This is a genomic window from Planctomycetota bacterium (genome assembly GCA_021414025.1).
GTDB lineage: Bacteria > Planctomycetota > Phycisphaerae > Phycisphaerales > SM1A02 > SYAC01.
The window spans coordinates 401,680-455,267 of the sequence record JAIOPG010000007.1 but is presented as its reverse complement, the minus strand read 5'-3'; the positions used below and the strand labels follow the sequence as shown (position 1 = coordinate 455,267).

Annotated in this window: 45 protein-coding genes (1 of these 45 running past the window's edge); 22 read left to right on the top strand and 23 right to left on the bottom strand. The window is 66.2% G+C overall.

Annotated elements, in window-relative coordinates:
- The coding region (locus K8R92_11075) for a methyltransferase domain-containing protein (GenBank protein ID MCE9620430.1) at positions 1–743 on the bottom strand (743 nt) is incomplete at its 3' end.
- A gap of 465 nt (positions 744–1,208) precedes the next feature.
- On the opposite strand from K8R92_11075, the gene icd reads away from it, so the two are divergent.
- From icd to K8R92_11055, 4 genes are all read left to right on the top strand, one after another.
- On the top strand, positions 1,209–2,636 hold the full coding sequence (icd, locus tag K8R92_11070) for an NADP-dependent isocitrate dehydrogenase (GenBank protein ID MCE9620429.1): 1,428 nt from the start codon (positions 1,209–1,211) through the stop codon (positions 2,634–2,636).
- Positions 2,637–2,654: 18 nt separating this feature from the next.
- Entirely contained in the window at positions 2,655–3,446 is a 792-nt protein-coding gene (locus K8R92_11065; protein ID MCE9620428.1) for a VTT domain-containing protein, read from the top strand.
- A gap of 153 nt (positions 3,447–3,599) precedes the next feature.
- Positions 3,600–4,352: a class I SAM-dependent methyltransferase gene (locus K8R92_11060; protein MCE9620427.1), complete on the top strand. Its 753-nt coding sequence runs from the start codon at positions 3,600–3,602 to the stop codon at positions 4,350–4,352.
- 26 nt (positions 4,353–4,378) lie between these two features.
- A complete protein-coding gene (locus K8R92_11055; protein ID MCE9620426.1) occupies positions 4,379–5,386 on the top strand; it encodes a polyprenyl synthetase family protein in 1,008 nt (335 codons plus the stop codon).
- On the opposite strand, the gene panC is transcribed toward K8R92_11055, so the two are convergent.
- Complete coding sequence (gene panC, locus K8R92_11050) at positions 5,367–6,221, bottom strand: pantoate--beta-alanine ligase (GenBank protein MCE9620425.1); 855 nt, start codon at positions 6,219–6,221, stop codon at positions 5,367–5,369. The two genes, K8R92_11055 and panC, sit on opposite strands and share 20 nt — an antisense overlap.
- 194 nt (positions 6,222–6,415) lie before the next feature.
- On the opposite strand from panC, the gene K8R92_11045 reads away from it, so the two are divergent.
- From K8R92_11045 to K8R92_11035, 3 genes are read left to right on the top strand one after another with little or no spacing between them, the layout of a single operon-like run.
- On the top strand, positions 6,416–7,654 hold the full coding sequence (locus K8R92_11045; GenBank protein ID MCE9620424.1) for an IscS subfamily cysteine desulfurase: 1,239 nt from the start codon (positions 6,416–6,418) through the stop codon (positions 7,652–7,654).
- 18 nt (positions 7,655–7,672) lie between these two features.
- Positions 7,673–8,110: a Fe-S cluster assembly scaffold IscU gene (iscU, locus tag K8R92_11040; protein MCE9620423.1), complete on the top strand. Its 438-nt coding sequence runs from the start codon at positions 7,673–7,675 to the stop codon at positions 8,108–8,110.
- A gap of 21 nt (positions 8,111–8,131) precedes the next feature.
- Positions 8,132–8,545, top strand: a complete 414-nt coding sequence (locus tag K8R92_11035; protein MCE9620422.1) for an iron-sulfur cluster assembly accessory protein — start codon at positions 8,132–8,134, stop codon at positions 8,543–8,545.
- On the opposite strand, the gene K8R92_11030 is transcribed toward K8R92_11035, so the two are convergent.
- On the bottom strand, positions 8,535–10,235 hold the full coding sequence (locus tag K8R92_11030) for an EAL domain-containing protein (protein ID MCE9620421.1): 1,701 nt from the start codon (positions 10,233–10,235) through the stop codon (positions 8,535–8,537). The genes K8R92_11035 and K8R92_11030 overlap by 11 nt on opposite strands.
- Before the next feature lie 322 nt (positions 10,236–10,557).
- Here K8R92_11030 and K8R92_11025 point away from each other — a divergent pair, with 322 nt between their 5' ends.
- From K8R92_11025 to K8R92_10995, 7 genes are all read left to right on the top strand, one after another.
- Positions 10,558–11,334 carry a hypothetical protein gene (locus tag K8R92_11025; GenBank protein ID MCE9620420.1) on the top strand — a complete coding sequence of 259 codons (777 nt, stop codon included), beginning with the start codon at positions 10,558–10,560 and terminating at the stop codon, positions 11,332–11,334.
- A gap of 102 nt (positions 11,335–11,436) precedes the next feature.
- Entirely contained in the window at positions 11,437–12,240 is an 804-nt protein-coding gene (locus K8R92_11020) for a hypothetical protein (GenBank protein MCE9620419.1), read from the top strand.
- A gap of 135 nt (positions 12,241–12,375) precedes the next feature.
- Positions 12,376–13,185: a hypothetical protein gene (locus K8R92_11015; GenBank protein ID MCE9620418.1), complete on the top strand. Its 810-nt coding sequence runs from the start codon at positions 12,376–12,378 to the stop codon at positions 13,183–13,185.
- Between the two features lie 57 nt (positions 13,186–13,242).
- A complete protein-coding gene (locus K8R92_11010) occupies positions 13,243–14,130 on the top strand; it encodes an FkbM family methyltransferase (protein ID MCE9620417.1) in 888 nt (295 codons plus the stop codon).
- 109 nt (positions 14,131–14,239) lie between these two features.
- Complete coding sequence (locus K8R92_11005; GenBank protein MCE9620416.1) at positions 14,240–14,812, top strand: hypothetical protein; 573 nt, start codon at positions 14,240–14,242, stop codon at positions 14,810–14,812.
- A gap of 51 nt (positions 14,813–14,863) precedes the next feature.
- Positions 14,864–16,600 carry a hypothetical protein gene (locus K8R92_11000; GenBank protein MCE9620415.1) on the top strand — a complete coding sequence of 579 codons (1,737 nt, stop codon included), beginning with the start codon at positions 14,864–14,866 and terminating at the stop codon, positions 16,598–16,600.
- A gap of 33 nt (positions 16,601–16,633) precedes the next feature.
- A complete protein-coding gene (locus K8R92_10995; protein MCE9620414.1) occupies positions 16,634–17,890 on the top strand; it encodes a hypothetical protein in 1,257 nt (418 codons plus the stop codon).
- Between the two features lie 47 nt (positions 17,891–17,937).
- Here the strand turns inward: K8R92_10995 and K8R92_10990 are convergent, their stop codons facing one another.
- The gene (locus K8R92_10990; protein ID MCE9620413.1) at positions 17,938–18,585 is read right to left on the bottom strand and encodes a hypothetical protein; all 648 of its coding nucleotides are present in this window, start codon (positions 18,583–18,585) and stop codon (positions 17,938–17,940) included.
- Positions 18,586–18,829: 244 nt separating this feature from the next.
- Between K8R92_10990 and K8R92_10985 the strand changes: the two genes are divergently transcribed.
- A complete protein-coding gene (locus K8R92_10985; protein ID MCE9620412.1) occupies positions 18,830–20,377 on the top strand; it encodes a YifB family Mg chelatase-like AAA ATPase in 1,548 nt (515 codons plus the stop codon).
- A 5-nt stretch (positions 20,378–20,382) separates the two neighbouring features.
- Here the strand turns inward: K8R92_10985 and K8R92_10980 are convergent, their stop codons facing one another.
- From K8R92_10980 to K8R92_10970, 3 genes are read right to left on the bottom strand one after another with little or no spacing between them, the layout of a single operon-like run.
- Positions 20,383–23,370 (bottom strand): proline dehydrogenase family protein, encoded by a 2,988-nt coding sequence (locus K8R92_10980; GenBank protein MCE9620411.1) that lies wholly within the window; start codon positions 23,368–23,370, stop codon positions 20,383–20,385.
- Positions 23,371–23,398: 28 nt separating this feature from the next.
- A complete protein-coding gene (locus K8R92_10975) occupies positions 23,399–24,892 on the bottom strand; it encodes a glycosyltransferase (GenBank protein MCE9620410.1) in 1,494 nt (497 codons plus the stop codon).
- A gap of 2 nt (positions 24,893–24,894) precedes the next feature.
- Complete coding sequence (locus K8R92_10970) at positions 24,895–25,353, bottom strand: hypothetical protein (GenBank protein ID MCE9620409.1); 459 nt, start codon at positions 25,351–25,353, stop codon at positions 24,895–24,897.
- 89 nt (positions 25,354–25,442) lie between these two features.
- Here K8R92_10970 and prmC point away from each other — a divergent pair, with 89 nt between their 5' ends.
- Positions 25,443–26,402, top strand: coding sequence for a peptide chain release factor N(5)-glutamine methyltransferase (prmC, locus tag K8R92_10965; protein MCE9620408.1), 960 nt, complete (start codon positions 25,443–25,445; stop codon positions 26,400–26,402).
- Positions 26,403–26,410: 8 nt separating this feature from the next.
- On the opposite strand, the gene K8R92_10960 is transcribed toward prmC, so the two are convergent.
- Positions 26,411–27,910: a response regulator gene (locus K8R92_10960; protein ID MCE9620407.1), complete on the bottom strand. Its 1,500-nt coding sequence runs from the start codon at positions 27,908–27,910 to the stop codon at positions 26,411–26,413.
- 66 nt (positions 27,911–27,976) lie between these two features.
- Between K8R92_10960 and K8R92_10955 the strand changes: the two genes are divergently transcribed.
- Genes K8R92_10955 through K8R92_10945 form a run of 3 tightly spaced genes read left to right on the top strand, consistent with a single transcriptional unit; the run spans position 27,977 to position 32,927 of the window.
- Positions 27,977–28,906, top strand: a complete 930-nt coding sequence (locus K8R92_10955; protein ID MCE9620406.1) for an ABC transporter ATP-binding protein — start codon at positions 27,977–27,979, stop codon at positions 28,904–28,906.
- Positions 28,903–31,590 (top strand): hypothetical protein, encoded by a 2,688-nt coding sequence (locus tag K8R92_10950; GenBank protein MCE9620405.1) that lies wholly within the window; start codon positions 28,903–28,905, stop codon positions 31,588–31,590. The genes K8R92_10955 and K8R92_10950 overlap by 4 nt, the downstream gene beginning before the upstream one ends.
- A complete protein-coding gene (locus tag K8R92_10945; protein MCE9620404.1) occupies positions 31,587–32,927 on the top strand; it encodes a DUF4340 domain-containing protein in 1,341 nt (446 codons plus the stop codon). Before K8R92_10950 ends, K8R92_10945 begins: the two co-directional genes overlap by 4 nt.
- Here the strand turns inward: K8R92_10945 and ribD are convergent.
- The 3 genes from ribD to K8R92_10930 form a co-directional block, all read right to left on the bottom strand.
- Positions 32,867–34,048, bottom strand: a complete 1,182-nt coding sequence (ribD, locus tag K8R92_10940; protein MCE9620403.1) for a bifunctional diaminohydroxyphosphoribosylaminopyrimidine deaminase/5-amino-6-(5-phosphoribosylamino)uracil reductase RibD — start codon at positions 34,046–34,048, stop codon at positions 32,867–32,869. The genes K8R92_10945 and ribD overlap by 61 nt on opposite strands.
- Before the next feature lie 18 nt (positions 34,049–34,066).
- Positions 34,067–36,181 carry an elongation factor G gene (fusA, locus tag K8R92_10935; protein ID MCE9620402.1) on the bottom strand — a complete coding sequence of 705 codons (2,115 nt, stop codon included), beginning with the start codon at positions 36,179–36,181 and terminating at the stop codon, positions 34,067–34,069.
- A 183-nt stretch (positions 36,182–36,364) separates the two neighbouring features.
- Positions 36,365–37,363, bottom strand: a complete 999-nt coding sequence (locus K8R92_10930) for a hypothetical protein (GenBank protein ID MCE9620401.1) — start codon at positions 37,361–37,363, stop codon at positions 36,365–36,367.
- A gap of 97 nt (positions 37,364–37,460) precedes the next feature.
- Here K8R92_10930 and K8R92_10925 point away from each other — a divergent pair, with 97 nt between their 5' ends.
- Together K8R92_10925 and K8R92_10920 are read left to right on the top strand one after the other, a co-directional pair.
- Complete coding sequence (locus K8R92_10925) at positions 37,461–38,540, top strand: class I fructose-bisphosphate aldolase (GenBank protein ID MCE9620400.1); 1,080 nt, start codon at positions 37,461–37,463, stop codon at positions 38,538–38,540.
- Positions 38,537–39,028: a hypothetical protein gene (locus K8R92_10920; protein MCE9620399.1), complete on the top strand. Its 492-nt coding sequence runs from the start codon at positions 38,537–38,539 to the stop codon at positions 39,026–39,028. Before K8R92_10925 ends, K8R92_10920 begins: the two co-directional genes overlap by 4 nt.
- A 79-nt stretch (positions 39,029–39,107) precedes the next feature.
- On the opposite strand, the gene K8R92_10915 is transcribed toward K8R92_10920, so the two are convergent.
- The 8 genes from K8R92_10915 to uvrA all read right to left on the bottom strand — a co-directional run bounded on the left by K8R92_10915 (position 39,108) and on the right by uvrA (position 47,524).
- The gene (locus K8R92_10915) at positions 39,108–41,138 is read right to left on the bottom strand and encodes a cation-translocating P-type ATPase (GenBank protein MCE9620398.1); all 2,031 of its coding nucleotides are present in this window, start codon (positions 41,136–41,138) and stop codon (positions 39,108–39,110) included.
- 121 nt (positions 41,139–41,259) lie between these two features.
- Positions 41,260–42,255 carry an NAD(P)-dependent glycerol-3-phosphate dehydrogenase gene (locus K8R92_10910; GenBank protein MCE9620397.1) on the bottom strand — a complete coding sequence of 332 codons (996 nt, stop codon included), beginning with the start codon at positions 42,253–42,255 and terminating at the stop codon, positions 41,260–41,262.
- 2 nt (positions 42,256–42,257) lie between these two features.
- The gene (locus K8R92_10905; GenBank protein ID MCE9620396.1) at positions 42,258–42,530 is read right to left on the bottom strand and encodes an HPr family phosphocarrier protein; all 273 of its coding nucleotides are present in this window, start codon (positions 42,528–42,530) and stop codon (positions 42,258–42,260) included.
- Between the two features lie 4 nt (positions 42,531–42,534).
- Positions 42,535–43,011: a PTS sugar transporter subunit IIA gene (locus K8R92_10900; GenBank protein MCE9620395.1), complete on the bottom strand. Its 477-nt coding sequence runs from the start codon at positions 43,009–43,011 to the stop codon at positions 42,535–42,537.
- Positions 43,012–43,098: 87 nt separating this feature from the next.
- Complete coding sequence (raiA, locus tag K8R92_10895; protein MCE9620394.1) at positions 43,099–43,419, bottom strand: ribosome-associated translation inhibitor RaiA; 321 nt, start codon at positions 43,417–43,419, stop codon at positions 43,099–43,101.
- A gap of 77 nt (positions 43,420–43,496) precedes the next feature.
- Positions 43,497–44,141 carry a phosphoribosylglycinamide formyltransferase gene (locus K8R92_10890; GenBank protein MCE9620393.1) on the bottom strand — a complete coding sequence of 215 codons (645 nt, stop codon included), beginning with the start codon at positions 44,139–44,141 and terminating at the stop codon, positions 43,497–43,499.
- A complete protein-coding gene (locus K8R92_10885) occupies positions 44,138–44,557 on the bottom strand; it encodes an acyl-CoA thioesterase (GenBank protein ID MCE9620392.1) in 420 nt (139 codons plus the stop codon). The genes K8R92_10890 and K8R92_10885 overlap by 4 nt, the downstream gene beginning before the upstream one ends.
- Positions 44,558–44,578: 21 nt before the next feature.
- Positions 44,579–47,524, bottom strand: coding sequence for an excinuclease ABC subunit UvrA (uvrA, locus tag K8R92_10880; protein MCE9620391.1), 2,946 nt, complete (start codon positions 47,522–47,524; stop codon positions 44,579–44,581).
- 255 nt (positions 47,525–47,779) lie between these two features.
- Here uvrA and K8R92_10875 point away from each other — a divergent pair, with 255 nt between their 5' ends.
- Entirely contained in the window at positions 47,780–47,968 is a 189-nt protein-coding gene (locus K8R92_10875; GenBank protein ID MCE9620390.1) for a hypothetical protein, read from the top strand.
- Positions 47,969–48,051: 83 nt separating this feature from the next.
- On the opposite strand, the gene uvrB is transcribed toward K8R92_10875, so the two are convergent.
- The 4 genes in view from uvrB to gcvH are tightly spaced (at most 42 nt apart) and all read right to left on the bottom strand, a layout consistent with a single transcriptional unit that may run on beyond the window.
- On the bottom strand, positions 48,052–50,151 hold the full coding sequence (gene uvrB, locus K8R92_10870) for an excinuclease ABC subunit UvrB (protein MCE9620389.1): 2,100 nt from the start codon (positions 50,149–50,151) through the stop codon (positions 48,052–48,054).
- 42 nt (positions 50,152–50,193) lie between these two features.
- Positions 50,194–52,785 (bottom strand): ABC transporter permease, encoded by a 2,592-nt coding sequence (locus K8R92_10865; protein ID MCE9620388.1) that lies wholly within the window; start codon positions 52,783–52,785, stop codon positions 50,194–50,196.
- The gene (locus K8R92_10860) at positions 52,733–53,503 is read right to left on the bottom strand and encodes an ABC transporter ATP-binding protein (protein MCE9620387.1); all 771 of its coding nucleotides are present in this window, start codon (positions 53,501–53,503) and stop codon (positions 52,733–52,735) included. Before K8R92_10860 ends, K8R92_10865 begins: the two co-directional genes overlap by 53 nt.
- Positions 53,490–53,588, bottom strand: partial view of a glycine cleavage system protein GcvH gene (gene gcvH / locus K8R92_10855; protein ID MCE9620386.1) — the 3' portion only. The gene runs 285 nt beyond the window's last position; only the last 99 of its 384 coding nucleotides appear in the window; its start codon lies beyond the right edge, outside the window — the gene reads right to left on this strand; the stop codon is at positions 53,490–53,492. Before gcvH ends, K8R92_10860 begins: the two co-directional genes overlap by 14 nt.

Here is a 53,588-nt window from a genome sequence, read left to right as displayed (position 1 = left end):
CGGCGATCCGGGGTTGGACGGTGGTCCTCGAGTCTGGGCGTGAATGGGGTGACCGGGCGGCCCCGCGCGAGGGGGTGCGACACGTCCGGCACCGACACGAACGCAACGCCGCCCGGGCGCAGCGTGCGAAGGAACTGGCAGAGTCCGCCGATCGGATCGCGCGCGTGCTCGAGCAGGTGGTTGCCGATGCAGAAATCGACGCGACCGTCGCCGATCGGCAGGCGTTGCAGGTCGGCCACCAGGTTCGGCGGTGTCAACGTCTGGCCGTCGAGTTCGGGGTAGTGGGCGCGTGCGTCGGCGAGCGTGAGTCGGTCGACGTAGATCACGCGTGCGGTGGCGGGCACCGTCATGGGGTTCTGCAGCGCGCCACATTCGACCCCGCCGCCACGCAGATAGCGTTCGGCCATGATGGTCCGGAGGTTGCTGCCGGGTTCGACCTGCGCGAGATCGGCGATCAAGGTGAGGCGCGCCAGGCGGAGGCGTCCGGGGCGGTCGAGAGGATCGAGCCGAAGCCGCTGCGGGACGCGATTGGCCGGCAATGTGTGCGCCGTCAGGTCGATCACGTAGGTACGCTCGACGCCGTCGGCGACGATCTGCCACGACACGCTGGACGACTCTTGGAAGCCGTCGCCGTCGTCGCGGAAGAGCTGCGTGCGCGCGACGCCGTCAGGGGCCGTCGCTGCGAAACGGACGTGCAGGTAGCGCCAGTGCGTGCCGGCCGGCAGCGCCAGCGGGGGACTCACCCAGCCCGGGTCGTCGGTCGGCGCGGTCCACCAAGTGCCGTCCGGGATCAGTCCGCCGAGCGGGGCCCAGTCGGTTGGGAGGAGTGGATGGAGTACTGGCGCGGTCTCGCGGACCCACGCGGCGCCGTAGCGATCGATGCGAGTGATCAGATCGTCGAACGGGGCGGGGTCCGGCGTGGCGGACGGCGCTGACTCCGCCGGCCGGCGGCGCGGACCGCGGACGAGATCGCGGAGGCCTCTGACCAACGCGGTGGCAGCTCGAAATCCTCCCATCGGAGGGTCTGGGCGGTATCAGGAAGCGGTGGCGGTTGCACGTGGGTTGTTCGAGAGACGCTGTTGGCGGCATGCACCTCGGGAATTCGCAGGGCCTGTTGCGATGCGGAAGGGCAGCGGCCCCGCGGTTCGCTCGCGGTGCGTGCGGACACTCTTGCGCCACCCCGCATTTTCCTGCTTCTTCACCCCACCATGGCGCAGTACAAACTCGTGAAGGTCCCTGCCGGCGACACCATCCGGATCGCCGCCAACGGCACGCTGCAGGTCCCCGACAAGCCGATCATCCCGTACATCGAGGGCGACGGCACCGGCCCCGACATCTGGAAGGCAAGTTGCATGGTTTTCGACGCCGCGGTGGAGAAGGCTTACGGCGGCAAGCGCAAGATTCACTGGCACGAGGTGCTCGCCGGTGAAAAGGCCTTCAACAAAACCGGATCGTGGCTGCCTGATGAAACGCTGACGTCTTTCCGCGAAATGCTCGTGGGCATCAAGGGCCCGCTCACCACGCCGATCGGCGGCGGCATCCGCAGCCTCAATGTCGCGCTGCGCCAGATCCTCGACCTCTACGTCTGCCTGCGCCCGGTGCGCTACTTCAAGGGCGTGCCCAGTCCGGTCAAGAAGCCCGAGGATGTCGACGCCGTCATCTTCCGCGAGAACACCGAGGACATCTACGCAGGCATCGAGTTCAAGGAAGGCTCGCCCGAAGTCAAGAAATTCCTGAGCGCCTTCAAGGAGGCCTATCCCAAGGAGTTCGGCAAGATCCGCTTCCCCGACACCTGCGGCATCGGCTTCAAGCCGATCTCGCGAGAAGGCACCGAGCGACTCGTCCGCTCCGCGATCAAGTACGCCCTCAAGCACAAGCGCAAGAGCGTGACCATCGTCCACAAGGGCAACATCATGAAGTTCACCGAGGGCGCCTTCAAGGACTGGGCCTATGCGCTGGCGGCCAGGGAATTCCGCAATGAAACCGTGAGCGAGCGCGAGACGTGGATCTTCGGCAACAAGGAAGCCAACGCCAATCTCACCTCCGAGGCCAACGCCAAGCTGATCGACCCCGGCTACGACATGATGACGCCGGACCAGAAGGGCAAGATCTGCGCCGAGGTCGACCAGGCGATGAAGCAGTGGGGAACCCACGGCGGCGGCAAGTGGAAGAGCAAGCTGCTCATCAAGGACTCGATCGCCGACATCACGCTGCAGCAGGTGCTGACGCGGGCCAAGGACTTCGACGTCATCGCGACGATGAACTTGAACGGCGACTACCTCTCCGACGCGCTGGCGGCCCAGGTCGGCGGCATCGGCATCGCGCCGGGCGCCAACATCAACGAGATCACCGGCCACGCCATCTTCGAGGCGACCCACGGCACGGCGCCGAAGTATGCCAACCTGGACCAGGTGAACCCCGGCAGCGTGATCCTCTCCGGCGAGATGATGCTGCGCTACATGGGCTGGGGCGAGGCGGCGGATCTCATCATCGCCGGCATGGACGCGGCGATCGGCGCCAAGACCGTCACCTACGACTTCCACCGGCTGATGGAGAACGCCCGCAAGGTGAAGTGCTCCGAGTTCGCCAGGGAAATCATCAAGCACATGGACGCGAGGGTCCCGGTCACGGCCTGAGCGTTCGGCGAGCAGCCCATGACCAGCGAACCGACGCCACCGAACGCGTGGAGGCGCCACGTCGAGACGTGGGCACGGCAATACCAGGCCCTGCCCAGCGGCATGCGCAGCGGCGGCATTCTGCTGCTGTTGTGGCTGCTGCTGCCGGTGGCCAACGGCTTCTACCTGCTGGCGCACATCGACGAGGTTCGCCAGTGGATCGGCGGCGATTCCCTCTATTCCGCGGCGGTCTTCGCCTGCTGCTATGCGCTGCTGACCGGCGTCGGGCTGCTGCCCACCTACGCGCCGACCATCGTCGGCGGGTGGATCTTCGGCGCCAAGCTCGGATTCGCGGCGTGCAGCGCCGGGTACTTCGGGGGCACCGTCGTGGGATTCGCCATCAGCAGGCTGGTGTGCGGCAACGACGTCGTGATGTGGATCGACGCCCACAAGCGCTGGTCGATCATCCGCCGGACCATCCTCGAGGAGAGCTTCTGGAAGTCCACCGGCATCATCACCCTGATCCGACTCTCGCCCAGCGGGCCCTTCTCCGCGATCAACCTGATCATGACCGCCTGCGGCGCGGGTTGGGCGAAGTTCCTGATCGGCTCGTCGCTGGGCATCGCTCCGCGGACCTTCATCGCCTGCTCCTTCGCCGCCTCGGGAGCCGCCACCGGCGCCACCGACATCCAGACCCTGGCGAAGGATCAGGGGATGTTCGCGGTGATCGCGGGCATCGTGACCCTGATGATCTCGCTCGCGGTGATCGGCGTGATCGCCCGCAAGGCGCTCGATCGTGCCCTGCGTGACGATCCTTCCGCGAGTCGCTAACGTGCTTCTCCCATGTCCGTCATCGAGATGAACCATCCCCACGTCAAAAATCCCAAGAAGAAAGCCTTCCAGACCAAATTCAAGGCCCGGTCGAAGGGGGTCCGCAAGGGATGGCGCAGCGCCGCCACCAGCGATCCGCACGAGCTCTACGAGTTGGCGGTGCAGACCCCGGTTGACGAGGTCAAGTTCATCGATCGCATCTTCGCGTCGATCAACGGCCGCCTTCCCAAGACCTTCCGCGAGGATTTCTGCGGCACGCACATTCTTTCCAGCGCCTGGGTGCTGCAGCGCCCCGCCAACACCGCCTACGGCGTGGACCTTGATCCGGAGGTGCTCGCCTGGGGCCGCGAGCGACGCGCCCGGCAACTGTCCGCAAAGGCCCTGCGGCGGTTGCGCACGGTGCAGGGGAATGTGCTGACGCACGAAGGCCCCAAGGTCGACGTCGTGGCCGCCTTCAACTTCTCCTACTACATCTTCAAGAAGCGGGCCGAGCTGCTGCGCTACTTCAAGTTCGCGCGCACGCAGCTCGCTCGTGGCGGCGTCTTCTTTCTCGACTGCTACGGGGGCTATGAAAGCTTCTCGCAGCAGAAGGAGGAGCGCCACTTGGACGGCTTCACCTATGTCTGGGAGACCGAAAAATACAACCCGATCTCGGGCGAAGTGCTCAACCACATCCACTTCAAGTTTCCCGACCGGACCAGGATCCGCAAGGCCTTCACCTACGACTGGCGGCTGTGGACCATTCCCGAGTTGAAGGAATTGCTCGCAGAATCCGGCTTCAAGCGCTCCACGGTCTATTGGGAGGGCACCAACCACCTCACCGGGAGCGGCAACGGAAAATTCCGCGCCGACACCCAGGGCGAGGCGTGCGCCGGGTGGATCGCCTACATCGCGGCCGAGAAATAAATCCCATTTTCACCTAGAGTCCCCCCATGCATCCCTTCGCCATTCTTGCACCTGCGTGGCGCCGCGCTCCCGCCGCCGGCATCGTGGCGGGGGCGCTCCAGGAGGTCGAGGAAGTCTTCCGCCGCCAGCTTCGCAGCGACCTGCCCGCGGTGAACGAGCTGGCCCGCCACGTCGAGCGTTACCGCGGCAAGATGCTCCGCCCCACGCTGCTGCTGCTCTCGGGACTGGCGGCGACGGGCCGCGAGGACGAGTCGGCGCTGACCCGCAACCACAAGATGGCGGCCGCCGTCTCGGAAATGATCCACATGGCGACCCTGGTGCACGACGACGTGCTCGACGACGCCGACACGCGCCGGCAAGGGGCCACGATCAATTCCCTGCGCGGCAACGAGACCGCGGTCATGCTCGGCGACTGGCTCATCTCCAACGCCTTCCACCTCTGCTCGCTCATCGGCGATCCCTCGCTGAACGTCGCCTTCGGGCAGACGACCAACACGCTTTGCGAGGGCGAGCTGCTGCAGTTGAGCCGGCGCGAGGATGTCTGCCTGGACGAGAACACCTACCTGGAGATCGTCCGCCGCAAGACTGCGGCCCTGGTCTCCACGTGCTGCCAGCTTGGCGCCAAACTCTCCGGGGCCAGCAAAACCATTCAGTCGGCGCTTTCGCAATATGGCCAGCACACCGGCGTCGCCTTCCAGATCCAGGATGACATCCTTGATTTCACCGGCGACCAGAGCGTGGTCGGCAAGACCCTGGGTTGCGACCTGCTCAAGGGCAAGGCCACGCTTCCGCTGATCCTCTATCTGCGCGACTGCGCCGGCAGCGCCCGGGCCGAGGCCATCGACGTGATCGAATCGCGCGACGGTGTCGAGCTGGTCAAGCGCATGCACAAGGCGGGGTCGATCGAGGCTGCACAAAGGATCGCCGAACACATGATCATCGGCGCACAGGAGGCGCTGGTGCCGTTGCCGGCGGGGCAGGTGAAGTCGCTCCTGCAGGAGCTTGCCCTGGAAGTCATCCGCCGGGATCGATAGCGGCGTTGTCGATCAACCGGACGCCCTCGAGTCGCGCGGCCACCAGCGCGCGGCTGCCGCGACGGATTTCCTTCAAGGGCAGCAGCGTCTCGGAGGAGCGAACCGCCGCGTAGTCAATGACCAGACCGTGGCCCTGCAGGACGCGCCGCATCTCACCCTCAACTGCCGCGGGATCGCCCCCGGATTGCGCCATCGCGTCCGCCGCGCCCAAGGCTTTTGACAAGCCCAGCGCGCTTTTGCGCTGGACCGGCTTCAAATAGCGATTGCGGCTGCTCATGGCCAGGCCGTCGGGTTCGCGGATGGTGGGACAGGCGTGAACCGCAAGATCCGGCCATCGACCGCTGGCAAGCCGAACCATCTCCTGAACCGCACGGAGCTGCTGAAAATCTTTCTCGCCGAAGTAGGCCGCGACCGGCCGGCAGAGGTCAAAGAGCTTGGCAACGATCTGCAGCACCCCCGCGAAATGCGCCGGGCGGTGGGCGTCTTCGAGCCCGGGCCGGGTCGCCACATCGGGCAGCACCATCGCCGCCGCCTCGGCGCCGGCCGCCGCGACTCCATGCGGATAGAGCTCCTCGACCGCGGGGATGAAGATGGCGTGCGCCCCCGCCTTGCGGCAAAGTTCCTGGTCGGCCTCGAGCGTGCGCGGGTAACGGGCGAAGTCCTCGCCCGGTGCGAACTGCGTCGGATTCACAAAGATTGTCACGACCACGGGGAGCCTTGAGGCCGCCGCGCGCTCGACGAGCGAGGCATGGCCCGCGTGCAGGGCGCCCATGGTGGGAACCAGCGCGCCGCGGTGGAAGGGCTCGAGCGACCGGGCGTGCTCCACTATGCGCATGCGGTGAAGGTACTCGCCCTTGGACCCGTTCTCGTCCGCGTGAATCGCGGCATTTCCCCCGTCGAAACGGAGGGTCCTCGCTCCGCGCCGTGCCCTTTTTTTGCTTTGCAATCGCGGCAAAGATGCCTACACTAGGGGACTGAAATCGCGGATTCCGATTTCAGAATAAAAATCCGAATTTTCGAGAGCCCCACATGACCAACCCACGACCCCTCTACCTCGACAACGCGGCCACCACACGATGCGATCCTCGCGTGGTGGAGGCGATGCTTCCCTATTTCTCCGAGTGCTTCGGGAATCCCGGCAGCCGCAACCACGCCTATGGGTGGGAGGCCGAGGATGCCGTGGAAAAGGCCCGCGAGCAGGCCGCGGCGCTGATCGGCGCCAACTCGAAGGAGATCATCTTCACCAGCGGCGCCACCGAGAGCAACAACCTGGCGATCAAGGGCGCGGCGCACATGTACGCCAAGGCCCCTGAGGGACAGACCGGACGCGGCCACATCGTCACGGCGCAGCATGAGCACAAGGCCGTGCTCGATCCCTGCAAGCGTCTTCAGAAGGAGGGCTTCGATGTCACCTTCATCGAGCCCCCGGCCGACGGCGTGATCACCGCCGCGATGGTGGAGAAGGCCCTGCGGCCCGACACCATCCTGGTCTCCATCATGTGGGCCAACAACGAGATTGGCACCATCAACGAGGTGCCCGCGATCGGCAAGCTCTGCCACGAGCGCGAGATCATCTTCCACACTGACGCGACGCAGTGGGCCGGCAAGATGCCGACCGATGTCGAGCGTGACAACATCGACCTGCTCTCCTGGAGCGGCCACAAGATCTACGGACCCAAGGGCGTGGGCGCCCTGTATGTGCGCCGCCGCAAGCCGCGCGTCCGACTCGAGGCCATCGTGGACGGCGGCGGCCAGGAGCGCGGCATGCGCAGCGGCACGCTCAACGTCAGCGGCATCGCCGGCTTCGGCAAGGCCTGCGAACTCTGCCAGCAGGACATGCAGTCGGAGGGGCAGCGCCTGCTCAAGTTCCGCACCAAACTGGAGACCGAGCTCGCCAAGAACATCGAGGTCACCCAGGTCAACGGCCACGCGACCAAGCGGCTGCCCAACATCACCAACATCTCCTTCGGCTTCGTCGAGGGCGAGAGCCTGCTCATGGGCATCAAGGACATCGCCTGCTCCTCCGGCTCGGCCTGCACCAGCGCCAGCCTCGAGCCCAGCTACGTGCTCAAGAGCCTGGGCGTCGGCGACGAGCTTGCCCACAGCAGCCTGCGCCTGAGCATGAGCCGCTGGACCACCGAGCAGGAGATCGACTACACCATCGCGTCGATCACCAAGGCGGTGAATCATCTGCGAAAAATGAGCCCGCTCTACGACTTGTACAAAGAGGGCGTCGACATCAGCAAAATCCAGTGGCAGACCCACTGATCCCGGAAGGAAACCGCCATGGCTTACAGCGCAAAAGTGATCGATCATTACCAGAACCCGCACAACGTGGGCTCGTTCGGCAGCAGCAAGGAAGTGCTCGCCCGCAAGGACGTCGGGGTGGGCATCGTGGGCGCGCCGGAATGCGGCGACGTCATGCAGTTGCACATCCAGGTCAGCGACCAGGGCCTGATCAAGGACGCCAAGTTCAAGTGCTTCGGGTGCGGCTCGGCGATCGCCTCAAGCTCGCTGGCCACCGAATGGATCAAGGGCAAAACGGTCGATGAAGCTTTGGCGATCAAGAACACCCAGATCGTCGAGGAGCTCAGCTTGCCCCCCGTGAAGATCCACTGCAGCGTGCTCGCCGAGGATTCCATCCGCGCGGCGATCGAGGATTGGAAGAAGAAGAACGGCCGCGCGACCGAAACCGCCGCGCCGCAGGCCGCGAAGACCCACTGATTTCATTTCCAGGAGACCCCCATGCCCGTCATCGTCACCGAAACCGCAGCCCGTGAAATTGATTCGATCATCCGTCAGCAGGGTCTCGATCCTGCCAAGATCCATCTTCGAGTTGGAGTGAAAGGTGGCGGATGCAGCGGATTCAGCTATCTGCTCGATCTCTCCGAGATCCGCAAGGACAATGACGAACTGTGGGAGATCTCCTACACGCGACGACCGGAAGCGCAAGCCAAGAACGGAAATGGTGCGGGCTCGGTGGCCACCGCGACCGCGCCGGAATCCTTCACAGTGAAAGTCATCTGCGACCCGAAGTCGTACCTGTATGTCAACGGCACCACCATTGATTTCAAGGACGAGGTGATGGGAAGGGGATTCGTCTTCAACAATCCCAACGCGACCACGACCTGCGGATGCGGGTCGAGCTTCAGCGCCTGAGTTCGGAGCGCTCCCCGCGCGGCGCTGACCCGGCGGGAGTGTCGCGCCTGATTTTCCCGACCAGCTCAGGGATCCCGTCGCCGGCCGTCGCTTTTCCGATCAGCCAGCCCTGCGCCGCGTCGCAGCCATTCTCCTTCAGCCAGGCCCACTGCGCCAGGCTCTCCACCCCGACGGCGACCATGCGAAGCTGAAGCTGGCGCCCCAGCGAAATCATGGTCTGTACCACCGAGCGATCCTGCGCCGTGCCCGGCAGCGTTCGGATGAAGCTGCGGTCCATTTTCAATTCCGACACCGGCAGCGTCCGCAGATTGGCCAGCGTCGCCACGCCCACACCGAAGTCATCCACGCAGAGAGTCACTCCCAGGTTGCGCAGGGTTTTCAGCGGCCCGCCAAAGGCACGCGGATTCGACAGGATGGCGGCCTCGGAGATTTCCATCGCCAGCTGGCCGGCGAGTACTCCGCTCTCGGCGAGCGCTCCTCGCACTGCATCGACGAAGCGAGGGTTGGCGAGTTGATTGGCGGCAATGTTCACCGCGATGCGAAGATGCAGGCCGGCCTGCTCCCAGGCGGCAGCTTGGCGGCAGGCTTCGCGGAGTGACCACAGGGTGATGGAGTCCATCAGGCCGCACTCCTCGGCGAGCGCGACGAACCGGCCCGGGGGAATTCGCAGTCCCGTCGGCAGGGTCCAGCGAATCAGCGCCTCCGCGCCATACACATCGCCCCGCACCATCCCGACCTGAGGCTGGAACATCAGCTGAAACTCCGCTCGCTCGACGGCGTGCTGTATGGCGCTGGCCAGCTGCAGATCGTTCAGCAGACGCGACTCCATCGCGGCGGACCATCGCATCGCGCTGGGAACGGCGCCGCTGCGCGCTTCGCCGTCCGCCAATTCGGCGCGCCCCAGGATCGTGGCGGCATCCGCCGGCTCGCGGACATCGACCGGACACCAGCCCGCGTGGACGCGCAGGCGAATGTCCCGCTCGGCCAGGACCAGCGGCTCCCGCGCCGACTGCACCATGCGGTCCGCCACTGCGTCGGCCTCCGGCGTGCCAGGCGGCATGGCGATCACGAACGTTTCCTCGCTCAGGGCGGACATCCAGGCGCCGGCGGGCATCAGCGGCGTGAGCCGGTTCCGGAGCGATCGCTCAAGCTCGGCATGCAGGGCGCTGCCCGCGACTCCCAGGGTATGCAGCGCCGTGGAGACATTGGCGAACTGGTCGAATCGCAGCAGCAGAAGGCTGCCCAGTTCACCGGCGTCGATCGCATCCTGGAGGCGCTGCGACAGGATGCTCTTGCCCGCCACGCTGGGTGCCGCATCGCGCCACTGCTCGCGACGGCGCAGGACGCCTTCCACCACCTGCCGGAGTGAGTTCGGCACGGCGTCCGTCGCGATGGTGGCGTCTGCTCCGCGGGAAGCCAGCGTCGTTAGCAGCGGAGTTTCCGCAACGGCCACCACCATGGTTTGCGTCAGCGACGGCATGCCGCGCACTTTCAGGAGCAGGGAACGGGCGTCACAGTCGGGGCCATCCACAAGCACGATGCACTCGGCTTGCGTCGAACCTGCGAGCGCCACGGCGCGCGATTCGTCCACGGGTGTGATGGTGGCCGCTTCGATCTCTTGCAGGCACGCGATGCACGTCGCACGGGCCGGATCCGCGCCAGAAACCAGAAGTATCTGCTTCGGGTGCAAGGCGCGGAGTTTAGCTGCAGGCGACTTCCTGCTTCGTCCAATGGCGAATCCACGCTTCATCGGGTCCGCACAAGGCAGGATTGCAGCATTGGGCCCCAGTGGCATCTGTCAAATAATTCATCGATTGGTTCCTGGCCAGCAAATTCCGTGGAATCTCGCATTTCTAAGTACTTAATAGAGCATGGATTATGAGCCAATTTCACCCTTGGCTTGCCTTGGAACACCTCATATTCGATGTTGGAGGTCGTAGGTGGCTGGCAACAGCGACTTACAGGGCTTCGGCCCGGAAAGAATGGATATGAAACTCTCAAGCACGATTTCAATGAACAACACCCTGACTCGCAAGGCCTCCGGTATGGCGCTTCTGGCGCTGGTTTCGGCGGGTGCGTTCAGCTCGCCTGCCCAGGCCTCGGTCGTCGATACCCCCAAGGGTTTCGTGCTTCGCAGCAATGGCGCCATTTCGCTCGCGGGCAATGTGCATGCGGGCGGCATGGTGGGCGCGATCGGCCATGTGACGACGGGCTCGGGAACCTCGACCGATGGCGTTGAAACCGGCTCGGTGCACACCTGGACCAGCCCGGTCATCACCTCGTGGGTCACTCCTCCCGGCGTCAATGTCGACTTGGACAAGTCGGAGGTCCGTTCGCTGACTGCGGGTTCGTACGCCCAGTTCACCAGCAAAAATTCGGCCACGCTGAATCTTGGATCGGGCACCTACACCTTCAGCAAGTTCGATCTTGCCACCAGCGGCAAGGTGGTGGCCGACACCAGCGCGGGCGACATCTATGTGTATGTGAGTGGCGTGTTTTCAGCCGCGGGCAAGACCCAGTTCCAGACCATCGGCGCCGGAAAGCTCTTCTTGGTGGCCATTGGCAACATGTCCTTCGGCAGCCAGGCGGAAATTCAGGCGGCCATTTACGGCAGCGGCGCGGTGAGCTTTGCCGGCAGCACCCACTTGACGGGTCTCGCCTACGCGGGCGGCAACATCAGCGTCGGCACTGGTTCGGAATTCACCTTCTCGAACGTGCCGGCTCCCGGCGTCTCGGCTCTGATGGCCATCGCCGGCATCATTGGCGGCCGTCGTCGTCGCCGGATGTAATCCCCGACTGGCACGTGCCAAGAAGCCCTCATATTCGATGTTGGAGGCCGTAGGTGGAGGGCAGGATTCACCCGCTGGGGCTCCCGCTCGGAAAGCATGATCATGAACAACGCAATGAACAATCCATCCATTCTCAACAACATTTCCCGCAAGGGAGCTGGTTTCGCGCTGATGGCGCTGACCACCCTCGCGGCCATCGGTTCGGCCGCCCATGGAGGCATCGTCGACACGCCGAAGGGATTCGTGCTCCGCAGCAATGGCTCGATGGCCCTCGAAGGCAATGTGCATGCCAGCGGCGCGGTCGGAGCCCTGGGCACGGTCACTTCGGGATGGGGCACTTCGCTCGACGGCATTGAGACCGGCTCGGTGCACACCTGGACCAATCCCGTGATCACTTCATGGGCCGCGCCCACCAGCAACAATGTAAATCTGGCGTGGGCGGAGACCCGCTCGCTGACCGCGGGCGCCTATGGCTCCTTCACGAGCAACAGCTCGACCACCCTGAACCTCGGGCCGGGCAACTACACCTTCAGCATATTCCAATTGGGCTGGAGCGGTAAGGTCGTGGCCAACACCAACGCCGGGGACGTCTATCTGTACGTCAACGGCGGACTCACCACCGACAGTGCGACCCGATTCGAGACCACGGGTCCCGGCAAGCTCTTCATCGTGACTCTGGGCAGCATGAACTTCGGCTACCAGACCAATCTGCAGGCGGCCCTGTACAGCGGCGGAGCGATGAGCTTCGGCGGCGATTCTCGCCTGACCGGTCTGGCCTATGCGGGCGGGAACATCAGCGCCGGCTATGGAGCAACTTTCGCCTTCTCGAACGTGCCTGCTCCCGGCGTCTCAGCCCTGTTGGCGGTCGCGGGAATCATCGGCGGACGCCGTCGTCGCCGGCTGTGATCCCGTTTCGGCCCAGGGGCTCGGTCTGAACGAGCGGATTGGCCCCTTTCTTTATCGTCACATATTCAAGGTTGAAGTCCGTAGGTGGCTGGCAACAGCGATTTACAGGGCTTTGGCCCGGAAAGAAGAATGGACATGAAACTCTCAAGCGCGAAATCAATGAACAGCACCCTGACCCGCAAGATCTCCAATGGGACGCTTCTGGCGCTGGTTTCGGCCGCGGCGTTCACGTTGACCGCGCAAGGCTCGGTCATCGACACTCCCAAGGGCTTCGTGCTTCGCAGCAATGTCGGCATTGCGCTCGCCGGCAATGTGCATGTTGGGGGCAAGGTGGGCGCGGTCGGCCAAGTGACCACCGGTTCAGGAACCTCGACCGACGGCGTTGAAACCGGAGCCGTTCACACCTGGACCAGCCCTGTGATCACTTCATGGACCGCGCCTGCGGGAGTCAATGTCGACTTGGACAAGTCGGAAGTGCGCTCACTGACCGCGGGCTCGTACGACAAGTTCACGAGCAAGATTTCGTCCACTCTCAATCTTGGGTCAGGCGTCTACACCTTCAGCAAGTTTGATCTTGGCGCCAGCGGCAAGGTGGTTGCCGACACCAGCGCGGGCGATGTCTACGTGTATGTGAGCGGTGCGTTTGCAGCGGATGGACAGACCAAGTTTCAGACCACCGGCGCAGGCAAGCTCTTTCTGGTGGCCCTGGGCAACATGACCTTCGGCAACCAGGCGGAAATCAATGCGGCCATTTACGGCAGCGGCGGGGTGAGCTTTGCCGGCAACACGAACTTGACCGGGCTCGTCTACGCGGGCGGCAACCTCATCGTCGGAAGCGGCTCGAACTTCACCTTCTCGAATGTGCCGGCACCCGGGGTCTCGGCCCTGTTGGCGGTCGCCGGAATCATCGGCGGGCGCCGCCGTCGACGACTTGATGTGCTTTGAGCGACCTGCCCATTCGCTAAGATCGCGGCATGGAAGCACGCGATCGAGGGGCGCCAGATGCAGCCGGTTGAAGTCGGCACGATGGAGGGGCCCTTGCGGCTTCTATGTGAAAAGGGCATCCGCTATTCCACCGTCATCGATGTCGGTTGCGCCGACGGCTCTTTCTTCCTCACCTACTTCGCGAAAAAGTACCTGCCCGGCGCGGTGCCGTTCAACATCGACGCGAATGCGCTCTACCGTGAATCCCTGAAGGCGATCCAGGATGTCGTTGGCGGTCATTACCGCATCTGCGCGGCGACCGACCATGAGGGCGAAATCGAACTGACGACCTCCGTCAATCCCTACTGGTCCTCGCTGCGGCCGGAGGGCGACGCCTATTGGCAGCGGATCAACCAGCTCAGCGCCACCAAGACGAAAGTCCCGGCGACCACTCTCGATACGTTGCGCCGGCAGCTCGGATTGAAGCCGCCGTTCCTGCTCAAGCTTGACGTTCAGGGCGCGGAAGAGAGCGTGCTGCGCGGCGCGACCGGAGTGCTGCAGGAGACGCATCTGGTCATCTGCGAAGCCGATCTCGACGATTTCCAGAACATCAACAAGATTCTGACCGAGAGCGGCTTCGTGCTTTACGACGCGACGCATCTCACCCGGCTGCAGGACGGCTCGCTTGGTTGGTTTTACCCGGTGTACATCAATCGCAAGCTGGACGCCCTCCGGCCGAAAAATTTCTGGGACACCACCCAGAATGCGTCGATGATTCAGCAACAGCAAATGCGGCGGCAGAAGGTCTTGAAAATGAACGCGGAAATCCTGCAGTGGATCCGGGAGCAGAAGGCATCCGCCACCGGCGAAAGAGCGGCTCCGGCGTCATCCGCGGTGGGAAGGAATGACCCATGTCCCTGCGGGTCGGGCCGCAAGTACAAGCAGTGCTGCGGTGCCAATGCCTGAGCGGGCGTTCGATTCGTTCGTCCTGCCTGTGCCCAATAATTCAAAAAATTTCTTGACAGGCATGGTTCCCGCGATATGTTCGGACCACTTCAAGGAGAAGAGAGAAAAGATGATTCATTTCAATTCGTGTCTGGCCACGCTCGCCCTCTGCGGCGGTGCTTTTGCATCCATCATTCCTGTCAGTTCATACTCCTATGTCAATGCGCCCTACGGCTACTACGACTCGGGCAACGAGCTGACCGACGGCGTGTGGAGCACCACCGGCATCAATCCTTCCGATCTCTGGGTCGGTTGGAGTTCCGCCCACGCGAAAATCGACTTCGACTTCGGCAGTGTGCAATCACCCGCGGCCGCCACGATCATTTTTTGCCAGTGGGGAGGCGCGGCCGTCTATCTGCCCACGCATGTCTCCTTCGAGCTCAGTGAGTTCGCGGATTTTTCCAACAGCACCACGTTGACCTACCTCAGCGATTTTGACGGCTCGCACGGCGGAGTCACGGTCCAGCGCGACTATGACTTCAGCAACGATGCTCCCAACGCTCGCTATGTCCGCCTTTCGGCCGACCACGACAATCAGTGGATTTTCATCGGCGAAGTGCAGTTCTTCGATGTGCCCGCGCCGGGGGCCGCCATCGTGTTCGCGGCTGCGGGGATCCGCCCGCGCCGCCGCGTCATTTTCTGAAAAATTCCGAATACTCTTTGCATCAGCGTGCGATGCCAGTAGCCTGAAGGGATGAAACCAACTTTGCTGACCCTTGGCGCTGCGTTGGCATTCGCTTCAACAACCATCGGCGGGCAGGCCGCCGTCGAAGTCGATGGCGCGTCGATGGTGGCCCGCTTCGACGGTGATGTTGTGGCGCGGGTGTTGATTCGAAGCCCTCAGGATCTGCTGCTGGTCAATCGGCTCAGCGATGACATGTGGAGTCATGCCGCGGGCGTGGGCGGCGAGGCGGATTTCCGTCTGTCGGAATCGGCGTTGAAGTCTTTGGGCAAGGCTGGCGTTCCCTATCGCATCCTGATTCCGGACTTGCAGGATCGAATCGACGAAGAGCAGGTCCGGCTCGCGCAGCCGGAGGAAGCGGCCGACTGGTTCGCCGATTTCAAGAATCTTGCCGCCGTGAACGCGCGGCTCGATGCGTTGGTGGCGGCGCACCCCGGATTGGTCTCGATCGTGACCGCGGGGACATCGATTCAGGGCCGAACCATTCGCGGCGTCCGGATTTCGCGCTATCCCGCGGGGACGAACCTTCCCGCGTTCATGTTCAACGGCACGGCCCACGCCCGCGAGTGGGCGAGCACCATGACGGCGATGTGGATCGCGGACCAGTTGATCGAGCAGGATGGAATCGATTCCCGCATCACGGCGATCCTGGATTCGGCGGAGGTCTACATCTTCCCGGTGCAGAATCCGGATGGATACGAGTACACCTGGGGCCCCAACCGCCTGTGGCGCAAGAACCGCCGACTGGTGAGCGGATCCACCTATGGCGTCGACATGAACCGGAACTGGAGCGTGGGCTGGGGCGGCGAGGGCTCGAGCGGCTTCGCGAGCAATGAAACCTACCGGGGCACCGCGGCTTTCAGCGAGCCGGAAACCATTGGAATGCGCAACTTCATCCTGGCTCATGCCAATCTGGTCGGGCACATGGATTTCCACAGCTACAGCCAGCTCATGATGTGGCCCTGGGGCTACATCGAGGACACGTCACCCGATGAGGACGCGTTCGCGGCCGTCGGCTATCCCATGAACGACGCGCTCTCCTCGGTCTACGGATCGCAATACTTCGCGGGGCCGATCTACTCCACCATCTATCCCGTCGGCGGCGGCGTCGTGGATTGGGCCTACGGCATCCAGGGTTTGTGGAGCGGCACGATCGAGGTGCGCGACACGGGCACCTACGGATTCGTCATGCCGGCGAGCGAGATCATTCCCAACGCGAGGGAGAATGCCGAGGCCAGCCTCGTGATGATGGAGCGTTTGCTGGGCTCATGTCCGGTCGCGATCACGCAGGGGCCCGGCGCGATGATCGCCGCGAACACGGCTTCGATCGTCGAAGTCCTCGCGGTTCCAAATGTCAGCTCACTAATCGCCAATGGAGTCCGATTGAAGTGGAGCCTGGACGGCGGAGCCACGCAGAGCGCAGTCATGGCGAGCATTGGCGGCGACCACTACAGCGCCACGCTTCCCGCCATGGCGTGCGGGTCGCAGCTCACGTGGTTTGTCGAGGCCGAGACCAAGTTCATCACCACGCGGGCGCCGCTCAATGTTCCGGGCTCGGTCAATGTCACCACCGCCAATCCCTGCAACCCGGCGGATCTGGATGGCGACGGTACCGTGGATGGGGCCGATCTTGGCCTGATGTTGCTGGACTTCGGGGTTTGCCCGGTTCCGGCAAACTGCCCGGCCGATCTGGACCACAGCGGCGAGGTCGATGGTGGCGATGTCGGCCTGCTGTTGCTTGAATATTGAACTTAGCCCGGATTCAACCCCCGGAGATTTGACATGAAACCGATTCTTGCCCTGTGCACCGTCTGGACCATCGTCGGCGCCTCGTCCGCGCTTGGCGATGCGCCGACATTCCTGGAGCTCGACCTTGGCGTTCCCGGTTATTTCGATCCCACGGGAATTTCCAGCGACGGCCGTTCAATCGTCGGCGGGTCGTACATCGTGAGTCTGGGCAACAAGGCTCGCCGATGGCGTGAGGGCATTGGTTTCGACTATCCCGGTCCCGGCGTTAATCCGAACATCGCCTCATGGTGCTCGGGGATCTCTGCCGACGGCAGCGTCATTTCCGGCGGCAACGGGCACGCGGTCTTCGGCGATCTCGAAGGGTGGATGCGCTACGGCGGAAGCGCCGGCCACGTCGGCTCGCCGCAAGGCCAAAACACGAGCGATTGCCTCGCGGTCTCCTCCAGCGGCGTGGTCACGGTCGGCTACGGCGGGAAGCAGTCGAATCCCAATCTTTTCCAGGCCGCTCGATACACCGAGGCCGGCGACTGGATCAACATGGGTTTTCTCCCCGGGGGCGACAACTCCAAGGCGACAGCCGTCTCCGCCCTCGGCACGGTGATCGCCGGGTGGTCGACCGACGCCGGCCATGACGCTGCGAGGGCATGGCGATGGACGACGGGCACCGGAATGGTCTCGATCGGCAACCTGCCGGCGGGGGCGTACGCTCAACCGACCTGCATGAGCGCCGATGGCTCGGTGATCTACGGACACGACAACGACGTCGCGTGGCGCTGGACGGCGTCGACGGGGATCACCGAGCTGCCGTTGAATGTCGCGGCGAGTGCCAGCTATCCGTACGGTTGCTCGGCCGACGGTTCGGTGGTCGTCGGCTTGATGCAGGTGCAGGGCACCAACATCGCCTTCATCTGGGACGAAGCCCACGGCATGCTCGATCTGCGGGAATTGCTGATCGCGCAGGGGCTCACGGAACTGTCAAGCTGGTCCTTCGAGAGCGCGGGCTGCATCGCCGGCTCCAACCCCTGGATGATCGCGGGTCTCGGCGGCGAGCCGGGGGGCTTCTATCGGGCCTTTCGCGTGAGCGTGTCAACGCTCGACGCGCCGGCCATCTGCTCCTGCGACCTGGATGGCGACGGCTCGGTGGATGGCGCCGATCTCGGCCTGTTGCTGCTGGACTTCGGGGATTGCGGGGATCCGATGCATTGCCCCGCCGACCTGGATGGCGACGGCGCGGTGGACGGGGCCGATCTCGGCCTGATGCTGCTTGAATTCGGCGACTGCCCCTCGTAACGCGACGGGCGGTGGAGCGCTTCGACGAGTCCCTGGGCGCCTCGCGGTCAGCGACGCCTGCGACCCCGCAGCAGCCCGACGGCTCCCGCAATCGTCAAGCCCGCGGGCGACGGCACAAAGTTCACGACAAAGTTGTCGTACAGGCCGGTGCGGGAGTACCCCCAGCTGGTGCTGCTGTTGGCGCTTCCAAATCCAAAGCGGATGACGCCGCCGGTGGCGCTGAAGTCCGGAAGGGCGGGGGTGTCCAAATCCATGGCGTAAAAATCCGCCGCCACTGGAGCGATCGCATAGGTGGTCCACGACTCGGTGTTGATGAAGTACCCCACGCGCCAGAAGTGGTTGTCCTGTTCGACGACAAAACTCATGGCCTGCAGGCCATCCACGTACCGCGAATCCATGGAGAAAGTGAGGTCGGTCAGCGCGCCGCCGGAGGACGGGTTGTATGAAAAGGTCTCCAGCATGCTCAGGTTCCACGCGCCGCTGTAGTCGTTGCCGCAGGAGTTGGTGACCATGCGGCACGATTCCGGGACGCCGCCGGCGGTTTGACTGGCGCTTCCGCCCCCGCCGTAGGGTCCGAACTGGAAGGTGGTCATCGACCAGTCCGCGTCATTGAAGGTGCCGTCGGAAACGACGACGGCCGCAAAGCAGGAGGAACTTGCTGCAAGAGCGACAACGAGCGCGAACGATGAAGGCATTGAAAACTCCGATGCTTGGAAAGGTTGGGAAGTTGAAACGAGCGGGCAAGGTATCCCGGGGGTTCTTCTGAAGCAAGCAAAAAGGCGGCGAATCCAACGGTCATGCGATCGCACTCGCGTGTGGAGTTATCGCTCAAATCGTCTTCAAGGGTGATCATGTGTTCGTGAATTTTTCTGATCTCGTTGGCCGGAAATTCAGCCGCACGTTGGAGGCGGTTGCAAATCGCCCGTCACCATGGGCGGCATGCAAACGAGCGTGTTCGGCTTCGCGCTGCGCGGCATCGATGCCGTGCCCTGCGAAATTGAAGTGGATGTGAGCGGGCAGGGATTGCCGCGCACCACCCTGACCGGCCTGCCCGATGCCTCGGTGCGCGAGGCGGTCGACCGGGTGCAGACTGCGGTCGCCAACACGGGTTTGCCCTGGCCGGGCGGGCGCGTGGCGATCAATCTGGCGCCGGCGGATCTTCGCAAGGAGGGGCCGGCGTTCGACGTGCCGCTGGCGCTGGCGGTGCTCATCGCGGCGGGTGCCGTGAAGCGCCGCAAGGGATCCGAGGCCAATGCATTCCGGCGCATTGTGGCGGCGGGGGAATTGGCTCTGGACGGGCGCATCCGGCCCATTCGCGGAGCGATCTGCATGGCGATCCTGGCCCGCGAACTTGGTTTCGATGCGGTGATGCTGCCCAGGGAAAATGCCGCCGAGGCCGCCGCGGTGGAGGGAGTTCGCGTCGTGCCGGTAGCGACGTTGCGCGAGTCGGTGGCCATTCTCGCCGGTTGTGAATCCGCGCCGACGGTCGAGAACAACGTTCCGATGTCGCGGGAACTTGCCGCAATCGATTTCGCCCGCGTGCGCGGGCAGGAGGCCGCCAAGCGCGCCCTTTGCGTGGCGGCGGCGGGTGGGCACAACGTCCTCATGATCGGACCCGCGGGCAGCGGGAAGACGCTGATGGCCCGGGCGCTGCCGGGCATCCTGCCCCCGCTTGATCTGCCGGCCAGCATGGAGGTCACCCGCATCCATTCCTGCGCCGGCGTGCTGCCGCCCGGCGAGGGATTGATGCGCGACCGTCCGGTCCGATGTCCGCACCACACCGCGAGCCCCGCAGCCATGGTGGGCGGCGGAAGCAATCCGAGGCCCGGAGAGGTGAGCCTGGCGCATGAGGGGGTCCTCTTCCTTGACGAGGTGGCGGAGTTTCCCCGCAGCGTGCTCGAGGCCTTGCGAGAGCCCCTCGAGGATGGCTTTGTCACGGTCAGTCGCGCCCGCGGCACGGCGAGGTTTCCGGCGCGGGCCATGCTGATCGCCGCCATGAATCCAACCGCTCGCGGCGACCTGGGCCAGGGTTCGCGACGCGCCGTGGAGCAATATCTTTCGCGACTGAGCGGACCCGTGATCGACCGCATCGATCTGCATGTGGAGGTTCGTGCCGTCTCGTTCGCCGCGCTGTCGGGCACGCGGGCTGCGACCGGAACGGCGGAGCTGCGCGAGCGAGTGCTTGCGGCGAGAGAGCGAGGCGCGAAGCGGCAGGGATCGATTCCCAACTCACGGCTGGCCGGAGCGGCGCTCGACCGCGTGGCCGCGCTGGACGATGAGGGTCGCTCCATCGTGCAGCAGGCGATGACGGAACTGGGCCTTAGCGCCCGGGCCTACGACAAGATCCGCAGGGTCGGCCGCACCATCGCGGATCTGGACGGCGCCGATTCGATCCGGGCCCAGGACATCGCCGAGGCGGTGCAATACCGGATTCTCGACCGTTTCCGCCCGACCGCGGAGCCGCTGATCGTGACGGCAAGCGCGTAGAAAATTTATTCCATGCCGGGAGCGAAGCCGCGGCGCATCGTGTTCTCGCAGATCGCGCGAGGCTCCGTGAACTGCAACAGGTAGTCGGCGCCGCCGGCTTTGCTGCCCACGCCGCTCATACCGAAGCCGCCGAAAGGCTGCCGTCCCACCAGGGCACCGGTGATGCCGCGGTTGATGTAGAGGTTGCCGACGCGGTAGTCGCGCTTGGCCCGCTCAAGGTGGCTCGGCTTGCGCGAGAAGATGCCGCCGGTCAATTTGTAGGCGGTGGAGTTGGCGATCCGGAGCGCCTCCTCGAAGTCCTTGGCGCGAATCACGGCGAGCACCGGCCCGAAGATTTCCTCGTTGGCCAGTCGGTGCTCAGGCCGGATGCCGCTGAAGATGGTGGGGGAGACGAAGGGCTTGCCGACCCGTTCCTCAAGCCCGGCCGCGACTGGCAACTGCAGTTCAAGTTTGCCTTCGCTCTTGCCTATCTCGATGTAGCTCCGAATTTTTGTTGCCGCTTCCTGGTCGATCACCGGACCGACGTCGGTTCCCGGCAGCATCGGATCGCCCACGGTCAGGCACCGCGTGGCCTCGACCAGCCGGTGCAGGAACGCATCGTGTGCGCTGTCGACCACGATCACCCGACTGCACGCGGAGCATTTCTGGCCGCTGAAGCCGAAGGCGCTTTGGCGCACACCAAGTACGGCTTCGTCCAGGTCGGCGCTGGCGTCCACGATGATTGCGTTCTTGCCGCCCATCTCGCAGACCACTTTCTTCACGGATTCCTGGCCCGGCGCCACTGTGCCGCAGGCCTGGATGATGTCCAGTCCCACGCCCTTGCTTCCGGTGAAGGCGATCAGCGCCACCCGCGGGTCGCGCACCAGGGCCGCGCCGACTTCCTCGCCAAGACCCGGCAGGAACGCCAGGCATTCGCGGGGAACGCCGGCGCTCCACAGAATCTCGCACATCACTTTCGCGATGCCCACCGTCTGTTCCGCGGGCTTCACGGCCACCGTGTTGCCGGTGACCAGCGCCGCCACGGTCATGCCGCAGCAGATCGCCAGGGGGAAATTCCACGGACTGATCACGGCGCAGACGCCGCGCGGCTGGTAGGTGACTTCATCGAGCTCGCCCACGAAGCGGCCCAGGCGCTTGCGGTCGAACAGTCCTGCGGCCTGCCGCGCGTAGTACTCGCAGAAGTCGATCGCCTCGCAGACGTCGCCGTCGGCCTCGCGCCAGGTCTTGCCCGCTTCGCGAATGATGACGCCGCACAATTCGTCGCGCCGGGCGCGCATGGCTGCCGCCGCCTTGACCAACGCGTCGGCGCGCTGCGTGAAGGGGCGGTCGCGCCACGCCGGATAGGCCGCCGCGAGCAGGCCCACGGCGTCTCGCGCGGTCTGGGCGGTCACATTCCGGGCGCCCGTCGGAACTGCGGCGCCGCGAATGGCGGCGGCAAAGCTCTCGCGTGTCTGGGCAATGGAGAAGTTGCGGCAGGGCTCGGTGAAGAAGGGAAGTCCGTTGCCAATCTCTCCGCGGCCCTCGGAGAGCTGGTGCTTTTGGGCGGCCTGCTCCAGGCGCGCCTCGGCGGTCAAGGCCGGTGCGGCCTTCGCGTGGGGCGAGGCCAGCAGCAGCGACGCGTCGGCGTTGTCCATGAAGCCGGCCTTGAGCCAGCTCTCGTTGCTGGTGTTCTCCAGCAGGCGGCGCACCAGGTACGCCATGCCGGGGATCATCTCGCCCACCGGCACATATTCGCGGATGCGCAGGCCCATCTCGGCCACCGCGGACTTCAGCGCGTCGGCCATGCCATGCAGCATCTGCAACTCGATGGCGGCGGGGGGCAGGCCCAGCTGCTCAGCCGCCGCCAGGGTGGCCGCAATGCTGCGGGCGTTGTGACTGCCCAGCGCCAGCTTGGTGCCGCCCTCGCCGGGCGTGCGCGGGCAGTGCTCAAGGTAGATCTTCTGCATGCGTTCAAAACATGCATCCGTCTGCGCTTTCGTGGACCACACCGGGCAGGGCCAGCCCTGTTGCTCGGCGTGGATGGTCTCGTAGTCCCAGTAGGCGCCCTTGACCAGGCGCACCGTGACCACGCGGCCCGTGCGCTTCGCCCACGTGGCAATGCGCCGCGCGTCGTCGTCGCCGCTGCGCAGATAGGCCTGCATGGCCAGCCCCGCCTCGAAGGGGACCGCCTCGCAGCAGCGCATGAAGAGCTCCATCGTGAGGTCCTTCAGGGCGAACTGTTCCATGTCGAAATTCACCAGCACCTTGTGCTCGACCGCCGCCTCAAGGATTGGCCGCAGGTGGGTCATCAGTCCGCGCAGGCAGCCCTCGCTGTCGATCGGATCGGTGCGCGCGTAGAGCGAGGAGATCTTGATGCTGACGTTGGTCCGCGCGATCGGGCCGAGATGGTCGCGCTCCAGCCGCTCGTTGGCCGGCCACGCCGCGACGGCCCGAGGAAGATTGCGGACGAGATCGAGGTACTTCGCCTGGTAGGCGGCGGCTTCCTCGTCGCTCACGCAGGCTTCGCCAAGCAGGTCCACGCTGAAGGCGACGCCCTCCTTCCACATTCGCTCCAGTTGCGGCAGGGCGCTCTTGGCATCCGTGCCGGCGATGAATTTCTCCGCCATGCCCGTGATCTGGTTGCTCATGGTCTTGGTCATGAGCCCCTTGGCCAGACCGCCCGCCTTGAGACCGAGGTCCAGTCCCGGCGGCAGCTTCACGCCCGGCTGGGTGAGGTAATCGGTGAGATGTTCATGCACCTGGTCGGCCGTCTTGAGCATGGGAAACGCGTCGACGAAGCGGAAGAGCTGCACCTTGAACGCGGCATCTTTCATCGACCAGTCCATGAGCTTGTCGGACCAGAACTGGGCGCTGAGCATGCCCGACTTGCGCGACCGGGCCCGCTCCAGGATGGCCCGGCCCTTGGCCTGAATCAGGGCCTCGAGAGTCGGATCGGCGCTCGCCGCAACGGAAACCGCGGAGGCAGCCTTCGGACGCTTGGAGAAGAGACCCATGGAATTCGATTCTAGATGGGGCCGGCAGCTAGTGCACCGCCGAGATGGCCCGCTCGTAGACCGCGTCGACCTTGGCCGCGGCGCCGTCCCAGGTGATCCCGCGCACCTCGAAGAAGCCGCTGTCGCGCAGCGTCCGCTGCAGCGGCGGATGGCGCAGCACGGCGACGATCTTGTTGGCCATGTCGTCGATGTCCCAGAAATTGCACTTGAGCGCGTTGGTCAGGATCTCGCTCACGCCGCTGGTGCGGCTGATGAGCACCGGCACGCGGTGGCCCAGGGCCTCCAGGGGCGCAATGCCGAAGGGCTCGCTGACGCTGGGCATGACATAGAGGTCGGCCATGGCGAAGACCTTGGGGATGTCCTTGCCGCGCAGGAAGCCGGTGAAGAGCACCTTGTTGCCGATGCCCATGGAGGCGGCCATTTCGATCATGTGCTGCGCCTGGTCGCCGTTGCCGGCCACCACGAACTTCACGCCATCCATCACATCGAGCACGCGCTTGGCCGCGGAGATGAAGTACTCCGGGCCCTTCTGCATGGTGATGCGGCCGAAGTAGAGAACGATCTTGTCGGAGCGGCGGATCGGCTCCACGCCGGTGCCGGCGGGATCCAGGTCGACGCCGTTGTAGACCACATCCACCTTGTTGGGATTCACGCCGTAGCGGTTCACCACCAAATTGCGGGTGAGCATGCTCACGGTGATCACGCGAACCGCGCCGTGCATGCCGCGGCGCTCGATGTTGTAGAGCGGCTGGTTGACGTGCTCGCCGGAGCGGTCGAACTCGGTGCTGTGCACGTGCACCACCAGCGGTCGCCCGGTGGCCCGCGCCACCGCGAGGCCCGCGGGATAGGTGAGCCAGTCGTGGGCGTGGATCACGTCGAAGCGCAGACCGCGGGTCGCCTGCAGGCAGAAGCGCGCGTATTGCTCGCTCTCCTGGATCAGGTTGCCGCCGTAGTCGGCGCTGGAGGCGGCGCGGGCCTGGATCTGCTGCGTGGATTCGGACTCCGGAATCGCGTCCATCAGGGCGAGCTCGTGGGTGAGCCAGGTCCGCGTCTGGGCGCTGAGCCAATCGGGCAGGCGGAGCGACTTGCGCAGCGCCGCGGAGCCGAGCAGTGCCCGCACCATCGAGGAGTTCGGACCGGAGCCGTAGGGCGCGCTGGCCGTCATGGGCAGCCCGATGGAGGTGATCCCCGCGGCCTGCGCCGCCGCAGCGACGTCGGCGGGATCCATCGCCTCCTTCATCTTCGCGGCGATCAGATCGGTGGCCTGGTGGACGACTTGCCGCTCGACATTGTCGCGGTGCACGGCCTCCGGCGGAGGCAGCGACGGATGGGAAAGGTCGGTGCCGGGCGAGAGCAGCTTCACGTGGCTGGCGTACTGTCCGTCGATGTGCTTGGGCAGCACGAAGGTGATGTCGTCGCCGCGACGATCCAGCGCCTTGGTCAGGCCGTAGCACGCCGTGCCAAGTCCGCCCGTGATGAACGGTGGAAATTCCCAGCCCAGCATGAGCACGCGTCGACCCATGGCTATTCCTTCTCGGCGCCGGACATGTCGCCCAGATTGCGGAACGCGGCCTCGTAGGCCAGGAGCCAGTTCGCCACGACTGCGGCATCTTCCGGGATGGACCTGCCCGTGACCGAGACCCGGTTCACGAAAACATATTGGCGATCGTCATTTCGAAAATGCTTGGGGGCTTCGACCTTGAAATCCGAACCGAGCTCCACAAGCTCCTCCTCGATCAGCTCCTCGAGCGGATCTCCGAAGTGCATGAGGTCGGTCTCGATGCTCTCGCTCAGCCAGCGGTCGGAGGTCACCAGGCTGACCGTCCAGCCGCCCTCCTTCGGCTCCACCACATACCAGGCCTCCTCCTCGACGTCGCGTGCGCGGCAGCGCAGCGCATCGTCCCTCACCTCGATCGAGGCAAAGACGTTGCGCTCGCGCGCGATGGCGGCGACGCTCTCAAGGAATTCCTGGTTCGATTTCATTTTTCCGGCTGGTCCTTTCGCGCTCGGGCGGGGGGACAATCATAGCGGAAACGCGACGCAACACACTCTTTACACTTGTCCCGCACACCATGCCGCGAAAGCCGACCGAAACGACCGCCCGACAAGGCCCCTCCGACGAGGTCTGGACAACGCGGCGGCTGTTGGCGTGGATCGCGGACTTCCTGTCGGGCAAAGGCGTCGACGCGCCGCGCCTCTGCGCCGAGATGCTGCTGGGGCATGTCCTGAGCTGCGAGCGGACGCGCCTCTACATGGAGGCCGACCGAAACGCGGACGCCGGCGAGCTCGCCCGGCTGCGCGAGCTGGTCCGCCGCGCCGCCGAGCACGAGCCCGTGCAATATCTGGTGGGGGAGACCTGGTTCTACGCCAAGCCCTATTTCGTGGACCGCAGCACGCTGATCCCACGGCCCAGCACGGAACGGATGACGGAGCTCGCGGTCGCGTGGGCGAGGGAATCGGGGCGGTCGCCGCTGCGCATCCTGGACCTCTGCACGGGATCCGGCTGCGTCGCCGTGAGCGTGATATCCGCGCTGGTCACTCCCAAGCGCAACAACTTCGAGGCGCCGGCGCCCGCCATCGAGGTGTCGGCGCTGGCGACGGACCTTGTCCCCGCGGCGCTCACGCTCGGAACCCGCAACGCCTCACGCCACGGCCAGGAGGCGCGGATCGATTTTCGCGTCAGCGACCTCTTTGAATCGATCGCGGCAAAGGAGCGGGGCACCTTCGACCTGATCACCGCGAACCCGCCTTACATCAGCGACGAGGAGTTCGCCCGCTGCGCCCCCAACGTGCGGAAGTACGAGCCGGAGACGGCGCTGCGCGGCGGCGTCGACGGGCTGCGCGTCGTGGAGCCGCTGCTGCTTCAGGCAGCCGGCTGGCTGAGACCCGGCGGTCGTCTGCTGGTGGAGATCGCCGCGTCGCAGGGGGCGGCGGTGGAGCTGCTGGCGCGGAGCCAGCCTGAGCTGAAATTTCTTGGCGTCGAAAAAGACGGTGACGGCCTCGACCGCATCCTGGTGGCCGATCGAAAATAAGTGTGCGGCTAGAGGCCGTGCGGCGGAGTCACGATGGCCTTGCAGGCCTCGTCGAGCAGTTGCTGCGCCTGGAAGGGCTTGAAGAGGAAGCAGTGCAGCCCCTCCTGGCTGGAGCGCACGATCGAGTGGTTCGGGTCGTAGCCGAAGCCGGTCATCAGGATCACCGGCGTCTCGGTGTCGATGGCCTTGGTGGCCCGGAAAATCTCGTAGCCGTTTCGGTCCGGCAGGCGGACGTCGCTGAGGACGAGCTCGAAGGGCTTGTCCTCCTTCTTGGCGCTCTCCAGTGCGGCCAGCGCGGGCTCGCCGCGCTCGAAGGCCGTCACCACGGCGCCATGCTGGCTCAGGATGCTCACGATCGCGTCGCGGATGCCGGCCTCGTCGTCGACCACCAGCACGCGGCGGCCGGCGAGCTTGGGCTGCGTCGTGCCCGCCACCGAGATGCGGTCCACGCCCAGGATTCCCTTGAACCCGTCGGTCGCGCTCTGCAGCCGCTTCTCAAGCGAGGCGACGCAATCTTCCATCTGTCCCAGGGCCAGCATGCCGGCGCTGGAGTTGGCGATGGTGCCGCGCAGCGACTCCAGCGACTCGCGCAGCGAGCGCACGGGAATCGCGATCTCCTCCTGCACGCTGCCGGCGATGCGCTGATTGGTGGTGTAACGCTCCACGATCAGCATGTCCAGGATGTTCAGGGCCATCGCCACGTAGCGCCCGTAGAGCTCGAGCAGGAACTGGTCCTCCTCCTCGAAGGCGCGCGGGTCGCCGCTCTCCAGGTTGATGGTTCCGACCACGCGGTCGTGCAGCAGCAGCGGGGAGGTCAGCGAGCAGCGGCAGTTGGGCAGGCCGGCGCGGTAGCGCGGATCGCTGGCGGGTTCCTTGCAGAGGTAGCTCTGGCCGGTGCTGGCGACGTAGCCGGTGATGCCGGCGCCTTCCATGTCAGCGCGCATCTGCTGGCCGATCGGCAGCGGGGCGATGCCGCGGTGCAGCACCAGCTCCAGCACGCGCGTCTTGCGGTCGAGCAGGCGGACCTGATAGTTGGAGGCCGCGAAGAGTTCCCGCAGCGACTGCTCCACGCGGCTCTCGAGCAGCTTCAGCCGCTCGGCGACGTTGAGCGGATTCACGATCACCGCGTCGAGGTTCAGCATCAGGTCGCCGGCGTTGTCGACCTGCTCGATGCGGTCGAAGAGGCGCTGCCGTGGCGTCACGTTGAGCAGCGTGGCCACGGCGTGGTCGCTGCGGCCCGCCACCTCCATCTTGGAGATGGCGACCTCGAATGTTTTGGTGCCGCTGCGGAAACGGCGCAACTGATTCGGCCGGTCGGGCTTGGCCTCGCGCAGAATGTCGCGGCAGGTGTCGGCGAAGCGGCGCATCACCTCGGGCGTCTGCGCCGCGAGTCGTCCGCTCATCCACACGATCTCGCCGGACGCGTCCACGACTCCGACACCGTCCACAAGGCCCTCCAGCAGGGCCGCGGCGTCAAAGGTGCCGGATTCGTGCGTCTTTGCGGTCATGCGTGGAGTCTAGGGGACACGAACCTTCGTCGACGGTTTACACTCCTCACTTCAATCGGCATCACCATGATTGTCGCTCAAGATTTAGCCAAGAATTTCGCCTCGCGCATCGCCGTCGACGGCGTAAGTTTTTATGTGCCAGCGGGGGCCATCTGCGGATTTCTGGGTCCAAATGGGGCTGGCAAGAGCACTTCGATGCGGATGATTGCAGGCGCCCTGGCGCCGGATCGCGGCCAGGTTTTGGTCGACGGCGCGGATGTCTGGTCGCAGCCGCGCGAGGCCCGCTCGCGGATGGGATGGCTGCCCGAGCGGGCGCCCGTGCATCCCGACGCATCGGTCGACGAGTTCATCCAATGGTCGGCACAAATGAAAGGAATCGAACATCGCCAAGCACCGAAGTCGGCGGAGGAGGCGATGCAGCGCTGCGGATTGCTTGAGGTGCGTCATCGATTGTGCGGCGAGCTGAGCCGCGGATTTCGGCAGCGCGTCGGGCTGGCGGCGGCGCTTGCCTCGCGGCCGAAGGTGCTGCTGCTGGACGAGCCCACCGCCGGACTCGATCCGGCCCAGGTGATGGCCTTCCGCGAAATGCTGCAGTCGCTGCGGGGCAGTGTGACGGTGCTGCTCTCGACGCACGTGCTTGCGGAAGTCGAGGCCACCTGCGACCGGCTGATCGTGCTCGACCGCGGTCGCGTGGTGGCGATGGGCGAGCCCGACGAGGTGCGCCGGAAACTGGGCGTCGCCGCCCGGCTCCAGATCGAAGTGGACGATCCCGTCCGCGCCGAAGTCGCCGTCGCCGAGGCGGGACTGCGACTGGAAATGCAGCGCCCGCTGGACGGAGCATGGCACGCCATGACCGCCTCGGGCGATGTCACGCTCGAGGCTCGTTCCACGCTCTCGCGGAGTCTGGCCCGCGACGGGGTGGCGGTGCGGCGCATGGATGTGGAGGCGGGGCCGCTTGAGGATGCCTTCAAGCGACTCGCGCTGGAGGCGTCGTGACCGGATTTTCGACCTGTTTTCTCCGCGAATTGCGTTCGCTCGCATCCACGCCGCTGGTCTGGGGAACCGCGGCGGCGGTGGCGATTCCGGCGGGCATGGGGTTCGCCTTCGGCGGGCTCGCCAGCGGCTCCGTCGCGGATCTCTCCCGCGCCATCGGCATTTCGTTGTGGTGCGTCGGCGCCGCGGCCTGCGCGCTGGCGGCGCGAAGTGTTCCCGGCGAGCGGCGCGGCGGCACCTGGGATTTGACCCTCGCCTCTCCGGTCAAGGTTGCGACGGTGATCCACGCGAAGTTTGCGGCGATCGCGCTGGCGTGCGCCGCGTTGACGCTTCCCATTCTCCTTCAGGCCGTCGCGCTCTCCAGCGTGGCGAGCCCATCGTGGAGCGTGATCGCCTGCGGCATGCTGGGACTCTGGCTGCTGGCCGTTGCCGGCGCCGGCGCGGGATTGCTCGCGGGCACCGTGGTGCGATCCGGCGCCGGAGCCATCGTGGCGTCGCTGACCGCCGTCGCCGCGTGGATTGCCCTCTGCCGAGGTGGGCAGTCGCTGCAGTGGCCCGCGCTGGCTGCGGCCTCCTTTGCACTGGACCCGCTGCGCCGCGCCGAGGATTTCACGCGCGGCTCGCTCGACCTGGGAAGCGCGCTGAGCCTGCTCGCGATGGGCGCGGGCTGCGCCTGGTGCGCCGGCGCCTGGGCGGAGAGCGACGCGGAACCACCGACGAAAAGGCGGGAATCGCTGAGAATCGCGACCGGCCTGGGCGCGCTGGCCGCGGTGGTCGCCGCGGTGCTGGCGGTCCGCGGCGCGGGAGCGCCGGCGACCCGGGTCGACGCGGCGTCGCTGCTGAGCGGATCGCTGCAGCCCGCCACGCGGAAGCTGATCTCCGAGTGCCCGGCGCCGATGCGGGTCGCGCTGCTGACGGCCAAAGGCAACACGGACGCCGAGGCGCTGCGCCATGCGCGCAGCGTGCTGGCACGGGCCTCGCGCGGCGTCCTCTCGGATGGAAGCCCTCTGCGCTGCCAGGAGCTCGACGAGCTGGAGCTTGCGGACGCTGAGTCCTCCGCCGCGATGTTCGAGATGATTGAGGCCGGCGAGGAGAAGAGCGCCGAGGCGTGGCGTGAAGCGACGAACAAGGGACTTGAGGCGCATCGCTCGATCGAGAGTTTCGCGGACGCGGCCGCCGCGCAGGTCCAGGCACTGGCCATGGCCTTGCCCAAGGATGACGCGGCGCGGAGCAAGCTTGAGTCCGCCGCCGCGGCGATGGCCAAGACCACCTCCGAGGGGCACGCGCTGCGCGACGCCATTGCCCAGCTCGCCGCGCCCAGCGCTGAGCGACCGCTGGGCAACGTCGAGGGCGCCGGCCGGAAGCTGGCGTACGAGCTGAAATGGTGGTCCGCCGCCCTTCAGGAAGTCGCGGATATCGCGGGTAATCGGCTCAAAACCAGCGCTCCCGCGATGGAGCAGGCGGTCCGGCAGTTGCAGCGAAGTTGTGCCGCCCAGGCTGAGCAGGCCAAGGCCGCCCAGGACCGCATCGATCGCTTACCGCCGCTGCGCCTCTCCGAGGTCGCGGCCGCCATGCAGTATCCGCCCACGCTGATCGTGAGCGGGCCGCGCGGAGTCGCGGCCATTCCCGCGTGGCAGATGCGGGCGAGCGCGGACGCGGCCGAGCTGGCCCTCGCAGAGGCGATCCGCTGCGCCGCGGGGGCGCCGCGGATCGCCGTCACGATCATCCACTCGCAGGCGCGATCGCCGTTGGAGGCCGCCGCGGGTGGCGGTGACCTGCATCTGATCGCGGATTCCTTCCGCGCCGCGCGAATGGAAGTGGATGAATGGAATCCATCGAAGGCGACGCGACCGCTGACCCAGGGGGCGAAGCGAGTCTGGATCGTGATCCCGCCGCTGGATCGAAGCGCACAGGAGCCCGACCCTGCGGAGAACGCGCTCCTGTCGGCGGCGCGACAATTGCTGGCCGAAGGCGAGAGCGTCTGGGTGGCGGCAACACCAAATCCCTTCGCCGCCATGGGGATCAGCGATCCTTGGGCGGACCTGCTGCAATTTGCCGGCGTGCGGGCACGATCTGGCCAGGTTGTTCTTGACCTGGGGGCGCGATCGGAAAACACCAATGAACTCCGCAACTTCGTAGAGTTTTCCGGTTCCGGCTCCGGGCATCCCGCGGCGCTTGCCGCGGCCGGCGAAAGCATCCTCTGGCCGATGCCGATTCCCATCGAGGTACGTCCGCGCGATTCCTGGACCGCGGCGCCCGTCGCCTGGATTCCTCCCGCGCCGCAGCGCTGGATCGAGAACGACCCCCGCGTGGTGAGCCGCGCGGTCGAGGCGGCGCCGGCCGGCAAGGTCTTCAACGACGCTGTTGCGGTGCTGGTGGTCGCCGAGCGCGACGATGGGGCGCGGGCGGCGATCTCCGGCGGGCTCTCCTGGCTGCTCACGCTGCACAGCGGCATGGGCGAGGGCGATCGCCGCGCACTGCGCTATCCGGGCAACCGCGACCTGGCCATCGGCGTCGTCCGCTGGCTCGCGCATGGGGACCCCATCGCGACGGTCGCGGACACGGGGCGCGTACCCGAGCTCGGTGAAAAATCCCGCATCGCGCTGGGAGCGTTTGGACTGGCCGGCATACCGCTGGGGCTGGCGCTCACCGGCCAGGCCATCTGGAAAAAGAGGCGGCGCCGATGAGCACCATCCCCCGAGTCCTGAAGCCGTGGCTGGCGGCGCTGGCGCTGGTCGCCCTGGGTTGGCTCCTGCGTTCCGGCGCCGGCACCGCCAACGAGCCGCAGCTGCTCGCCGAGATTCCCGTGGATCTCGTCTCGAAAATCGAGGCCCGCAAAGCCGGTCGAACGCTGGTGTTCGAGCGGATCGGCGACGCGTGGATGCAGACGTCTCCCGTGGCGCAGCCGGCGGATCCCGCGGCCATCCGCCGGGCACTGGTGGCGATGGCGGAAGCGCGGGTGATCCAGGCCACGGACCTCTTGAAAATGCCGGCGCGGGCGGGCTTGGATGAATCGGCTCCGAGCCTCAAGGCGACCTGGCCCACAGGCAGCGCGACCCTTCGCATTGGCGCCCGTCATCCCGCGGGGCTGGCGTGGATTGCCGCAGTCGAGCGCAACATCGGCGGCCCGGGCTCCAGCGACCTGCACCGGATGCTGGTCGAGGGAGATCCCGTCCAGTTGCGCAGCGCGAGGCTCTTCGACCGACCCGGCGCCGCAAGCGACCGCGTCATCGTGCAGGCGAACTCCGGCGCGAAGCGCCTGGAGGTGGCGCTGGAGAAGAAGGAGGGGCGCTGGTCCCTCGTCGAGCCGATCGAGGCCCGCGCCGACAATGGCGCGGTCGCGGATTTCCTGGAGGCGGTGGCGCGGCTCGAGCATGAGGGCATCGTCGACGACGAGCCAAAGGACCTTGCGCTCTACGGTCTTGCCACTCCGGCCGCCGTGGTGTCGATCCGGTCGCTCGATCTCTCCAAGGGGGTGTCCGTGGAAGAAGTGCTGGAGATTGGAAGCGATGGCCCTGCCGGACCAGGCGGGCGCTTCGGCAAGCGGCGCGATCGGCCTGGGGTGTTCCAGCTCGAGAAGCGCTCGTTGTCCGCGCTCTTTCCGCCCAGCGCCGCCTTCATCGACGCCACCATGCTGGGCGTCGATCCGGCCGAGGTCGCATCGATCGAGCTGCGAGGCGCCAGCGGAACTCCGAGAGCCGAGCTGGCCCGGAGCGTGGCGACCTGGCGAATCAAGGAGCCTGCGTCGGAGGCGCGTCCCGCGGATCCGCGGCGCATCCGCGAACTGCTGCAGGCCCTCTGCGCCGCGCGGGCCTCGGATCTGGCGACCGAGGCCATTCCGCCGAATCTGGTGGTTGCCCACATGACCGCGCGATTGTCCGGCGGCGCCGCGATCGCATTGGTGATCGGCAAGGATGCGCAGGGGCGATGGCTCGTCGGCGACGGCGGCAACCTCACCCGGGTCTATCCCGCGACGATGTCGTTTCCGCTGGAGCCCGAGATGTTCGGATCGTCGAACCGGTAGTGCAGCAGCGCGTCCGGCCCGCGGCGGCGCACCGAGAGAAGGCGCAGCGGGATCGCGTCATCCATGGTCAGCGGCGAAAGGCCGCGCGCGGGGTGGATCGCCTCGCGGTCCCCGACCACTTTCGGGCCGACAAAGACCCACGCCTCGTCGATCAGCCGCTCCTTGAGCAGCTCGCCGGTCAGGCCGCCGCCCGCCTCGACCAGCACGGTGTGCACCCCGTACTCCTTGCGCAGCGCCGCCAGCAGTCCGCGGAAGTCCGAGTGCTGCTTCATGCAGCCGACCCCCAGGTCGCCCAAAGCGCGGCGGTGCTCGGAGCGCTCCGAAAATGACTTGGGCAGCGTGGCCACGACGGTCTTGAACTGGCGCGCCGTCCGGACCAGCGACGCCGTGAGCGGCAGCACCAGCTCGGGATCAATCACCACGCGGATCGCATTGCGACGCAGGCGGACGCCGCGGGCGGTGAGCTGGGGATCGTCGTGCATGACGGTGCCGATGCCGGTCAGGATGGCGTCCACGCGCCCGCGCTCGCGGTGCACCATGCGCCGGCTGCGCTCGCCGCTAATCCACTGCGAGTCGTAGTTCCGCGTCGCCACGCAACCGTCCACGGTCTGCGCCCATTTCGCCAGGACCCAGGGCAGCCCGGTGCGCACACGCTTCAGAAAGGGCTCGTTCAATTCGTCGCACTCGGGGCAGCGCAGCAGGATGGCCTCGATGCCGGCTTCGCGAAGCTTGGCGGCGCCGCCGGCGGCCTCGGGATTCGGATCCTCGGCGCCGTAGACCACGCGGGCCACGCCGGCATTCCTCAGGGCGTCGACGCAGGGGGGCGTCCGCCCGAAATGCGCGCAGGGCTCAAGCGTCACGATCGCCGTCCCGCCGCGGGCCTTGGCGCCGGCCCGCTTCAGGGCCTCGATTTCGGCGTGCGCGCCACCGATCTTCCGGTGGCAACCCCAGCCGGCCAGCTGCTCGCGGGCGTCCAGCACCACGCAGCCGACCATGGGATTGGGCTCGACATTTCCATGCCCGCGCAGGGCGATCCGCGCCGCCGTCTTCATCCAGGAACGCCACAAATCACCGCCCATGTGCACATGGGCGGGGTTCGTGGTCAGGGTGCGGTTCGGCATGATGCCGTCAGCGAAGGATCAGGCCTTCGCCAACACTTCATCCTTCAGACGGTCCGGCATGATGCGGTAGGTGTGCGGCTCCATCACGCTCGAGGCGCGACCCTGGGTCATGCTGCGAAGCGTGGTGGTGTAGCCGAAGAGCTCCGCCAGCGGGACCTCCGCGGTGATGAGGCGGGTGATGCCGCGCAATTCGCTGTCGATGATCTGGCCGCGGCGGCTGGCGATGTCTCCGGCGACATTGCCGAAGAATTCATCGGGGGTCGTGACGACCAACTTCATGATCGGCTCGAGCAGCGCCAAACCTGCGCGGGTGCAGGCCTCGCGGAAGGCCAGCGCGCCGGCCTGCTCGAAGGCGATCTGACTGGAATCGACATCGTGATAGGAACCGAACACCAGCTGGCAGCGCACATTGATCACGGGGTATCCGCCCAGGATGCCGCTCGCGGCCGCCTGGCGCACTCCGTACTCGACGCTGGGAATGAACTCGCGTGGAATCGCGCCGCCGGTGACCTTGTCCTCGAAGACCACGCCATCCTTCATGACGAGTTCCTCGACATCGGCCTCCTCCTTGGTCATCGGAGAGACGGTGACCACGGCATCGCCGTACTGGCCGCGTCCGCCGGACTGCTTCTTGAAGAGTCCGCGGATTTCCTTGCCGGTTCCGGTGATGGTCTCGCGGTAGGCCACGCGGGGCTTGCCGACGGTGACGTTCACTTTCATGTCGCGGACCAGCTTGTTCTTGATGATCTCAAGGTGCAGCTCGCCCATGCCGCTGATGATGGTCTCGCCGGTCTCATCGTTGTAGTTGCTGCGGAAGGAGGGATCCTCGCGGCGAATGATGGTGAGCGACTCGCCCAGCTTCTTCTTGTCGTCGGCGGTGTTGGGCTCGATGCTCATCGAGATGACGGGCTCCGGGAAGACCATGCGCTCGAGCACGATCGGATGGTCGGGATCGCACAGGGTGTCGCCCGTGAACGAATCCTTCAGTCCGACGACGGCCACGATCTGGCCGGTGCCGGTCTCGTCCAGCGCGGTCCGGTTCTGGGCGTGCATCTCGTAGAGGCGGCTGACGTTCTCGCGGCGGCCGTTGCCGGGATTGAGCACGCGGCTGCCCTTGGTCAGCTTGCCGGAGTAGATGCGCAGGTAGGTGAGGTTGCCGGCGACGTCGCTGACCACCTTGAACACCAGTGCGGAGAAGGGAGCGGCCTCGCTGTGCGGGCGCGACAATTTGATCGAGGGATCCTTGGGGTCGACGCCTTCCACGGGAGGGCGCTCGGTCGGGCAGGGCAGGTAGTCCACGACGGCGTCGAGAATTTTCTGCACGCCGGTGTACTTGAGCGCGGAGCCGCAGAGCACCGGGGCGCACTTCAGCGCGATGGTGGCCTTCCGCAGGGCGAGCTTCAATTCCGGAATGGTGATGGTCGAGGGATCGGTCAGGTACTTCTCGGCGAGCGAGTCATCCAGGTCGGCGATGTTCTCGACCATCTGGGTGCGCCATTTCTCGGCGGTTTCGCGGAAATCCTCGGGAATCTCGGTCTCCTTGATCTCGTTGCCCTGCTCTGCGGGATCCCAGTACATGGCCTTCATGCGCATCAGATCGACGATGCCCTTGAAGGTGGCGCCGCCGCCGATGGGAACCTGGATGGCGATGGCGTTGGCGCCAAGGCGGGCCTTGATGCTGCCGAAGGAGTAGTCGAAGTCGCCGCCGAGCTTGTCCATCTTGTTGATCAGGCAGAGTCGCGGAACGCCGTAGCGGTCGGCCTGGCGCCATACCGTCTCGCTCTGGGCCTCCACGCCTTCCTTGCCGTCAAACACCGCGACCGCGCCGTCGAGCACGCGCAGCGAGCGCTCCACTTCGATGGTGAAATCCACGTGGCCCGGGGTGTCGATCAGATTGATCTTGTACTCGACGCCGTCGGCTTCCCATGGGCAGGTGGTGGCGGCGCTCTGGATGGTGATGCCGCGCTTCTGCTCTTCCTCAAGGCTGTCCATGGTGGCGGTGCCTTCATGCACTTCACCCATGCGATGGATCTTTCCGGTGTAGAAAAGAATGCGCTCCGTGACGGTGGTCTTGCCGGCGTCGATGTGGGCACAAATTCCGATGTTGCGAACCTTGGTCAGATCAATGGGCATGTGGCTAACTCGTCTGCCCCGCGGGGCGTGTGAAAGGCGTGCGTGCGTCCCGAAATCGCCTCCAACCGCAATGGGACGCCTGCGGTGGAGAATCGAAGAGAGTAGGCATTTTTAGTGGGTCAGGTCAAGGGTTGGCGGGATTTGCCGCCGCGGTCGTCGCGGGAGGCCGCCCGGGAGCCCACCTCACATTTTTCGCACCAAATCATCGGTTTCCACCCCCCATTGGGCCAGATGCGGGCGGATCTTCGCCAGGAACCGCCTTCCATCCTCGACATAGCCCGCGGTCGGGGCGAGCCCGGGCATCCGCTGGGTGAAGTAGGCGTTCAAGCGCGCCATGCTCAGCTCGCGGACGTACTTCGCGGTCATGCTGGCCAGCGCGACGGGAAGGTGGCGCTCCTCCGAGTCGACCTCGAAGGAGACGCTCATGCGCCGGCTTCCCTCGAAGAGCTCGTAGCGGCTGCCGCGGTCGCTCTCGTCGTGGATGCGGACCACCGCGTCGGGAAAGGCCCGCTGCAGCGGCTTGAGGTAGCGGGTGCGCCCGCCCTGTCGGTCGCAGGCGACGCAGAGATCCGCATCGGCGAATTTTTCGCGCAGCTCGCACAGCAGCCGCAGCAGGGCCAGCTCGTTCACCGCCGCCTTGCTGCCCGCGATCTTCGAGAGTCGGTTCAGCTCCTCCGGCTCCACGATGACGCAGCGCATCAGCGCCAGCCGGGCGCCGGAAGGAGCAAAAGCCAGGTGCACGCGGTTGGCCGTGATCTGCAGGTCGTCCTTGGGCGTCGCCACGGGAAGCTGGGTTGCATTCTGCTCCCGGTGCCAGGGCAGGGCGGCGGCGGGATCGCAGCCGAGGCGGCACAGGAAATCGCCCTCGTTCAGCGGAAAGAAATCGATTTCCCCCGGACGTGACTCGCGCTGCATGGCGTCGAGCATGGAAAGCACGCCGCGCTCGAGGTTCCGCAGCGGATGGGATTTCGCCGCCTTCGCACCCTTGAGCGTCTTGGAGTCGTCGACCGCCACGCGGCCCTTGGAGTCGTTGGGTCGCCGGCACACGGCGCTCGAGAGAGCGCTCCACAGGTCGGGCCAGAGTCCCAGCGACTCCTCTGTGTTCCACGCCGTGCATGCGACAGTCAGCGGCCCGAGCAGGGGCCCGTAGCCCGCCTCGTCGATGCCCGCATAGATCCGCATCGGCCCAGCCTACCGCGGCCGACCATTCCATCGCGCCGGTCCCGGCGATGGACGCCTCCGGAAGGTCGGGTACAGTCATGTCCACAGGAGCAGAACCATGGCGACATCGACGATGGGCAGAACCTCTGAAATACTTGGCGCGGAAGCCGCCAGCCTGCTGACGCACAAGGCCAAGGTGGACAAGAAGCTGCTCCACCTTCCCGGTCCGGATTTCGTGGACCGGATCTGGGTGGGGTCCGACCGCAATCCGCAGGTGCTGCGCAACATGCAGCTCTTCTTCAACACCGGCCGCCTCGCGGGCACCGGCTACCTGAGCATCCTGCCGGTCGACCAGGGCATCGAGCACTCCGCCGGAGCCAGTTTCGCGAAGAATCCGCTCTACTTCGATGGAGAGAACATCGTCAAGCTCGCCATCGAGGGGGGCTGCAACGGCGTGGCCACGACCTTCGGCGTGCTCGGCTCGGTCAGCCGCAAATACGCCTACAAGATTCCCTTCCTGGTCAAGCTGAATCACAACGAGCTGCTGACCATGCCCAACAAGTTCGAGCAGATCATGTTCGGCTCGGTCAAGGAAGCGTGGAATCTGGGCGCGGCAGCGGTTGGCGCCACCATCTATTTTGGTTCCGATGATTCCGACCGGCAGATCGTGGAGGTCGCCAAGGCCTTCCAGGAGGCGCATCAATTGGGCATGGTGACCTTCCTCTGGTGCTACCTGCGCAACTCCGGATTCAAGAAGGATGGCAAGGACTACCACGTCAGCGCCGACCTCACCGGGCAGGCCAACCATCTGGGCGTCACCATCGAGGCGGACATCATCAAGCAGAAACAGGCCGAGCTCAACGGCGGCTACCAGGCGCTCAACATGGGCGGCTCCAGCTACGGCAAATTCGATCCGCGCATCTACACCGATCTCTGCACCGACCATCCGATTGACCTCACCCGATACCAGGTGCTCAACTGCTACAGCGGCCGCGCGGGTCTGATCAATTCGGGCGGCGCCTCCGGTGGCGCCGACGACCTGGCCCAGGCGGTACGCACCGCCGTCATCAACAAGCGCGCCGGCGGCACCGGTCTGATCTCGGGGCGCAAGGCTTTCCAAAAGTCGATGGCCGACGGGGTCAAGCTGCTCAACGCCGTCCAGGACGTCTTCCTGGACACCGAGATCACCATCGCGTGAGCCGGACCACGATGCTTCTTGCCCTGGCGGCCGCCGCGCTTCTGTGCGGATGCAAGTCCACGGAACCGGTCGATCCGTCCAAGCCGCCCTTTCAATTGGAGTGGCATCTGGCCAGCACGAAGCCCAAGAAGGACTACGTGCCCATGACCTACCGGGACGAGCCGCGCACCGAGGCCAACACGGTGTGGATGAATCCGAATCCCGTGCTGCGCTTCTCGGAAATTTCCAACGCGGGTCGTTCCAAGTCCGGGGACACCTGGCTCTACTTCGACGTGAAAATCTCCTCGCGGATCAACCTGCAGGCGGAGACCGGGAGCCACGTCAAGGAATTGCTGGTGCTGCTGTACAAGGGCAAGATCGTCTGCGACGCCACCCTGGAGTCGTCGCTGTCGCGGCAGGTGCCGGTGCGCATCGGCACGGGCGGCCTGACCGAGGCGGAGGCCACCGAGATTCTCGACGAGCTCCGCAAGTCCGGCGGCGGAAAATAAATTTCCATTGGCGGTGGCGGGCAACGCATAGCGCGCGCCGTCCTGAAGCGGCCGCGAGCGCCCGTGCAAAATAAAGTGGTCATCCCGAAGTGACGCGCTGCAGGTCGGCCTGGCGGGTCGGCTTGACCGGCCGGCTGGCCTCGAGCGAGCGGCGGATGTCCTCGGCGCCCTTGACGTCCTCGCCGAAGCGCACCAGTCGCAGGGAGTTGGCGATGACGAAGATGTAGGCGCCGGCCTGATAGAAGGGGGTGATCCAGATCTGGATCCGGCCCGTGGCCGCCAGCGCCAGACCCACCAGGGCCAGCACCAGCGCCGCCGCGATGTTCAGGGCGATGATGCCGCGGGCGCGTCGCGCCAGCTCGAGCAGGAAGGGAATGTGGCGGAGGTCGTCGTTCATCAAAGCCACGCCGGCCGAATTGGTGGCGATGTCGCTTCCGGAAAGTCCCATGGCCACGCCCACATCGGCGCTGGCCAGGATCGGCCCGTCGTTGATGCCGTCGCCCACCACCAGTGTGCGGTGTCCGCGGCGGATCAGGTATTTCAACTCCTCGTGCTTCTCCTCGGGCAGGCACTCCGCCTCGATGGAATCCACGCCGACCGCTTCGCCAACGCGGGTGGCCACGCCGAGCCGGTCGCCGGTGAAGATGCAGACCTTGCGCACGCCCAGCTCGCGCAGTCGCGCGATGACCTCGCTGGCGTTCTGCCGCAGCTTGTCCTCCAGTCCCACGGCGCCCAGGTAGCGCCCGCCGAGCATGACGTGCACGCTGCTCATGCCCTCGATGCGCTTGGAGGCCTGCTCGACCGCGCCGGCGATGGAGGCGTCGTTCTCCAGAAGCCACTGCGCCCGGCCCGCAAGGACCGTGCCGTCGGGGGTCTGCGCCGAGACGCCGCGCCCGTGCAATTCCTTGTAGTCGCGAATCGCCCGCGGCAGGATCCGCGCCTTGGCGGCCGTCTCCAGAATGCTGCGGGCCAGCGGATGGTTGCTGCTCTGCTCCGCGTCGGTCGCGGCCTGCAGCAGCACCGCGGGGTCGACGCCGTCGGCGGGGGCGAGGCGGCCCACGCTGAACTTGCCGGTGGTCAGCGTTCCGGTCTTGTCCATGACCACGGTGTCGATGTTGGAGGCGCTCTCGAGCACGCGGGTGGTCTTGATCATGATGCCCAGCCGCGCCGCCGCGGCGAAGGCCGCGACCATGGCGGTGGGATAGGCGATCAGCAACGCGCCGGGGCAGGTCACCACCAGCACGGTTACGGCGCGCTCCGCCGCCTGGTCGCGCACCGAGGCGATCTCGCTCTTGCTGGTGAAGAACCAGACCAGCGCCGCCACCATCAGCACCACCGGCACGTAGTAGGTGGCCAGCCGCTCGATCAATTCCTGTCGGTGCCCCTTGGCGTTCTCCGCCTCGCGGATCAGCGACTCGACCTTGCCGATCGTGCTCTCGCCGGCGACCGCGGTCACTTCGATGTCCAGCTGTCCGGTGAGGTTGGTCGTACCGGCATACACCAGCGTTCCTTCGCTGCCTTCAATCGGAATGGCCTCGCCCGTCAAGCTGGCCTGGTTGATGCTGCTCTGCCCCGCGATGATGCGGCCGTCCACGGGGAGATTCTCGCCGGGGCGCACGCGCACTTTCTGCCCGACGCGGACCTGGTCCAGCGTGGTTTCCTTTTCGCTGCCGTCGGCCTGGATCAGGCGGGCGATGTCCGGCGTCAACTCGACCAGGTCGCGGATGGCACGCTGGGCGCCCCACGCGGTGCGGCTGAGAATGAGCTCGCTGAGCCAGAGGAAGAAAGCCAGGAAACCCGCCGCCAGGTAGAGGTTGTTCGCCAGCGCCGCCAGAACCGCCAGGCAGGCGAGGGAGTCGCCGCTGGGCCGGCCGATCTTCATCTCCTGCAGCGCGCCGTAGGCCAGCGGCGCCACCAGCATCAGGGCGCCGATCGCCGCGGGAATCTGGGCGACCTGGGGTTGCAGGCCGAGCAGGCTTCCGACCCAACTGGTGAGCAGCAGGATGCCGCCGGCCAGCGCCGCGAAGAGGCGGCGCTCGAGGCGCTCGCCGCCCTGCGAGAGTTCACGCCGCGAGGAGGACTTGGATTGGAGTGCGGTGGATTGGCTCATGTTGGAATTCTTGGATCGTGTCGCTGGCCGATTCGTGCGCTCGGGGGTTGTCGGCCCGGGTCGGAGCCTATCACGGGGAAGTCCGGCCCTACGCGGTCGGCCGGCGCCGAGTTCACCGGCTTCATCCGATGCGCTCCGCTTTCGAGGAGCGGCTCATCAGGTCGCGGACCGCCTGGGCCGGGGGAAGATGCTCGAAGAGCACCTGGTGTACGGCCGCGGCGATGGGCAGCTCCACCGCATGTTTTTGAGCCAGGGCACGCAGACTTTTGCAGGTTTCCACCCCTTCGACCACGCTGTCGGTGGCGGCCAGCGCGTCGGCGAGTGAGACACCGCGACCGATCTTCTCGCCCAGCGAGCGGTTGCGACCCTCGGGGCAAAAGCAGGTGGTCGCCAGGTCGCCGACTCCGGCGATGCCAAAAAAAGTTTCCTGCTTCGCGCCCATCGCCAGGCCGAGCCGCGAAATTTCGGAAAGGCCCCGCGCCAGCAGCGCGCTCTTGGCGTTGTAACCCATCCCCAGTCCGTCGAGCATGCCCGCCGCGAGCGCCACCACGTTCTTGGCGGCGCCGGCGATCTCCACGCCGATCGGATCGGGGCTGGTGTAGATGCGCAGCCACGGCCTCGCGAAAATTCCCTGCACCTTCTGCGCGAAGGCCGGGTCATCGCTGGCGCAGAGCAGCGTCGCCGGAAGCTGCCGGGCCAGCTCGCCGGCGATGGTGGGCCCGCTCAGCACCGCCAGCGGGCGCCTCCCGGTCGCGGCGCGCAGCACCTCCAACGGCGGGCAGAGCGAGGTGACTTCCACGCCCTTGGTGACGGTCACGATTCCAACGGCGGGCAGCGTCGGCGCGATGCGCTGCCAGACGGCGCGGGCGAACTGCGTGGGAATGGCGCTGATCGCGAGCGTCGCGCCGGCGAAGGCCTCCGCGATGGAGGCGCCGACGCGCACGGACTCGGGCAGTCGAAAGCCATGGAGCCGCGGGCTCTCGCGGGTTTTTTCCAGTTCCTTCGCGGCCTCGGGAAAGGGGCTCCACAGGCGGACCGCGTGCCCGGACTCGGCGGCGATCGCTGACATCACCAGCGCCATCTGTCCATCGCCTGCGATCGCGATCGTCTCGGGCATGGTCATTCCTCTTCGAACCGGCTTTCCACCAGCTTGCACAGCGCTGCCACGGCCTCGCGCTCGTCGTCGCCCTCGGCTTCGATCTCGATCTCGGTTCCCTGGGTGCAGGCCAGCATCAGAATCTGCATTACGCTCTTGCCGTCGACGCGCTCGGGGTTGTCGGTGCGAGTCACCTTGACGGCGCTGCGAAAAGTGCCCGCCATCGAGGCGAACGCCATCGCGGGACGAGCATGCAGCCCCAGCCGGTTCGAAATCACGACACGCGAGGATTTCAAGCCCTTAGCGTACCACTGAACTGGCGTCCGCTTCCTCGAGAAGGGTGACGACCTCCGCGACGGACTTCGCCTGGCGGAGGAACTTTCGGAACTGGTCCTGGCTGAGGATGGAGAAGAGCCCCTCCATCGCCTCGAGATGCAGCTCGGGCTTGTCCTCGGGGCTGAGCAGCAGGAAAATCGCGTGCACCGGCTGGCGATCCAGCGCATTGAAGTCCAGGCCCGCGGGATGCAGGCCGATGGCGGCAACGCACTTCTTCACCTCGAGCGTCTTGACATGGGGCACGGCGACCCCGTGGCCGAAACCGGTGGAGCCCTTGCGCTCGCGCTTCACGACCGCCTTGAGGAACTCGTCGCGCTGGGCGGCCTTGAAAGCGCCGCCCGACACCAGGGCATCGAGCAATTCGCCGATGCACTCGTCGCGCTTGGCCGATTTCAGGCCCGGAACGATCGCTGTTTCCATCACCAACTGGCGAAGTTTCATGCGCGAAATCCATTCCTTTCAGTCAAAGCGATCCTCAGGATACCGCCGGGGCCTGGAACCGTCATCACTTTTTTCGGCCCGATTCGTTCAGGGCGATTGGTCGGCCCCGGTGTGCTTGCGGTTGCGCAGCCGGTCCTTGTGGTCGGTGAGCTGGCGGACGCCGCGGTCCAGCACCAGGTCGATGCATGCGTAAAGGTCGTCGTGCTTGCTGTTGGCGATGAAATCCTCGTGGTGCTCAACGTCGGTGATCAATTCCACGTGGAAGCCGTGGTGGGGCTCCTTTTCGATCACGAACGTGATCTGAAGGACCTTGTCGAAGTGACGCTCGATCCGCGACACTTTGCCCCGGATGTACTGCTCGATGGCGGGGGTCAACTCCAGGTGTTTGGCACTGATATTCACCAGCATTGCGGAATCCTTTCGTATGGAACGCACCGGGCTCCACTCCACCCTACGGCGCGAATGGGCAAATCACAAGTTCAAATTTAGAAAGTTCCGAAGTTTCGGGTTCCCGGCGCTGCGGCGCCCTCGAGCGCCGGTCGAGGGCCGCCGCAACGGATCCATCGGGCCACCCGGGCGACGGCCTCGGGCAGCGCGAGCCGCTCCTCCTCGAAGACGCGCCGGGCGAGCTGCCGGACGTCCATGCCGCGCTCCACCGGGCAGCGGCGCTGAAGGATGATCGAGCCCTGGTCATAGCGATCGTCGACCCAGTGCACGGTGCATCCGCTCTCGTTCTCACCCGCAGTCAGGACCGCCTTGTGGACGCGCTCCCCCCACATGCCGCGGCCGCCGAACTTGGGCAGGAGCGAGGGATGGATGTTGATGCAGCGGTCCTTCCAGTGCGCCATGCGAAAAAGCCGCAGATATCCCGCGAGCACCACCAGCTCGGTTCCGGCCTCCTCCAGCGCCGCGTCGAGTCGATCGTCCAGCGTGTCCGCGGGGATCGCGGGGATTTCGCGGATGGGAATCCCCAGCTCGGCGGCCGCACGGAGTCCCTCCACGTTGGGGCGCGTCGACGCCGCAATCACGATCGAAATGGGAAGCGAATCTCGGGCGATGGCGCCATGCAGATTGGCGACCGAGCGGCCGGCGCCCGAGAGCAGGCATGCCACCCGGACCGGATCGCTCATGCCGGCGCGCATCCCGCGGCCCGGTCGTCGCCGATGTTCGGCTTCGAGCGAAAATCCACGCTTCGTCCGTCGCGGTCCACCGAGACCATCTTGACCGTCGCGTGGGTCACCATGATCTTCTCGCCGCCCCGGTAGCGCTCCGCCTCCACGCTCACCGCGACCGTCACACTGCTGCGGCCGGTGGCGACGGTGCGGGTGTAGAGGGTGAGCACATCCCCCGTGAAGACCGGCGCCTTGAACTCGACGCGGTCGAAGAGGACCGTGACCCAGCGGTGCAAGCCATGCTTGCGCGCCTCCAGATAGGCCGCCTCGTCGATGAGGCTCAAGATCTTGCCGCCGAAAATCGTGCCTTGGTGGTTGGAATCCCCCGTGTGCGTCACATGCCTGAGGGTGAGAGCGGCGTCGCCGGGAGCCATGGTGCGAGTGTATCGGCGCGGCTACGAAGTTTTCGAGGCGGCGCGCTTCGTCTTCGCTCGGACCACGGTCTTCGTTGGCTCCGATCGCGCCGAGCGGACAAGCACCGGGCGCAGGTAGCGGCCCGTGGCGCTGGCGTCGCTTTGGGCGACCATCTCCGGCGTCCCTGTGGCGAGAATCTCGCCGCCGCGGTCGCCGCCCTCCGGGCCCAGGTCAATGATCCAGTCCGCGCACTTGAGCACGTCGAGGTTGTGCTCGATCACGATGAGCGTGTGACCCGCGTCCGCCAGCCGGTTGAGCACTTCCAGCAGCTTGCGGACATCGTCAAAGTGCAGTCCGGTGGTGGGTTCGTCGAGCACGTAGAGCGTCGAGCCCGAGGAGCGGTTGCCCAGCTCGGTCGCCAGCTTGATGCGCTGCGCCTCGCCGCCGGAGAGCGTGGTGCTGGCCTGGCCCAGGTGCATGTAGCCCAGGCCGACGTCGCGCACGCACGCCAGCATGTCGCGGATGCGCCCGTGGGCGGCGAAGAACTCCACGGCGTCGTCGATGGTCAGCTCCAGGATCTCGGCGATGGTCTTGCCCTTGAAGCGGATGTCCAGCGTCTCCCGCGCGTAGCGCGTTCCCTTGCAGGCTTCGCAGGTCACGAAAAGATCGGGCAGGAAATGCATCTCGATCCGGCGCACGCCCTGGCCCTGGCACGCCTCGCAGCGGCCGCCCTTCACGTTGAAGGAGAAGCGGCCCGGCTCGTAGCCGCGGACGCGGCTCTCGGGGACGGCGGCGAAGAGCTTGCGGATGTCGTCGAAGATGCCGGTGTAGGTCGCGGGATTGGAGCGCGGCGTCCGGCCGATCGGGCTCTGGTCCACTTCGACGACGCGCTCGACGGCCTCGAGCCCTGTCACGCGGTCATGCGCCCCGACGGCGACCTTGGATCCGTGCACGGCCTTGAGCGCCGCCTTGAGCAGCACCTCGTTCACCAGCGAGCTTTTGCCGCTGCCGGAGACGCCGCTGACGCAGATGAATCCGCCGAGGGGGAATGCGACATCGATTTTCTTGAGGTTGTTTTCGCGGGCTCCCTTGACGACGATCGATCGCTTCTCGCTCACCGGCCGTCGCGCGCCCGGCAGCTCGACGCGCCGCTCGCCGCGCAGGTACATGCCGGTCAGACTTGTGGGATGGGCGGCGACCTCGGCGGGCGTTCCCTGGGCCACGACCGTTCCGCCAAGCCGGCCCGGCCCCGGGCCGATGTCCACCACATGGTCGGCGGCGCGGATGGTGTCTTCGTCGTGCTCGACCACGATGACGGAGTTGCCGATGTCGGTGAGCTGGCGCAGCGTCTTCACCAGGCGGTCGTTGTCGCGCTGGTGCAGTCCGATCGTCGGCTCGTCCAGGACATAGCAGACGCCGACCAGGCCGCTGCCCACCTGGGTCGCCAGGCGGATGCGCTGCGCCTCGCCCCCCGAGAGCGTTCCGCTCGCCCGGTCCAGGGTGAGGTAGTCGAGCCCGACGCTGGCCAGAAATCCCAGCCGCGAATCGATCTCCTTCAGGATGGGCTGGGCGATCGACTTGTTCCCCGCAGAAAGTTTGAGGTCCTTGAAGAAGGGGATGGCGCGGCCCACGTTCAGGCCGCACGCTTCGGCGATGCTCATCGATTTTCCCTCGCCGCGAATCTTCACGGCGAGACTTTCGGGACGGAGCCTCTGGCCCTGGCAGGCAGGGCAGGCGGCGCCGCGCATGTAGTGCGAAAGGCGCTCCTTGGCGAATTCACTCTCGGTCTCCAGATAGCGGCGTCGAAGATTCGGCAGCACGCCCTCGAACTTGACTCCAAGCTTGTCGGCCTCCTCCTCGGGAATGCCCTCCATCAGGTAACGGCGGATCTTGGCCGGCATCTTGGAGTAGGGCAGGGTGCGCTCGATCTCGAAACGATCGCAGAAGGCGCGCAGGATCCGGCCGTAGTAGATGTTCATCCGCCGCCCGTTGCGTCGCCACGGCTCGATCGCGCCGTCGGCGACTCCGAGGTCGGGATTGGGCACCACCAGCTCCGGGTCGAACTCCTGGATCTGACCAAGGCCGCTGCACGCGGGGCAGGCTCCCTGCGGCGAATTAAAGGAGAACAACCGCGGTTCCAGCTCGGCGAGCGAGCATTCAGGGTGCTCGGCGCAAGCGAGTTTTTCGCTGAATCCATGCTCCCGCCAACCCTCGCCCTCCTCGACAAGGGCCAGCATGCTGCCTTCGCCGAGCTTGAGCGCCGTCTCCACGCTTTCGGCCAGGCGCTGCCGGTCGCCCGCTTCCGGAACGATCCGGTCCAGGATCGCCTCGACGGTGTGCAGCTCGTAGCGCCCAAGTCCCAGCGGATTTTCGCCGCCGGCTTTCAGGGCTTCTCGAAGATCGACGAGCTTGCCATCCACGCGGGCGCGGACGAGACCCTGCTTCTGCAGAGCCTCCAGCGCCTCCTTGTGGAAGCCCTTCTTGCCGCGGATGACGATGGCCGCCAGCATGACTCTCTTTCCCGCAAACGACTCGAGGATGGAGTCGGTGATCTGGGTCGAGCTCAGCGCGGTGATCTCCTTGCCGCAGATTTTCCCGGCGTCGCTTCGGTGCCAGCAGGTGGGCGTGCCGCAGCGGGCCCAGAGCAGGCGCATGGAGTCGTAGATCTCAGTGGTGGTGGCCACGGTGCTCCGCGGCGTGTGGCCGCCCGCCCGCTGCTGGATCGCGATCGTCGGCGGCAGTCCGTCGATGCGCTCCACATTGGGCTTCTGCATCTGGTTGAGGAACTGCCGCGCATAGGCGGAGAGGCTCTCCATGTACTTGCGCTGCCCCTCGGCGAAGATGGTGTCGAAGGCCAGGCTGCTCTTGCCGCTTCCAGAGACGCCCGTGAAGACCACCAGGCGGTCGCGCGGAATCGACAGCGACAGCGATTTGAGGTTGTGCTCGCAGGCGTGCCGGACTCGAATTTCTCGTTTGGGTTCGGACATGAAGGGCTCGGACGGGCAGTGATCGGAAGGGCAATCTAGCCGGGGCGGGGGGCGGTCAACTTATAGGAACATTCAAAGTGCCCTGGCGAATCAATAATTGAAAAATGTTGAAGATCACATCACACTTTCATCTTTGGAGGTGGATATTTGAATACAAGGCGGCATGGTGGGGCCGCCAGAGAATTTCTTGCGGCAAAACTCTTGGTTTCAGCCGATACACCCAGAAGGACGACCGTCAGCATAAAGTACAGATCCATGGAAAACCGAAATCGAACCACTGCCGTCGCGGAACCGACCATCCCCAAGGATGAGTTCGAATTGGTTCGCCGGCCGGCCTTCGATGAAGTTCCGGACGCCGTGGAAATGGCGGCCCTCCGAGAGGCGAGCCGCCGCATCCGCCTCGGGCGAAGCATGCTGGCGGATTCGCTGATGCCCCGCCACTGATCGAACGACATTCAGGCCTTGAAATGGAACAGCCCCGCAATCGCGGGGCTGAGTTGTTTTTCAAGGGCGCCCGCTCGATGGATTCAGGAAATTCGCTTCCCGCTGCCGCGCGTGCCGGGCATGCCGGCGCTGGTGGAGCGCTTCGCCGCGGGATCCTCCTCTTCCGGCAGGGCCACGCCTTCCAGGGTCGGCGCCGCCTTGATGCGGTTGATGCGGTCGCGCAGCTTGGCCGCGGCCTCGAACTCGAGGCGCTCGGCGGCCTGCAGCATCTCGGCGTGGAGCGACTCGATCCATTCGTGCCGGTCCATCTCCTTCTCCTCTTTGCGGCCCGCGGCGGCGCGGACGCTGCGCGAGGCGGCGAGCTCCTGCTCGATGCCGCGCCGAATCGCCTTGGTGATCGTCTCGGGGGTGATGTGGTTTGCCTTGTTGTGGGCGAGTTGCTTCTGGCGCCGGCGCGAGACCTCGTCGATCGCCGCCTGCATCTCCTTTGTCACCTTGTCCGCGTAAAGGATGGCCTGCGAATTGGCGTTGCGGGCGGCCCGGCCCATGGTCTGGATCAGGCTGGAGGTGCTGCGCAGGAAACCCTGCTTGTCCGCGTCCAGGATGCAGACCAGGCTCACCTCGGGAAGATCCAGTCCCTCGCGCAACAGGTTGACCCCGATCAGCACATCGAACACCCCCTCGCGCAACTCGCGCAGCAGTTCCAGGCGGTCGAGCGTCTCGATCTCGCTGTGCAGGTAGCGGACGCGGAGTCCGCGCTTGTCCAGGTGCTCGCAGAGATCCTCGCAGAGGCGCTTGGTCAGCGCGGTGACCAGGGTGCGCTCGCCCCGGGCGGCGCGCTCGCGGGCGCGCTCGACCAGGTCGGCGACCTGAGTGATCGCCGGCAGGACCTCGATCGGTGGATCGACCAGGCCGGTGGGGCGGATGACCTGCTCGGTGACCACGCCGCCGCACTGCTCGAGCTCCCACGGTCCTGGCGTGGCGCTGACCAGGATCGCCTGCGGCACCAGCGACTCGAACTCGGGAAAGGTGAGCGGCCGGTTGTCCAGCGCGGCGGGCAGTCGGAAGCCATGCTCCACCAGCGTCTCCTTGCGCTTGCGGTCGCCGAAATACATGCCGCGCATCTGCGGGATCGTGACGTGCGACTCGTCGATGACCACGAGCCAGTCCTCCTTGGCGCGGCCGGGAATGCTGCGGAAGTAGTCCAGCAGGCAGAAGGCGCGCTCGCCAGCGGTGCGTCCGTCGAAGTAGCGGCTGTAGTTCTCGATGCCGCTGCAGAACCCCGTCTCCTGGATCATTTCCAGGTCGTAGCGCACCCGGCCCTGCAGCCGCTGCGCCTCGACCAGCTTTCCCTGGGAACGCAGCTCGAGCACGCGGGCGTCCAAGTCCCCGCGCATGTCCGCCAGCGCCTTCTGCATCTGGTCCTCGGGCATCATGTAGTGCTTCGCGGGGAAGATGAAGGCGGCGACCTCCTCGGCCAGGATTTCGCCGCTCACCGGATCGACCAGTTCGATCCGCTCCACCTGGTCGCCGAACATGCCGATGCGGATCATGTGCTGCTCGTAGGCGGGGTGCACCTCGATCAGATCGCCGCGCACGCGGAAATTGCCGCGCTCGGGGGCCGCCTCGTTGCGGGAGTACTGCATGGTGGTCAGGCCGAGGAAAAAGGCGCGGCGATCGAGTTTCTCGCCGCGGCGGACGGCGAGCATCTTGTTCATGTACTCGTCCGGGCTGCCGAGGCCGTAGAGGCAGCTCACACTGGCGACCACGATGACGTCATTGCGCGAAAGCAGGGCGCTGGTCGCCGCCAGGCGCAGGCGGTCCAGGTCATCGTTGCGCGAGGCATCCTTCTCGATGTAGATGTCGCGCTGCGGGATGTAGGCCTCGGGCTGGTAGTAGTCGTAGAAGCTCACGAAGTAGTTCACCGAGTTTGTGGGGAAGAGCTCGCGGAGCTCCTCGTAGAGCTGGGCGGCGAGCGTCTTGTTGTGGCTGATGACCAGCGTGGGCTTGCGTGCCCGCTGGATCACGTTGGCGATGGTGAAGGTCTTGCCGGTTCCGGTGGCGCCCAGCAGCGTCTGCCAGCGGCGCCCCTCGCCCAGGCCCTGCACCAGCGACTCGATCGCCGCGGGCTGGTCGCCGGTGGGGACGAAGGGCGCCTTGAGTTGGAATGTGCGGTCGCTCACGCACGCACTGTAGGAAGCGGGGGGCTCCCGTGCGAGCGGCGCTCAGGAGTTTCCAGCCAGAAGTTCACGCGGGGATTTCCCCAGCAGCCTCCGGATGGCGGGCGCGGCGGCGAGCAGCGCGAAGAGCAGCATGGTCGCGGCTCCGATCAGCCAGGGCACCAGCGGAAAAATGGGAGAGAGTTGGAGGCCTACCAGGTCGCGGTAGAGCACGCACCCCGCCAGCGCCAACTCAATGCCCAGTCCGGTGCCCGCGAGGATCGCGGTCAGGGCGATCAGGGCGGTCTCGGCGAGCACCAGTCCCGCGACGGAGCTCCGGTCGGCGCCGGTGGCGCGAAGCACGCCGAATTCGTGGCCGCGCCCCGCGACTTGCGCGGCAATCACGTTGCCCACGCCGACGCATCCCAGCAGCATCGCGGCGAAAGCGATCGCCCCGCTCATGCCCAGGATCACCTGGCCGACCTCGTCGATCTGGGCGCGGATGGCGCGGCCGCTGGCGAAGAGCGCCCCGGGCACGGCTTGGGCCACTTCGGCGGCGAGCGCCTCGTCCAGCGCGGCCGATCCCTCCGGCCCCAGGTCCATCTGCATGATGACGGCGTCGCGCACGCCAAAGTGCCGCGCGACCGCCGACATGTCCATGAAGACGCAGCTCATGGCGTGCTCCATGTAGACGCTGCGGATGCCGAACACCTGGGTGGCCATGTCCAGCCCGGCGCTGGAGACGACGCCGACCACTTTCATCTCGACGCGGCTGCGGGCGCCGATGAGTTCGATGGAATCCCCCACGTCGATGCCGCGCGCGGTCAGGAACTGCTCCGCGACCAGCACGCCCTCGCCGCTGCGCAGCATCGGCAGTGCGGACTCGGGGGAACCGCGCACCCAGTCCAGGCGGTTCATCTGCAAGAAGGAATCGGGCTCGAACCCGACGCAGATGACGTTTGGCGGCGCGATGGACTGCACCCCCAGCGCCATCGTGGCCCCAGTCTTCAGCGGCAGGTATCCGACGGCGGCAGCGTGGCGCACGCCGGGAAGAATCCGCAGCGCATCCTGGTCCCGCGGGCTCAGGCCGCTGACCTTGAAGGCGAAGGCATCGCCGAACTTGACCTTCGAGCGGATCTCGTTGAGCATGCTTTCCCCATTGCTCCAGGTGCTGACCAGGATGCTCATGCCCATCATCAGCGCGCCGGCGGTCAGGCCCAGCCGGTAGGGCGCCCGCGACACGCCGCCGCGCAGGAGTCCCGGCGGCAGGGAGAGCAGTTTGGTCAATGGGCCGCTCAGCAGCGCGCCCGCCGCCTGCAAAATCGGAACGCACAGCAGGAACCAGCCAATGTGGATGATCGGCAGTCCCGCCAGCGCATGCAGCCAGAATTTCTGCTGGGAGTCCGCCGCCAGCGTGAGCACGGCGATTTCGAATGCGGCACAGAGCACTCCGGCGCCCAGGCAGATCCAGAGCCCCGGGCGCCACACGGGTGTGGCGCGTCGGCGCAGCGACTCCAGCGGCGAGGTCCGCGACGCGATGCGGGCGGGGTTCAGCGCGCCCAGCAGACCCGCCATCAACGAGCCTCCCATGGCCAGCGACGCCCCGAGCCACGAGGGCGTGAATCCCTCGGGCAGGGTGTCGCGAAACCACCACGTGACGCACCAGGCGCCGGCGAATCCCAGCGGCACGCCGACGATGCCCGCGGTGAAGCTCAGCACCAATCCGGCGCAGCACTGCCCCGCGAAAAGTTGCGACCGCGAGGCGCCCAGGCAGCGCAGCGTCGCCAATTCGCGCTCGAGCTCCGCCACGGCCGTGGTCATGCCGACGCCGATGATGAAGGAGCAGGCGAGAAAGGCGATCACCGTGGCCAGCGTGAAGCCGAGCTGCCCCGCGAGCACCTGCTTGTCCATGCCCGAGGTCGCCATCTCCGCGGGCTCAAGCAGCATGTCCTCGTCCACATCCTTGGCGTGGGTGGCGCACCAGGCGCGGATATCCACGCCGGGTTGGAGCAGGATCGCGATCTGGGTCGCCTCGTCCTGTCGGCCCATGGCCTCGTTCAGCGTGGAGCGGTAGAGCGTGACCATGGGTTTCTGCAGGGCACCCAGAATCGGCCGCGGCACGATGCCGCAGACGGTCAGCCGCATCGGCGCGCCAAGTCGAAGAACCTGGAGCTTGTCGCCGACTTTCGCCTCCAGCGCCGCGGCTGTCACCGAGTCCAGGGCAATCTGGTCTGGCGCGACGGGGCGGGCGCCCTCCTGCAGGGCCTGCGAGTCGAAGCGAGGATCGGAGACGGGATCGACGCCGCGGGCCTGCGCCGTGGAGCGGCGCGGCTTTCCGGCGGCGTCCAGGGCGCCATCGGCGCGGCCGAGGGTCAGCGAACCGAGCCGTCGCGCCGAGACCGCTTCGACCCCGGGCCAGGCCTTCACTTTTTCCGCGACCGCCGCGGAGAAGGGGGCCGCGGATTGCTGCACCAACCGCGCGTCCACCTCGCCCATCAGACTGGTCAGCTTGCCGCGCACGTTGTTCTGCACCGAGCGCATGCCGCTTCCCACCCCCGTCACCAGCATGCTCGACAGGGCGATCGCGGCGAAGAGCAGCGCGCTTCTACCGGGGCGGGCGAACAAGGTCCGCCGCGCGAAGCGCCAACTGGGAAGCATCCATTCCTTGAACATCAAAGCTCCCGGCCAAGAGGCCATCTCGGAGAACATGAACCCGTTCGCAGTGCGCCGCCGCGGCCGGCTCGTGCGTCACCATCACCACCAGCATGCCGCGCCGCGCCGCCAGATCCGCAAGCAGCCGCCAGAGCCGGTCGCTGGTGTCGCTGTCCAGATTGCCGGTGGGCTCGTCGGCCAGCAGCACCGGGGGCTCGTTCAGGAGCGCGCGGGCGATGGCGACGCGCTGCTGCTCGCCGCCCGAGAGCGCGTCGGGGCGGTGGTCGATCCGGTCGCCCAGTCCCAGCTCGCGCAGCAGCGCCTCGGCGCGGCCCGCCACGCTGGCGTGGGTCATGCCGTCGAGCGTCGAGGGAAGGGTGACGTTCTCCAGCGCGGTGAGCGTGGGCAGAAGATTGAATCCCTGGAAGACCACGCCGCTGCGGCGCCGGCGGTGCAGCGTCAATTCGCCTTCCGAAAGCCCGTCGAGCCGCGAATCGCCCACTTCGAGCTCCCCCGAGTCGGCGGCGTCGAGGCCGGCGAGCAGGTGCAGCAGCGTGCTCTTGCCGCTTCCCGAAGGTCCCATGATGGCGTGGAAGCCGGGCCCGATGAGCTCCAAGTCGACGCCGCGCAGGGCTTCGACGCGGCGCGAGCCCATGGCGTAGCTCTTCCGGACTCCCCGCAGTCGAACTCGGCAGGCGCGGAGATCGGGCTCAGTGGACGGCATGCTTGGAGTCGTACGTCTTCGCGTCCATCAATTTGGACAGCGGGGACACGTCGCTCACCTTCAGTTTCACGAGCCAGCCCTTGCC

Excerpts from the sequence above, each read along its gene's own strand:
- K8R92_11005 (MCE9620416.1), top strand. The coding sequence starts at position 14,240 with ATGATTCATTTCAATTCGTGTCTGGCCACGCTCGCCCTCTGCGGCGGT.
- K8R92_11035 (MCE9620422.1), top strand. The coding sequence starts at position 8,132 with ATGCCCGTCATCGTCACCGAAACCGCAGCCCGTGAAATTGATTCGATC.
- ribD (MCE9620403.1), bottom strand. The coding sequence starts at position 34,048 with ATGCCGAACCGCACCCTGACCACGAACCCCGCCCATGTGCACATGGGC.
- K8R92_10885 (MCE9620392.1), bottom strand. The coding sequence starts at position 44,557 with ATGGCTCCCGGCGACGCCGCTCTCACCCTCAGGCATGTGACGCACACG.
- K8R92_10995 (MCE9620414.1), top strand. The coding sequence starts at position 16,634 with ATGAAACCGATTCTTGCCCTGTGCACCGTCTGGACCATCGTCGGCGCC.
- K8R92_10875 (MCE9620390.1), top strand. The coding sequence starts at position 47,780 with ATGGAAAACCGAAATCGAACCACTGCCGTCGCGGAACCGACCATCCCC.
- K8R92_10945 (MCE9620404.1), top strand. The coding sequence starts at position 31,587 with ATGAGCACCATCCCCCGAGTCCTGAAGCCGTGGCTGGCGGCGCTGGCG.
- K8R92_11065 (MCE9620428.1), top strand. The coding sequence starts at position 2,655 with ATGACCAGCGAACCGACGCCACCGAACGCGTGGAGGCGCCACGTCGAG.
- K8R92_10985 (MCE9620412.1), top strand. The coding sequence starts at position 18,830 with ATGCAAACGAGCGTGTTCGGCTTCGCGCTGCGCGGCATCGATGCCGTG.
- prmC (MCE9620408.1), top strand. The coding sequence starts at position 25,443 with ATGCCGCGAAAGCCGACCGAAACGACCGCCCGACAAGGCCCCTCCGAC.
- iscU (MCE9620423.1), top strand. The coding sequence starts at position 7,673 with ATGGCTTACAGCGCAAAAGTGATCGATCATTACCAGAACCCGCACAAC.
- K8R92_11000 (MCE9620415.1), top strand. The coding sequence starts at position 14,864 with ATGAAACCAACTTTGCTGACCCTTGGCGCTGCGTTGGCATTCGCTTCA.
- K8R92_11025 (MCE9620420.1), top strand. The coding sequence starts at position 10,558 with ATGAACAACACCCTGACTCGCAAGGCCTCCGGTATGGCGCTTCTGGCG.
- K8R92_10970 (MCE9620409.1), bottom strand. The coding sequence starts at position 25,353 with ATGAAATCGAACCAGGAATTCCTTGAGAGCGTCGCCGCCATCGCGCGC.
- K8R92_10910 (MCE9620397.1), bottom strand. The coding sequence starts at position 42,255 with ATGCCCGAGACGATCGCGATCGCAGGCGATGGACAGATGGCGCTGGTG.
- K8R92_10955 (MCE9620406.1), top strand. The coding sequence starts at position 27,977 with ATGATTGTCGCTCAAGATTTAGCCAAGAATTTCGCCTCGCGCATCGCC.
- K8R92_11010 (MCE9620417.1), top strand. The coding sequence starts at position 13,243 with ATGCAGCCGGTTGAAGTCGGCACGATGGAGGGGCCCTTGCGGCTTCTA.
- K8R92_10930 (MCE9620401.1), bottom strand. The coding sequence starts at position 37,363 with ATGCGGATCTATGCGGGCATCGACGAGGCGGGCTACGGGCCCCTGCTC.
- panC (MCE9620425.1), bottom strand. The coding sequence starts at position 6,221 with ATGCGCATAGTGGAGCACGCCCGGTCGCTCGAGCCCTTCCACCGCGGC.
- K8R92_10960 (MCE9620407.1), bottom strand. The coding sequence starts at position 27,910 with ATGACCGCAAAGACGCACGAATCCGGCACCTTTGACGCCGCGGCCCTG.
- K8R92_10980 (MCE9620411.1), bottom strand. The coding sequence starts at position 23,370 with ATGGGTCTCTTCTCCAAGCGTCCGAAGGCTGCCTCCGCGGTTTCCGTT.
- K8R92_10890 (MCE9620393.1), bottom strand. The coding sequence starts at position 44,141 with ATGAGCGATCCGGTCCGGGTGGCATGCCTGCTCTCGGGCGCCGGCCGC.
- K8R92_10925 (MCE9620400.1), top strand. The coding sequence starts at position 37,461 with ATGGCGACATCGACGATGGGCAGAACCTCTGAAATACTTGGCGCGGAA.
- fusA (MCE9620402.1), bottom strand. The coding sequence starts at position 36,181 with ATGCCCATTGATCTGACCAAGGTTCGCAACATCGGAATTTGTGCCCAC.
- K8R92_11045 (MCE9620424.1), top strand. The coding sequence starts at position 6,416 with ATGACCAACCCACGACCCCTCTACCTCGACAACGCGGCCACCACACGA.
- K8R92_10860 (MCE9620387.1), bottom strand. The coding sequence starts at position 53,503 with ATGCCGTCCACTGAGCCCGATCTCCGCGCCTGCCGAGTTCGACTGCGG.
- K8R92_11055 (MCE9620426.1), top strand. The coding sequence starts at position 4,379 with ATGCATCCCTTCGCCATTCTTGCACCTGCGTGGCGCCGCGCTCCCGCC.
- icd (MCE9620429.1), top strand. The coding sequence starts at position 1,209 with ATGGCGCAGTACAAACTCGTGAAGGTCCCTGCCGGCGACACCATCCGG.
- raiA (MCE9620394.1), bottom strand. The coding sequence starts at position 43,419 with ATGCTGGTGAATATCAGTGCCAAACACCTGGAGTTGACCCCCGCCATC.
- K8R92_10990 (MCE9620413.1), bottom strand. The coding sequence starts at position 18,585 with ATGCCTTCATCGTTCGCGCTCGTTGTCGCTCTTGCAGCAAGTTCCTCC.
- K8R92_10900 (MCE9620395.1), bottom strand. The coding sequence starts at position 43,011 with ATGAAACTTCGCCAGTTGGTGATGGAAACAGCGATCGTTCCGGGCCTG.
- K8R92_10915 (MCE9620398.1), bottom strand. The coding sequence starts at position 41,138 with ATGAGCCAATCCACCGCACTCCAATCCAAGTCCTCCTCGCGGCGTGAA.
- K8R92_11020 (MCE9620419.1), top strand. The coding sequence starts at position 11,437 with ATGAACAACGCAATGAACAATCCATCCATTCTCAACAACATTTCCCGC.
- K8R92_10975 (MCE9620410.1), bottom strand. The coding sequence starts at position 24,892 with ATGGGTCGACGCGTGCTCATGCTGGGCTGGGAATTTCCACCGTTCATC.
- K8R92_11015 (MCE9620418.1), top strand. The coding sequence starts at position 12,376 with ATGAAACTCTCAAGCGCGAAATCAATGAACAGCACCCTGACCCGCAAG.
- K8R92_10865 (MCE9620388.1), bottom strand. The coding sequence starts at position 52,785 with ATGCTTCCCAGTTGGCGCTTCGCGCGGCGGACCTTGTTCGCCCGCCCC.
- uvrA (MCE9620391.1), bottom strand. The coding sequence starts at position 47,524 with ATGTCCGAACCCAAACGAGAAATTCGAGTCCGGCACGCCTGCGAGCAC.